Origin of the sequence: Rhizobium mesosinicum, assembly GCF_019511345.1 — a bacterium.
GTDB classification, from domain to species: Bacteria; Pseudomonadota; Alphaproteobacteria; order Rhizobiales; family Rhizobiaceae; genus Rhizobium; species Rhizobium mesosinicum.
On sequence record NZ_JAEUAK010000006.1, the window covers coordinates 1 to 57,671 of the forward strand.

At 59.7% G+C, this 57,671-nt stretch carries 51 protein-coding genes (1 of these 51 running past the window's edge); 33 read left to right on the forward strand and 18 right to left on the reverse strand.

Translation table 11 applies throughout. From position 1 onward, the window contains the following. Both JNB85_RS16950 and JNB85_RS16955 read right to left on the reverse strand, forming a co-directional pair. Positions 1–166 (reverse strand): helix-turn-helix domain-containing protein (locus JNB85_RS16950; protein WP_220335780.1); only part of this gene is annotated, 166 nt, incomplete at its 3' end. A 505-nt stretch (positions 167–671) separates the two neighbouring features. Continuing rightward, complete coding sequence (locus JNB85_RS16955) at positions 672–1,616, reverse strand: LysR family transcriptional regulator (protein WP_220335510.1); 945 nt, start codon at positions 1,614–1,616, stop codon at positions 672–674. Between the two features lie 165 nt (positions 1,617–1,781). Here JNB85_RS16955 and JNB85_RS16960 point away from each other — a divergent pair, with 165 nt between their 5' ends. Both JNB85_RS16960 and JNB85_RS16965 read left to right on the forward strand, forming a co-directional pair. Further along, complete coding sequence (locus JNB85_RS16960; RefSeq protein ID WP_220335511.1) at positions 1,782–3,311, forward strand: MFS transporter; 1,530 nt, start codon at positions 1,782–1,784, stop codon at positions 3,309–3,311. Positions 3,312–3,485: 174 nt separating this feature from the next. Next, entirely contained in the window at positions 3,486–3,743 is a 258-nt protein-coding gene (locus JNB85_RS16965; RefSeq protein ID WP_220335512.1) for a DUF2934 domain-containing protein, read from the forward strand. Positions 3,744–3,927: 184 nt separating this feature from the next. Here the strand turns inward: JNB85_RS16965 and JNB85_RS16970 are convergent, their stop codons facing one another. Beyond that, the gene (locus tag JNB85_RS16970; protein ID WP_220335513.1) at positions 3,928–4,572 is read right to left on the reverse strand and encodes a ThuA domain-containing protein; all 645 of its coding nucleotides are present in this window, start codon (positions 4,570–4,572) and stop codon (positions 3,928–3,930) included. Here JNB85_RS16970 and JNB85_RS16975 point away from each other — a divergent pair. From JNB85_RS16975 to JNB85_RS16985, 3 genes are read left to right on the forward strand one after another with little or no spacing between them, the layout of a single operon-like run. Then, the gene (locus JNB85_RS16975; protein ID WP_220335514.1) at positions 4,556–4,972 is read left to right on the forward strand and encodes a hypothetical protein; all 417 of its coding nucleotides are present in this window, start codon (positions 4,556–4,558) and stop codon (positions 4,970–4,972) included. The genes JNB85_RS16970 and JNB85_RS16975 overlap by 17 nt on opposite strands. After that, on the forward strand, positions 4,962–5,945 hold the full coding sequence (gene galE, locus JNB85_RS16980; RefSeq protein WP_220335515.1) for a UDP-glucose 4-epimerase GalE: 984 nt from the start codon (positions 4,962–4,964) through the stop codon (positions 5,943–5,945). The genes JNB85_RS16975 and galE overlap by 11 nt, the downstream gene beginning before the upstream one ends. Next, complete coding sequence (locus JNB85_RS16985; RefSeq protein ID WP_220335516.1) at positions 5,923–7,467, forward strand: alkaline phosphatase family protein; 1,545 nt, start codon at positions 5,923–5,925, stop codon at positions 7,465–7,467. Before galE ends, JNB85_RS16985 begins: the two co-directional genes overlap by 23 nt. A 7-nt stretch (positions 7,468–7,474) precedes the next feature. Here JNB85_RS16985 and JNB85_RS16990 read toward each other — a convergent pair whose 3' ends face one another. Beyond that, on the reverse strand, positions 7,475–7,978 hold the full coding sequence (locus JNB85_RS16990; RefSeq protein WP_220335517.1) for a DUF1993 domain-containing protein: 504 nt from the start codon (positions 7,976–7,978) through the stop codon (positions 7,475–7,477). Positions 7,979–8,361: 383 nt separating this feature from the next. Here JNB85_RS16990 and JNB85_RS16995 point away from each other — a divergent pair, with 383 nt between their 5' ends. From JNB85_RS16995 to JNB85_RS17005, 3 genes are all read left to right on the forward strand, one after another. Further along, on the forward strand, positions 8,362–9,291 hold the full coding sequence (locus JNB85_RS16995) for a sugar ABC transporter substrate-binding protein (protein WP_220335518.1): 930 nt from the start codon (positions 8,362–8,364) through the stop codon (positions 9,289–9,291). 69 nt (positions 9,292–9,360) lie between these two features. Next, positions 9,361–10,902, forward strand: coding sequence for a sugar ABC transporter ATP-binding protein (locus tag JNB85_RS17000; RefSeq protein ID WP_220335519.1), 1,542 nt, complete (start codon positions 9,361–9,363; stop codon positions 10,900–10,902). 34 nt (positions 10,903–10,936) lie between these two features. Further along, the gene (locus JNB85_RS17005; RefSeq protein WP_220335520.1) at positions 10,937–11,962 is read left to right on the forward strand and encodes an ABC transporter permease; all 1,026 of its coding nucleotides are present in this window, start codon (positions 10,937–10,939) and stop codon (positions 11,960–11,962) included. Positions 11,963–12,015: 53 nt separating this feature from the next. On the opposite strand, the gene JNB85_RS17010 is transcribed toward JNB85_RS17005, so the two are convergent. Beyond that, a complete protein-coding gene (locus JNB85_RS17010) occupies positions 12,016–12,660 on the reverse strand; it encodes an NUDIX hydrolase (RefSeq protein WP_223216522.1) in 645 nt (214 codons plus the stop codon). A 115-nt stretch (positions 12,661–12,775) separates the two neighbouring features. Between JNB85_RS17010 and JNB85_RS17015 the strand changes: the two genes are divergently transcribed. From JNB85_RS17015 to JNB85_RS17060, 10 genes are all read left to right on the forward strand, one after another. Beyond that, positions 12,776–13,834: a dipeptidase gene (locus JNB85_RS17015; RefSeq protein ID WP_220335521.1), complete on the forward strand. Its 1,059-nt coding sequence runs from the start codon at positions 12,776–12,778 to the stop codon at positions 13,832–13,834. 44 nt (positions 13,835–13,878) lie between these two features. Beyond that, on the forward strand, positions 13,879–15,519 hold the full coding sequence (locus tag JNB85_RS17020; RefSeq protein ID WP_220335522.1) for an ABC transporter substrate-binding protein: 1,641 nt from the start codon (positions 13,879–13,881) through the stop codon (positions 15,517–15,519). A gap of 21 nt (positions 15,520–15,540) precedes the next feature. Next, a complete protein-coding gene (locus tag JNB85_RS17025; RefSeq protein WP_220335523.1) occupies positions 15,541–16,608 on the forward strand; it encodes an ABC transporter permease in 1,068 nt (355 codons plus the stop codon). Next, positions 16,605–17,540 (forward strand): ABC transporter permease, encoded by a 936-nt coding sequence (locus JNB85_RS17030; protein WP_220335524.1) that lies wholly within the window; start codon positions 16,605–16,607, stop codon positions 17,538–17,540. Before JNB85_RS17025 ends, JNB85_RS17030 begins: the two co-directional genes overlap by 4 nt. Then, entirely contained in the window at positions 17,537–18,370 is an 834-nt protein-coding gene (locus JNB85_RS17035) for an ABC transporter ATP-binding protein (RefSeq protein WP_220335525.1), read from the forward strand. The genes JNB85_RS17030 and JNB85_RS17035 overlap by 4 nt, the downstream gene beginning before the upstream one ends. Then, the gene (locus JNB85_RS17040; protein WP_220335526.1) at positions 18,367–19,116 is read left to right on the forward strand and encodes an ABC transporter ATP-binding protein; all 750 of its coding nucleotides are present in this window, start codon (positions 18,367–18,369) and stop codon (positions 19,114–19,116) included. Before JNB85_RS17035 ends, JNB85_RS17040 begins: the two co-directional genes overlap by 4 nt. Before the next feature lie 163 nt (positions 19,117–19,279). Further along, complete coding sequence (locus JNB85_RS17045; protein ID WP_220335527.1) at positions 19,280–19,468, forward strand: hypothetical protein; 189 nt, start codon at positions 19,280–19,282, stop codon at positions 19,466–19,468. Between the two features lie 129 nt (positions 19,469–19,597). Further along, a complete protein-coding gene (locus tag JNB85_RS17050; protein WP_220335528.1) occupies positions 19,598–19,762 on the forward strand; it encodes a hypothetical protein in 165 nt (54 codons plus the stop codon). 507 nt (positions 19,763–20,269) lie between these two features. Continuing rightward, positions 20,270–28,807 carry a glycoside hydrolase family 94 protein gene (locus JNB85_RS17055; RefSeq protein ID WP_220335529.1) on the forward strand — a complete coding sequence of 2,846 codons (8,538 nt, stop codon included), beginning with the start codon at positions 20,270–20,272 and terminating at the stop codon, positions 28,805–28,807. Positions 28,808–28,888: 81 nt separating this feature from the next. Next, positions 28,889–30,115: an OpgC family protein gene (locus JNB85_RS17060; RefSeq protein ID WP_220335530.1), complete on the forward strand. Its 1,227-nt coding sequence runs from the start codon at positions 28,889–28,891 to the stop codon at positions 30,113–30,115. Between the two features lie 93 nt (positions 30,116–30,208). On the opposite strand, the gene JNB85_RS17065 is transcribed toward JNB85_RS17060, so the two are convergent. Together JNB85_RS17065 and JNB85_RS17070 are read right to left on the reverse strand one after the other, a co-directional pair. Next, positions 30,209–31,174, reverse strand: coding sequence for a magnesium and cobalt transport protein CorA (locus tag JNB85_RS17065; RefSeq protein WP_220335531.1), 966 nt, complete (start codon positions 31,172–31,174; stop codon positions 30,209–30,211). A 257-nt stretch (positions 31,175–31,431) separates the two neighbouring features. Then, positions 31,432–33,195 carry a glucan ABC transporter ATP-binding protein/ permease gene (locus JNB85_RS17070; RefSeq protein ID WP_183749795.1) on the reverse strand — a complete coding sequence of 588 codons (1,764 nt, stop codon included), beginning with the start codon at positions 33,193–33,195 and terminating at the stop codon, positions 31,432–31,434. Between the two features lie 317 nt (positions 33,196–33,512). Here JNB85_RS17070 and JNB85_RS17075 point away from each other — a divergent pair, with 317 nt between their 5' ends. The 3 genes from JNB85_RS17075 to JNB85_RS17085 all read left to right on the forward strand — a co-directional run bounded on the left by JNB85_RS17075 (position 33,513) and on the right by JNB85_RS17085 (position 38,573). Then, positions 33,513–34,253 carry a LuxR family transcriptional regulator gene (locus JNB85_RS17075; protein ID WP_220335532.1) on the forward strand — a complete coding sequence of 247 codons (741 nt, stop codon included), beginning with the start codon at positions 33,513–33,515 and terminating at the stop codon, positions 34,251–34,253. A gap of 116 nt (positions 34,254–34,369) precedes the next feature. Next, the gene (pyc, locus tag JNB85_RS17080) at positions 34,370–37,834 is read left to right on the forward strand and encodes a pyruvate carboxylase (RefSeq protein WP_220335533.1); all 3,465 of its coding nucleotides are present in this window, start codon (positions 34,370–34,372) and stop codon (positions 37,832–37,834) included. 166 nt (positions 37,835–38,000) lie between these two features. Continuing rightward, complete coding sequence (locus tag JNB85_RS17085) at positions 38,001–38,573, forward strand: NADPH-dependent FMN reductase (protein ID WP_220335534.1); 573 nt, start codon at positions 38,001–38,003, stop codon at positions 38,571–38,573. Between the two features lie 43 nt (positions 38,574–38,616). Here JNB85_RS17085 and JNB85_RS17090 read toward each other — a convergent pair whose 3' ends face one another. The 4 genes from JNB85_RS17090 to JNB85_RS17105 form a co-directional block, all read right to left on the reverse strand. Then, positions 38,617–39,378 carry an amino acid ABC transporter ATP-binding protein gene (locus JNB85_RS17090; RefSeq protein ID WP_220335535.1) on the reverse strand — a complete coding sequence of 254 codons (762 nt, stop codon included), beginning with the start codon at positions 39,376–39,378 and terminating at the stop codon, positions 38,617–38,619. After that, positions 39,375–40,055, reverse strand: a complete 681-nt coding sequence (locus tag JNB85_RS17095) for an amino acid ABC transporter permease (RefSeq protein ID WP_220335536.1) — start codon at positions 40,053–40,055, stop codon at positions 39,375–39,377. The genes JNB85_RS17090 and JNB85_RS17095 overlap by 4 nt, the downstream gene beginning before the upstream one ends. Positions 40,056–40,157: 102 nt before the next feature. Then, complete coding sequence (locus tag JNB85_RS17100; RefSeq protein WP_220335537.1) at positions 40,158–40,931, reverse strand: amino acid ABC transporter substrate-binding protein; 774 nt, start codon at positions 40,929–40,931, stop codon at positions 40,158–40,160. A 154-nt stretch (positions 40,932–41,085) separates the two neighbouring features. After that, the gene (locus JNB85_RS17105) at positions 41,086–41,955 is read right to left on the reverse strand and encodes a DMT family transporter (RefSeq protein WP_220335538.1); all 870 of its coding nucleotides are present in this window, start codon (positions 41,953–41,955) and stop codon (positions 41,086–41,088) included. 208 nt (positions 41,956–42,163) lie between these two features. Between JNB85_RS17105 and JNB85_RS17110 the strand changes: the two genes are divergently transcribed. The 3 genes from JNB85_RS17110 (at position 42,164) to ispG (ending at position 45,537) form a co-directional block, all read left to right on the forward strand. Next, a complete protein-coding gene (locus tag JNB85_RS17110) occupies positions 42,164–42,940 on the forward strand; it encodes a DeoR/GlpR family DNA-binding transcription regulator (RefSeq protein ID WP_220335539.1) in 777 nt (258 codons plus the stop codon). 60 nt (positions 42,941–43,000) lie between these two features. Beyond that, the gene (locus JNB85_RS17115; protein WP_220335540.1) at positions 43,001–44,194 is read left to right on the forward strand and encodes an MFS transporter; all 1,194 of its coding nucleotides are present in this window, start codon (positions 43,001–43,003) and stop codon (positions 44,192–44,194) included. 95 nt (positions 44,195–44,289) lie between these two features. Continuing rightward, entirely contained in the window at positions 44,290–45,537 is a 1,248-nt protein-coding gene (gene ispG / locus JNB85_RS17120; RefSeq protein WP_220335541.1) for a flavodoxin-dependent (E)-4-hydroxy-3-methylbut-2-enyl-diphosphate synthase, read from the forward strand. A 60-nt stretch (positions 45,538–45,597) separates the two neighbouring features. Here the strand turns inward: ispG and JNB85_RS17125 are convergent, their stop codons facing one another. After that, positions 45,598–46,512: a polyprenyl synthetase family protein gene (locus tag JNB85_RS17125; protein ID WP_220335542.1), complete on the reverse strand. Its 915-nt coding sequence runs from the start codon at positions 46,510–46,512 to the stop codon at positions 45,598–45,600. A 134-nt stretch (positions 46,513–46,646) separates the two neighbouring features. Between JNB85_RS17125 and mtgA the strand changes: the two genes are divergently transcribed. The 5 genes from mtgA (at position 46,647) to JNB85_RS17150 (ending at position 49,754) form a co-directional block, all read left to right on the forward strand. Then, positions 46,647–47,384, forward strand: coding sequence for a monofunctional biosynthetic peptidoglycan transglycosylase (mtgA, locus tag JNB85_RS17130; RefSeq protein WP_220335543.1), 738 nt, complete (start codon positions 46,647–46,649; stop codon positions 47,382–47,384). Between the two features lie 95 nt (positions 47,385–47,479). After that, entirely contained in the window at positions 47,480–48,202 is a 723-nt protein-coding gene (locus JNB85_RS17135; protein WP_220335544.1) for a DUF1868 domain-containing protein, read from the forward strand. Between the two features lie 11 nt (positions 48,203–48,213). Then, on the forward strand, positions 48,214–48,861 hold the full coding sequence (locus tag JNB85_RS17140) for a glutathione S-transferase family protein (protein WP_220335545.1): 648 nt from the start codon (positions 48,214–48,216) through the stop codon (positions 48,859–48,861). A gap of 155 nt (positions 48,862–49,016) precedes the next feature. Next, complete coding sequence (gene rpmF, locus JNB85_RS17145) at positions 49,017–49,202, forward strand: 50S ribosomal protein L32 (protein ID WP_003543812.1); 186 nt, start codon at positions 49,017–49,019, stop codon at positions 49,200–49,202. Positions 49,203–49,346: 144 nt separating this feature from the next. Continuing rightward, the gene (locus JNB85_RS17150; RefSeq protein ID WP_220335546.1) at positions 49,347–49,754 is read left to right on the forward strand and encodes a hypothetical protein; all 408 of its coding nucleotides are present in this window, start codon (positions 49,347–49,349) and stop codon (positions 49,752–49,754) included. Here JNB85_RS17150 and phaR read toward each other — a convergent pair. Continuing rightward, positions 49,749–50,321: a polyhydroxyalkanoate synthesis repressor PhaR gene (gene phaR, locus JNB85_RS17155; RefSeq protein ID WP_220335547.1), complete on the reverse strand. Its 573-nt coding sequence runs from the start codon at positions 50,319–50,321 to the stop codon at positions 49,749–49,751. The two genes, JNB85_RS17150 and phaR, sit on opposite strands and share 6 nt — an antisense overlap. Positions 50,322–50,555: 234 nt before the next feature. Here phaR and JNB85_RS17160 point away from each other — a divergent pair, with 234 nt between their 5' ends. Both JNB85_RS17160 and phbB read left to right on the forward strand, forming a co-directional pair. Further along, the gene (locus tag JNB85_RS17160; RefSeq protein WP_220335548.1) at positions 50,556–51,737 is read left to right on the forward strand and encodes an acetyl-CoA C-acetyltransferase; all 1,182 of its coding nucleotides are present in this window, start codon (positions 50,556–50,558) and stop codon (positions 51,735–51,737) included. A gap of 64 nt (positions 51,738–51,801) precedes the next feature. After that, on the forward strand, positions 51,802–52,527 hold the full coding sequence (phbB, locus tag JNB85_RS17165) for a beta-ketoacyl-ACP reductase (RefSeq protein ID WP_220335549.1): 726 nt from the start codon (positions 51,802–51,804) through the stop codon (positions 52,525–52,527). A gap of 2 nt (positions 52,528–52,529) precedes the next feature. Here the strand turns inward: phbB and JNB85_RS30950 are convergent, their stop codons facing one another. The 5 genes from JNB85_RS30950 to JNB85_RS17185 all read right to left on the reverse strand — a co-directional run bounded on the left by JNB85_RS30950 (position 52,530) and on the right by JNB85_RS17185 (position 54,058). Next, the gene (locus tag JNB85_RS30950; protein ID WP_262928185.1) at positions 52,530–52,655 is read right to left on the reverse strand and encodes a hypothetical protein; all 126 of its coding nucleotides are present in this window, start codon (positions 52,653–52,655) and stop codon (positions 52,530–52,532) included. A 65-nt stretch (positions 52,656–52,720) separates the two neighbouring features. Further along, entirely contained in the window at positions 52,721–52,867 is a 147-nt protein-coding gene (locus JNB85_RS17170; protein WP_220335550.1) for a hypothetical protein, read from the reverse strand. 192 nt (positions 52,868–53,059) lie between these two features. Continuing rightward, a complete protein-coding gene (locus JNB85_RS17175; RefSeq protein WP_192728800.1) occupies positions 53,060–53,314 on the reverse strand; it encodes a YMGG-like glycine zipper-containing protein in 255 nt (84 codons plus the stop codon). Positions 53,315–53,340: 26 nt separating this feature from the next. Further along, the gene (locus JNB85_RS17180; RefSeq protein ID WP_017962528.1) at positions 53,341–53,496 is read right to left on the reverse strand and encodes a DUF3309 family protein; all 156 of its coding nucleotides are present in this window, start codon (positions 53,494–53,496) and stop codon (positions 53,341–53,343) included. Between the two features lie 283 nt (positions 53,497–53,779). Then, positions 53,780–54,058: a hypothetical protein gene (locus JNB85_RS17185; RefSeq protein ID WP_220335551.1), complete on the reverse strand. Its 279-nt coding sequence runs from the start codon at positions 54,056–54,058 to the stop codon at positions 53,780–53,782. Between the two features lie 294 nt (positions 54,059–54,352). Between JNB85_RS17185 and JNB85_RS17190 the strand changes: the two genes are divergently transcribed. Both JNB85_RS17190 and JNB85_RS17195 read left to right on the forward strand, forming a co-directional pair. Continuing rightward, positions 54,353–57,466 carry a helicase-related protein gene (locus tag JNB85_RS17190; protein WP_220335552.1) on the forward strand — a complete coding sequence of 1,038 codons (3,114 nt, stop codon included), beginning with the start codon at positions 54,353–54,355 and terminating at the stop codon, positions 57,464–57,466. A gap of 2 nt (positions 57,467–57,468) precedes the next feature. After that, positions 57,469–57,671 carry the 5' portion of an RNA-binding S4 domain-containing protein gene (locus tag JNB85_RS17195; protein WP_220335553.1) on the forward strand. Its footprint extends 202 nt past the window's final position, so only the first 203 of its 405 coding nucleotides appear in the window; its start codon is at positions 57,469–57,471; the stop codon falls past the right edge of the window.

Consider the following 57,671-nt stretch of genomic DNA (forward strand, 5'->3'; position numbering starts at 1 on the left):
CCGTCAGCGCCTCCAGGCCGTCGTCCTTATAGCGATTGAAGATTTTGTAGCCGGTCTTGCGCGAAATGCCGAATGCACGGCACACATCGCTCATCCCTTCGCCCTCTAGTAGCCGGGCGACAAATCGTAGACGTTCCTCCATCACCGAAGTCTCTTTCCACGGCATCAACACCTCCCGCCAAAAGCGAAAAGTGTTACCCATCTCTCCGGTACAAAACGTCACCTATCTCTCAAGTCGGGCACGTGTCCGACCCGAAGGCATCGGCCGCCGCTCCGCCGGCTAGCTTTCGGTATATTCTGGCCGCAGCGCGATAATCCCAATTTTCCTGATAGAGGGGGCTTTTGGCGCATCATCCAGCCTTTCACCTTCCTGTATTGCTGAGACGGACGTCGGGAGAAGTCAGGGGTTAGAAGCACCCATTTGTCTTCGGGGCCTGCATAGGATGCATAAGATGCATAGGCTGTTTCAACGACTCTATAGGAAATGTCAGATTCAATGCCTGTCATGTCACCGTCTGACATTTCCCGTACGACCAATGAAAAAGCCTATGCAAGTTATGCATCCTATGCGCTGAGGTTTCGAAGGCCTGTCATATGGACTCGGAATTGGTTCGCCGACCCGACGGATATCCGCTTTGACGAAGCCATTACGATCATGGCAATGCAGGCGTTCAATATCTCGGAAAATGCGGCGCCGACGCATCTCTTGCGTAGCTCTCACACCGATCGGAAAACAGTTTTTCGCTGAGGAAATCGACGAGGACGCGGACCTTGGGCGAAAGGTGGCGGTTGGAGGGCCAGAGCAGGTGAAACTGGGCGGGGCCGTCTATATGGGCGTCGAGCACGGTCCGCAGCCTGCCATCGGCCAGCGGGTCGCGAGCGAGGAAATCGGGCATGCAGCCGATGCCCAGTCCGCTGATCGTGGCACCGCGAAGGGCTTCCATATTGTTGCATGTGAGGACGGTGCGGGTTCTGATTTCCGGGTGATCGGGAGACAAGCTGAGCGGCCAGGGCTGCAGCTTACCGGAATTGGGGAATCGGAAGCGGACGCTCCGATGGCCTTCGAGATCACGGGGGCAATCGGGGGTTCCGTGTTTTTCCAGATAGGCCGGTGCCGCACACAGCAAAAGCTGGAATGGGCGAAGCGCGCGCGACATCAAGCGTGAGTCTGGCAAGGTCCCGCTGCGGATTGTAACATCGACGCCCTCTTCGATCAGATCGACAATGCGGTCGTTGAAGTCGAGATCCAGTTCGACCTCCGGGTAGAGGTTCACGAATTCCGGCAGGATCGGCAGGATCAGATGATAGCTGACCAGCGGCACGCTGACGCGCAGCCGTCCCCGAGGGGTTGCCACAGCCTGAGCGAGCGAGGCCTGGGCATCTTCGAGATCGTCGAGGATGCGGCGGCAGCGTTCGTGGAACAGGCGGCCCTCCTCCGTCAGCCGCAAGCTTCGTGTCGAGCGCTGGAACAGGCGGACGCCGAGCTGTTGTTCAAGCGCGGTCACAGCCTTGCCGACAGCGGAGGCGGAAAGGCCGAGAGCCCGGCCGGCGGCGACGAAGCTTCCAAGATCGGCGGTTCTGACGAATGCCGTGAGACCTCCCAGGGGCTGGTCCATATGCTGATCCATTCGAGCGGTTTCTTCCTTTATATGCGGAACAAACCATAGGTTATCGAAGCATTCTCCTCAATTTATGCTGCTTTCCGCAATCGAAGTCCAGGCGTTTCAGCGCCGCCCGCGCCCCTCCCAGGCGCGTCCTAACCTCGAACCAGCGGATATCCGATGACCGTTCCCCATACATCCAAACCTGCAAGTATCGCGGAGAAAATCTTCGTCTTAATCGCCGTTTGCTCGGCAGCGGCGGTAATGCCGCTCACTTTTACCGGGCCTGCTGTCGCCCTGCCGGCAATCAGTGCCGAACTCGGCGGCAGCCCAATCGCTCACAACTGGGTCACCAATGCCTTCATGCTGACCTTCGGCAGTACACTGATGGCAGCCGGCGCGCTGGCCGACAGCTACGGTCGCAAGCGCATCTTCCTGTGCGGCCTTGCCGCCTTCATCCTGTTTTCCGGCGGACTTGCCTTTTCGCCTGACATAATCTGGTTCGACGGCCTTCGCGCGCTTCAGGGGTTCGGCGCTGCCGCGGCCTTTTCCGGCGGAATGGCATCTCTGGCACAGGAGTTCGACGGAAAGGAGCGCATGCGTGCCTTCAGCCTCGTCGGTGCAAGCTTTGGTGTCGGCCTGGCGTTTGGACCGATGGCGTCCGGCATGGTGATCGAGGCCTTCGGTTGGAGGGCGATTTTCGCTCTCGTGCTTGGTCTCGCCATCATTGCCTTCGTTTTCGGGGCGATATTCCTGACGGAAACTCGTGATCCCGAGGCAAAAGGGCTCGACTGGCTTGGTGCGATCAGCTTCACGCTTGCCTTGTCGCTTTTCACCTATGGCGTGCTGCGGGCGCCGGAAAGCGGCTGGGGCGATGCTCTCACGCTTGGGCTCATTCTCGGCTCGGCGCTGCTGATCGCCCTCTTCTGCTTCATCGAGCACCTCGTAAAGCGCCCGATGCTCGATCTGACGCTTTTCCGGTACCCTCGCTTTGTCGGCGTGCAGTTGCTGGCGGCAGCTCCGGCCTATGCTTTCGTTGTCTTGCTGATCCTGCTGCCGGTGCGCTTCGTCGGTATAGAGCGTTTGAGCGCGGTTGCCGCCGGACAGATGATGATCGCGCTTTCCGGCCCGCTTCTCATCCTGCCGATCGCGGCCGGGCTGCTGACCCGGTGGTTGCCCGCGGCAACGATCTGCAGCGTCGGTCTTGTCATCTCGGCTGCCGGTCTGTTCTGGCTCGCCCATATTCCCGTCGGTTCGGACCATGTGGCGCTGATCACACCGCTGCTGACGATCGGTATCGGCATCAGCCTGCCCTGGGGCCTCATGGACGGGCTTGCCGTCAGTGTCGTGCCGAAGGAGCGGGCCGGCATGGCGACCGGGATCTTCAGCACGACCCGCGTCGCCGGCGAAGGGGTGGCGCTCGCCATCGTCAGTGCAGTCCTCTCCGCGCTGACGCGGTCCTATCTTGGGACAGGCCACGGAGCGATGGTGGCGGCGCAGCGACTGGTGACGGGAGATCTGAACGGTGCGGGTCAGGCTCTTTCCGGCATGGGAGAACTGGAGCTCATCCATGCCTATAATAGCGCCTTCGGGCTACTTCTATGGTTTTTGACCGGCATCACGATTCTGACGGCAATCGTCATTTTCACCTTCATGGGACGAGGTAGCGGCGAAGCCAGGGAGGCGGCTGAAGAGTCTATCGCCGTTTGAACAGAAAAGGGCGGAGGACCGTTTCCGCCCTTTTAACTATAGATATCGAAAACTACTCTTTCTGAAGCAATTTATCCTGCAAAACTACATCCCGCAGTAACGACTCCTAAAGTCCGGGCTGGCACTTTTATTCCATTGGTATTGCGTGTGCGTATTTACTGGCTGGGGTTTGCAATGAGTCGTAATCGGGATGATTGGGTCAGCCAGCGGGCATATGCCATCTGGGAAGAGGAAGGCCGGCCGCATGGTCGGGGCGAAAGCCACTGGGCACAGGCGCTCAGGGAATTCGAACAGCTCGAAGCCACCAAGGCTTCCGCCGATGGGAGCGATCTCATCGAGAAGCTGAAGGCTGCGGGGCGGCTGATGCGGGTGTATGACGAGGCTGAGGCACTGGACGATCAAAGCAGCCGGCGCCAGGCGGCGGGCCGCTAGGCGCGATGGCCGGCGTCGCGAAGGCGCTTTTGTATACTGAATGCCAGAAGCCGCCGGCAGTCGTGCCGGCGGCTTTTTTGTCAGGCCGGCTTGTTCGCAATCGTGATGTGGACTGTCCCCGGCTCTGTATATTTATCGAAGCCGCCCGGTCAAACATCGCAGCCCATAACCGGCCCTGCCCCGGCTACTGGCGAGCGGCCCAGCTGAGGCCGCGCCGGAGAATGAGGGGCATGTAGGGGTGCCTGAATTCCGCGGCGACATGGCCAAGCGCGGAATAGAAGACGCGGCCGGCGCCGAAATGGCGTTTGAAGACGACAGGCATCGCGACATTGCGCGCGGCAGGATCGTATTGGCCGGTGAAGGTCGTGGTGGCAAGGATTTCCACCGAGGGATCATAGTGAAGATAATACTGCTCCGAGCGGTAGTCGAAATCCGGAATCCCTTCCATCAGCGGATCGTCCTGCCGCGTTACCGCAACCCGGAAGTCGATGATATTGCCGGGATGGGCAACCCAGGTGACGCCGGAGACGTAACGGAAAGGCGCACTCTCCTTGAAGGAGGTGGCAAGACAGCCGTGATGGCCGCCGAGGCCGAGGCCGCCGCGAACAGCTTGGACCAGGGCATCCGCATGCGGCTTTTCCAGTCTCTCGCCGGTAATGACCGGCACCAGAAGATCCGCTTTGACGAGTTGCGGCGAGCCGAATATGCCGAGATCATTGGTAATTTCGACTGCAAAGCCATCCTCGCGCAGCAGTTCGCCAACGATATTGGCACAGGGCTCCGGCTCGTGGCCCTGCCAGCCGCCCCAGACGATGATCGCCTTTTTCATATTCCCTCCTCCAGGCCCGATTGAGCAGGCTTTCGACGGTAACATTATAGCGCAACGATTCGTCGGCCAGATGTTGCGAGATTTCCAGATGACTACGGCCGAGACGGTAGCGTTCATCGCCGATCACGTCAGCGATATATGGAATGTCTTCGATACGAAAGCCGTTGCGGCCGGGCCACGCGTTGCCGGTTCTTGTCTTAAGTTTGCCTGCGTGCCAGCCGATGACGACAGATTCGGTGCATCGTTGATTTTCGATGCGGCCGGCACGGCGATCGTCCTAAAGCGGTCTCTAATCTTCTTATTTTTGCAGATATGTAACCGAGATAACTTTTTACTGACGTGTAACTTGGCTAAGGTCCGCGCATCTGTGGCTTGCAAAGGTGAGATGTATGGCAGGTGAAACGGTACTGGTCGTCGGCGGCGCTGGGTATATCGGCTCGCATACGTGTCTCGATCTGGCGAACAAGGGCTACAAGCCCGTCGTCTTCGACAATTTTTCCAACGGCCATCGCGAATTCGTTAAATGGGGACCGGCGGAAGAAGGCGATATTCGTGATCGCGCCCGGCTCGACGAGGTGCTGGCAAAGCATAAGCCGTCGGCGATCCTGCATTTTGCCGCGCTCATCGAAGTCGGTGAATCGGTCAAGGATCCAGTCTCCTTCTATGAGAATAATGTCATCGGCACGCTGACGCTGCTGTCGGCGGCGCAGGCGGCGGGCATCAATGCCTTCGTCTTCTCGTCCACTTGCGCGACCTATGGCCTGCCGCAGAGCGTGCCGCTCGATGAGACGCACCGCCAGGTGCCGATCAACCCCTACGGCCGCACCAAATATATCGTCGAGCAGGCGCTTGCCGATTACGACCAGTACAAGAGCCTTCGCTCCGTCGTGCTGCGCTATTTCAATGCCGCCGGTGCCGATTTCGAAGGCCGGATCGGTGAATGGCACCAGCCGGAAACGCATGCGATCCCGCTGGCGATCGATGCCGCACTTGGTCGCCGCCAGGGGTTCAAGGTCTTCGGCAGCGATTACGAGACGCGCGACGGCACTTGCGTGCGCGACTATATCCATGTTCTCGATCTTGCCGATGCGCATGTGCGTGCCGTGGAATATCTGTTGAGAGGCGGCGAGTCTGTCGCGCTCAACCTCGGCACCGGCACCGGTACGACGGTGAAGGAACTGCTTGGCGCCATCGAGGATGTCTCCAACAAACCATTCCCGGTCGAATATATCGGTCGCCGTGAAGGCGATTCACATACGCTGGTCGCCAACAATGACAAGGCGCGCGACGTGCTCGGCTGGGTGCCGCAATATGATCTCTCGCAGATTATTCAGTCTGCCTGGAACTGGCATGCCCGATCAAATCAGCACTGAACGTGGGTCACGGCCCAACGTTCTCGTCATCACTGCGGATCAATGGCGCGGGGATTGTCTCTCTTCTGTGGGGCACGCCTGCGTCAGGACGCCCAATGTCGATGCCCTGGCGAAGGAGGGAACGCTTTTCCGGCGCCATTATGCCGGTGCGGCTCCCTGTTCGCCGGCGCGCGCCACACTTTATACCGGCCTCTACCAGATGAACCACCGGGTCTGCCGGAACGGCTCGCCGCTCGACCGGCGGTTCGACAATCTGGCGCTGGCGGCAAGGCGGGCGGGCTACGACCCAACCCTGTTCGGCTATACGGACACGGCGCCCGATCCGCGGGATATGGATGCCAATGATCCGCATCTGACGACCTATGAAGGCGTGCTGCCGGGGTTTACGGTTCGTGAGCTGCTGCCCGAGCATGAAAGACAGTGGCTTTCCTGGCTGCGCTCGCGCGGTCGTGCTGATGCCGTCAGCCGTGATGTCCACATCCCCGTCGGCGCTGCGGCGGGGGAGATCTCGGATGCAGCGCCAGCCTATTCGCGCGAAGAGACGCAGACCGCTTTCCTGGCCGGGGAATTCATCCGCTGGATGGGCGAGCAGGATGCGCCATGGTTCGCGCATGTTTCCTTCCTGCGGCCGCATCCGCCCTTCTCCGTGCCAGAGCCATTCAACCGCATGTTCAAGCCGGGCGAAGGTCCCGCCTTTGCGCGTGCGAAACACCGCGAGATGGAACAGCAAGGCCATCCCTATCTCGCCTATGCCATGCCGCGCACTGGAAAGGGCAGTTTCATCCATGGGGCGGACGGGCCGCTCAGCGACTGGACCGCGGCCGATTTCGATGCCATCAGGTCGATCTATTACGGCATGATCGCCGAGGTGGACGACCAGCTCGGCCGCATCTGGCAAGCGCTGAAGGATGCCGGCGAATGGGATGACACGATCATCGTTTTCACCTCCGATCACGCCGAGATGGCGGGTGATCACTGGACGCTCGGCAAGGGAGGCTATTTCGACGGCAGTTATCATATTCCGCTCGTCATTCGCGATCCTGGCGCGGCTTCTTCCGGGAGTGTCGTTCAGAATTTCACCAGTGCCACCGATATATTCCCGACACTCTGCAATCGGCTGGGCATCAGACCTGCCAATGGCATCGACGGGCGCTCGCTTGCGCCTTTCCTCGATGGCGGCGTGGCGCCCGGCTGGCGGGATGCGGCTTTCTGGGAATTCGATTTCCGGGATATCGCGCATGGCGAGGCGGAGCGGCATTTCGGCCTTCGGTCGAACGAGCTGAATCTTGCCGTCATCCGCGACGAGCAATTCAAATATGTGCATTTCACCGCATTGCCGGCGCTGCTCTTCGATGTCGTCAACGATCCGATGGAATTGCGCAATCTTGCCGACGATCCGGCCTATGCCTCGGTGCGGCTCAACTATGCCGAACGGTTGCTGTCGCTCAGGGCACGGCATCTGGATCAGACGCTTGCTTACACCGAACTGACGGAAAAGGGGCCGGTAACGCACCGACCCTGATTAAGCGTCAGAAATTTCCAAGGAAATCGCGCTTGCCGACCGGCGCACCCTGGTTGCGCAGGATGGCATGTGCCGTCGCGACGTGGAAGTAGAAGTTCGGCAATGCGAAGAGTGCGACATATTCGATGCCGGACACGACCGACCCATTGCGGCCCGGCACTGTGATTTCTCTCACATCGCTACCATCAAGAGCGTCGGCAGAAAAGCTCGCAAGATAAGCTTCAGTCTTTGCCATACGCTCGCGCAGCTCGGCGATCGTCGCTTCATTGTCCTCGAATTTAGGCGCGTCAGTCGCCGTCAGGCGGGCGAGCGCGAACTTGGCGCTATCGCTGGCGCGCTGGTACTGGCCGGAAAGCGGCAGCATGTCAGGGGCCAGACGAGCATTTACGAGAATGGTCGGATCGATCTTCTTTTCCTCGGCATAGGCTTCCGCCTTGTCGAGATAGGTCTTCAGGCTGGCAATGCCGCGCTGGAACATGGGCACGGTCAGGCGATACATCGAAATGGACATTGTCCTGTCTCCAAAAACTTTGAAAACAGCCGGTGTGCGCAGGCTGTTCGGGCTCCGACTAGATGGGGATCTCCACGGCTTTCGCAATAAGCGCCTGTGACAGTTCCCTGCTCATCATGGCCGGATTGCAACAGACCCATCATGCATAGTTCGCCACAGCAGGGGTCGTCTATTCGGCAACGACAGCCGAAATCGGCAAAGAGACTTGACGCGGTTTCGATAAAATGGAATGAATATTCCGCAAAACAAATTTTACGGTTTGTTTGTTCCGTTTTGACGGAGCCGCCTGGGAGAGGCGGTGCGGGATTGAGGTCTGCAGACGGATGTCTGGGGCCCCGGCGTGAGGAGGGTGCAGCCGGGCACCGCTTTGTGGAGGAAATGCAATGAAAAAATTCATCATGGGAACTGCGATGGCGCTCGTCCTGTCGACGGCCGCACATGCGGAAACCGTCGGCGTTTCGATGGCCAAATTCGACGACAACTTCCTGACCGTTCTGCGCAACGGCATGACCGATTATGCAAAGACGCTGAACGGGGTCACCCTGCAGGTCGAAGACGCGCAGAACGACGTTTCCAAGCAGCAGAGCCAGATCCAGAATTTCATCGCCTCCAAGGTCGATGCGATTATCGTGAACCCGGTCGATACCGATGCGACGACGGCAATGTCGAAGCTTGCCGCTGACGCCGGCATTCCGCTGGTCTATGTCAACCGCCAGCCTGTCAACGTCGACACGCTGCCGGACAAACAGGCTTTCGTGGCATCCAACGAGCAGGAATCCGGCACGCTGGAAACCAAGGAAATCTGCCGTATCCTCGGCGGCAAGGGCAAGGCCGTCGTCATCATGGGCGAGCTCTCCAACCAGGCGGCCCGCATGCGCACCCAGGACGTTCACGACGTCATCAAGACGGACGAATGCAAGGGACTGGAAATCGTCGAAGAGCAGACGGCCAACTGGGATCGCACCCAGGGCGCCGACCTGATGACCAACTGGCTCTCCAGCGGTATCGAGTTCGATGCCGTGATCTCCAACAACGACGAAATGGCGATCGGCGCCATCCAGGCGCTGAAAGCGGCCGGCAAGGATATGAGCAAGGTCGTCGTCGGCGGTGTCGATGCCACGCAGGACGCGCTTGCGGCCATGCAGGCAGGCGATCTCGATGTGACGGTGTTCCAGGACGCCGCCGGCCAGGGCAAAGGCTCACTCGATGCCGCGCTCAAGCTCGCCAAGGGCGAGAAGGTCGAGAAGAAGGTCTACATTCCCTTCCAGCTCGTCACGCCTGATAACGTCAAGGATTTTGTCGCCAAGAACTAAGGTAAACGCCAAGAGGGATGCGGGTAAACCCCGCGTCCCTTTCACCTGCCCGTATCCGGAGAAGATGATATGGCCGTCAGCCCGTCAACCATGGCCGCCGTGCGCGCGAGCGGCGCCGTTCCGAATGCGGAATATCTCTTGAGCGCAGAGGGCGTTCGCAAGGAATTTCCAGGCGTCGTAGCGCTCGATGACGTGCAGTTCCGGCTGAAGCGCGCCTCCGTGCATGCGCTGATGGGTGAAAACGGCGCCGGCAAGTCGACGCTGATGAAGATCCTCGCCGGCATCTACACGCCCGACAAAGGCGATATCCGCTTGAAAGGGATCGAAATCCGGTTGAAATCTCCGCTTGATGCGCTGGAGAACGGCATCGCCATGATCCATCAGGAACTGAACCTGATGCCGTTCATGACGGTTGCGGAAAATATCTGGATTCGCCGCGAGCCTAAGAACCGCTTCGGCTTCGTCGATCATGGCGTGATGCATCGCATGACCGAAGAGTTGTTTGCCCGGCTCAATATCGCGATCGATCCCGATATCGAGGTCCGCCACCTCTCTGTTGCCAACCGGCAGATGGTCGAGATCGCCAAGGCGGTTTCCTACAATTCCGATGTCCTCATCATGGACGAACCGACCTCGGCGCTGACGGAGCGCGAAGTCGAGCATCTTTTCCGTATCATCCGTGATCTCAGGTCCCAGGGCATCGGCATCGTCTACATCACCCATAAGATGAACGAGCTCTTCGAGATCGCCGACGAGTTCTCCGTTTTCCGCGACGGCAAATATATCGGCACACATGCCTCCACCGACGTCACCCGCGACGACATCATCCGCATGATGGTCGGCCGCGAGATCACCCAGATGTTTCCGAAGGAAGAGGTGCCGCTCGGGGGCGTCGTGCTCTCGGTCAAGGATCTCTGTCTCAACGGGGTGTTCCGTGACGTTTCCTTCGAGGTGAGAGCCGGTGAAATTCTCGGCGTGGCCGGCCTCGTCGGCTCGGGGCGGTCGAATGTCGCCGAAACGCTTTTCGGCGTGACGCCGGCAAGCTCCGGCTCGATCGAGCTCTTCGGCAAACCCGTGACGATTTCCTCGCCCACCGAGGCCATCCGCCACCGGATGGCGTTCCTGACCGAGGACCGGAAAGACACAGGCTGCCTGCTGATCCTCGATATTCTGGAGAATATGCAGATCGCCGTTCTGCAGGACAGATATGTCAAGGCCGGTTTCGTGCAGCAGGGCGCAATCGAGGCAACCTGCGAAGACATGGCCAGAAGACTGCGCGTGAAAACGCCCAATCTTTACGAACGCGTCGAGAATCTTTCGGGCGGCAATCAACAGAAGGTGCTGATCGGGCGCTGGCTGCTTACCCATCCGAAGATCCTGATCCTCGACGAGCCGACGCGCGGCATCGATGTGGGTGCCAAAGCCGAAATCCACCGGCTCGTTACGGAAATGGCGCGAAACGGCGTGGCGATCATCATGATTTCGTCCGAGATGCCCGAGGTGCTCGGGATGAGCGACCGCATCATGGTCATGCACGAGGGGCGCGTGACAGGTTTCCTCAATCGCGACGAAGCAACGCAGATCAAGGTGATGGAGCTGGCTGCGCAGTGATGCACTGTCCGTCATCGCCAAAGGGAGGTTTGACATGACTACCAATGCAGCAGAGGGCACAGCGCCCCTCGCGACCCGGCCGAGACGGCGGCGCGTGCCGCCGGAACTCAGCATCTTTCTCGTGTTGGTCGGTATTGCGCTGGTCTATGAAATCCTCGGCTGGATCTTCATCGGCCAGAGCTTCCTTCTGAACTCCCAGCGTCTGACGATCATGATCCTGCAGGTTTCCGTCATCGGCATCATCGCCGTCGGCGTCACCCAGGTCATTATCACCGGCGGCATCGATCTTTCGTCGGGCTCGGTCGTCGGCATGACGGCGATGATCGCAACGAGCTTCGCCCAGTCCTCCACCTGGGGACGGGCCGTCTTCCCGTCGCTGACCGACCTGCCGGCTTTCGTGCCGATCGTGATCGGCCTGCTGATAGGGGCGGCTGCCGGTCTCGTAAACGGCGCGCTCATCGCCTACACGAAGATACCGCCGTTCATCGCGACGCTCGGCATGTTCGTGTCGGCCAGAGGCATCGCGAAGTGGTATACGAAGGGGCAGCCGGTTTCAGGGATCACCGAACAGTTCCATTTCATCGGAACGAAGGCATGGCCGGTGGTCGTCTTCCTCGTCGTCGCGCTGATCTTCCACATTGCTTTGCGCTACACGCGCTACGGAAAGTTCACCTATGCGATCGGCGCCAATCCGCAGGCTGCGCGCGTTTCCGGCATCAATATCGAGGCGCATCTCGTCAAGGTCTATGTTATAGCCGGATTGCTCGCCGGCCTTGCCGGCATCGTCACGGCGGCGCGCGCTGAAACCGCGCAGGCGAGCATGGGTGTCGGATATGAACTCGACGCGATCGCCGCGACCGTCATCGGCGGCACATCTCTGACCGGCGGCGTCGGCCGCATCACCGGCACCGTCATCGGCACCGTGATCCTCGGCGTCATGACGTCAGGCTTCACTTTTCTCCGGATCGACGCCTATTACCAGGAAATCGTCAAGGGCGTCATCATCATCGCGGCCGTCGTCATCGACGTTTACAGGCAGAAGAAACGAACCAAGCACTGACCGGAAAAGGGGGCTTCAGGCCCCCTTCATCGTTTTATGGGGAATGGCTGCGATCACGACGAAGGATCAAGGGCTCCCAATGCCTTCAGATGGTGCGTGAGTTTCTGGCGATCACCCAAAATCATCTCGGAAGGAATAGCGGCGGGGTAGAAGAGAGCGATTTCCAGTCCCTCCGCGATAGCGTCATCCGTTGGTCCCGGCAACTCTTCCTCACGCATCCGTGCTGTGAAGACGGTGAGCAGAAAATCGAAGGTTTCGCCTTGTGGTGAAATAAACTTTTTTCGTTCGACTTCGATCAGATCTACCAGATCCAAAGATACGCCGATCTCTTCCGTTATCTCCCGACGAAATGCGGCGGAGAAATCCTCGCCTTCTTCGACCGTTCCACCCGGCAGAGACCAGCCTGCATGCATACCGCTTCTCTTCGCCAGGACGATTTGACCTCTGGCATTATGAATGATGCCGATCGCTCCGCCCAACGCCCGACGGGAAAAGTGCTTGTGTTTCTGTGCCTCAAAATCAGCTTCCGGCAAGGGCTGATCGGCCGTCGACAGCCTGGCACGCGGGTATTGTCGGATAAGCGTTTGGTAAATTTCCTTACTCATGGGTTCTTTCAGACCATCGGCAAAAGGCATTCCGCGGCGATTGGGCCTGCGGGCCGCGCCATTGACGATACTTGCGCCGTTGTTCGTTTGCATCGCAAAATTGCATGGTTTCCGCAGCGCGCCTTTGTAAAAAAAGAGGTGGCGCTTTCCGTCAGCTTTTCTATTCTTGCCGCTTCGATCCGCCCGTTCGGGCAGTGCAGGAAAGCAGATGCAACTCGTATTCGACGGTCATAACGACGTTCTCCTTCGACTCTGGTCCCATGCGAAAGACGGACGTGATCCGGTCGCGGAATTTGCTGATGGTACGACGGCAGGTCATATAGATGCTCCGCGGTCAAAGGCCGGCGGTCTGGCGGGCGGTCTTTGTGCCATCTACATTCCCTCGGGCGATCTGGTTTTTGCCGATCCCGATGCGAATGGCCATTATGCGACGCCGCTAGCCGCTCCGCTTGATCCCCTGCCCTCGCTTGCGATAGCCACAGAGATGGCAGCGATCGCCCTCAGGCTCGACCGTGCCGGCGCCTGGCGGCTCTGCCGCACGGTGAAAGATATCCGCAGGGCGATGGCGTCGGGCGTTTTTGCCGCTGTCATGCATATCGAGGGCTGCGAAGCGATCGGCGCCGATCTCGCTGCTCTGGATGTTTTTTATGCCGCCGGGCTGCGTTCGCTCGGCCCGGTCTGGAGCCGGCACAATATCTTCGGGCATGGCGTGCCATTTGCCTTCCCGAGCTCGCCGGATACTGCGCCGGGCCTGACGGAAACCGGCTTCGCGCTGGTGCGCGAATGCAACCGCCTCGGCATCCTGATCGACCTCGCCCATATTACCGAGAAGGGTTTCTGGGATGTGGCGGAAACGAGCGACCAACCGCTTGTCGCCAGCCATTCCAACGTCCATGCGCTGACGCCGGTCGCCCGCAACCTCACCGACAGGCAACTGGACGCGATCCGTGAGCGGCGCGGCCTCGTCGGCGTGAACTATGCGACGGCGATGCTTCGTCCGGATGGCCGCTCCGATGCCGATACGCCGCTTTCCGACATGATCCGCCATATCGATTATCTCGTGGACCGGGTCGGGATCGATTGCGTCGCGCTCGGTTCGGACTTTGACGGTGCTACCATTCCGGAAGAAATCGGTGATGCCTCGGGCAACCAGAGGCTGATTGCCGCTCTCCGGCAAGCTGGATATGGTGCGGAGGACTTGACCAAAATCGCCAGCGAAAACTGGCTTCGCATTCTGGCTTCGGCGTGGAGGGAAGAGGACGCCTGAAACCAAATAATACTTAGTAATCAATCAAAGCAGGGGAACAAACCATGATGATTACCAAACTGAACCGCAGCTTCCGCCTTCTTTCCGCAGGGGCTGCGCTTTCGCTCCTGATGGCAGCAGCGCCCGCTGCCTTCGCAGAGACGCCGAAGGACACGCTCGTTGAAGGTTTTGCCATCGACGACATCATCACGATGGATCCGGGCGAGGCATTCGAGCTTTCGACGGCTGAGGTCACCAGCAATACCTACAGCCTGCTCGTTCGTCTCGACATGAACGACACGTCGAAGATCAAGGGCGACCTCGCCGACAGCTGGACCGTTTCCGATGATGGTCTCACTTATACGTTCAAGCTGAAGCCGGATCTTAAGTTCGCCTCGGGCAATCCGATCACCGCTGAAGACGTTGCCTGGTCCTTCGAACGTGCCGTCAAGCTCGACAAGAGCCCGGCCTTCATTCTCACCCAGTTCGGCCTGACCGGCGACAACGTCACCGAGAAGGCCAAGGCCGCCGACCCGACCACTTTCACCTTCACCGTGGACAAGGCTTATGCGCCGAGTTTCGTGCTGAACTGCCTGACGGCAACGGTTGCTTCCGTCGTCGACAAGAAGTTGGTAATGGAACACGTGAAGCCGGTCACTGTCGATGCCGATCACAAATACGACAACGATTTCGGCAATGAATGGCTGAAGACGAATTATGCCGGTTCCGGCGCTTACAAATTGCGTGAATGGCGCGCCAACGAAGTCGTCGTCATGGAACGCAACGACAATTATTATGGCGAGAAAGCCAAGCTCAACCGCGTCATCTACCGCTACATGAAGGAAAGCTCGGCGCAGCGCCTGGCGCTTGAGGCCGGCGATATCGATATCGCCCGCAACCTTGAGCCTGGCGACCTCGACGCCGTGAGCAAGAATGCGGATCTGGCGACCACCAATGCGCCGAAGAGCACGGTCTATTACGTCAGCCTCAACAGCAAGAACGAGAACCTGAAGAAGCCGGAGGTCCAGGAAGCCTTCAAGTATCTCGTCGACTATGACGCGATCGGCGCGACCCTTATCAAGGGCATCGGTGAGATCCACCAGACCTTCCTGCCGACCGGCCAGCTCGGTGCGCTGAACGAGAACCCCTACAAGCTCGACGTTGCCAAGGCGAAAGAGCTGCTCGCCAAGGCCGGCGTGCCGGACGGTTTCTCGGTCACCATGGATGTGCGCAACACGCAGCCGGTCACCGGCATTGCCGAATCCATGCAGCAGACACTCGCTCAGGCCGGCGTGAAGATGGAGATCATCCCCGGCGACGGCAAGCAGACGCTGACCAAGTACCGCGCGCGCACGCACGACATGTATATCGGCCAGTGGGGATCGGACTATTTCGATCCGAACTCCAACGCCGATACCTTCACTTCCAACCCGGACAATTCCGATGCGGGCACGGTGAAGACGCTTGCATGGCGCAATACATGGGAAGCGCCCGAGCTTGACAAGGAGACGAAGGCTGCCCTGCTCGAGCGTGACGCCGCCAAGCGTGCGGCCATGTATGAGGACATCCAGAAGAAGTTTCTGGCCAACAGCCCCTTCGTCATCATCTTCCAGCAAATCGAAGTGGCTGGCTATCGCAAGAGCCTCAAGGACTTCAAGCTGGGGCCCAGCTTCGACACCAACTATGTAGGCCCGATCTCGAAGTGATGGGCCGGCTAGGCTGATCCAGTGAGTATCGTCGAAACGAGACAGGAGGCGCGGCTCCGCAAGGGCCGTGCACTCTCCTTTGCGAAGGCGCTGGGGCGTTTCCTCTTCGCCGCCGTCACCACCTATCTCGGCCTTCTGGCTGTCACCTTCTTCATCGGCCGCGTCGTGCCGATCGATCCCGTGCTCGCCATTCTCGGCGACCGCGCACCGACTCATGTCGTAGAGCGCGTTCGCCGCGAGATGGGCTTTGACCTGCCGCTCTACGAGCAGTTCTACATCTATCTCAAGGGCATACTTTTCGGCGATTTCGGCAATTCGGTGCTGACCACCAATCCGGTCATGGTCGATATTCGCCGCGTCTTCCCGGCCACGCTGGAGCTTGCGACCGTCGGCACGATCATCGGTTCCGTCATCGGCGTGCCGCTCGGTGTACTGGCTGCCGTCCGCCGCGGCAGCATTGCCGACCAGGTCGTGCGCGTCATCGGCCTCGTCGGCTATTCGGTGCCGATCTTCTGGCTGGCGCTGATCTCGCTCGTCATCTTCTACGCGCAGCTGCGCTGGGTGGCTTTCCCCGGCCGCATCGATATCGTCTACGAATACAGCTTCACGCCGCTCACCGGCTTCTATCTACTTGATAGTGCCTGGCAGGGGCAGTGGGATGTCTTCTACGACGTCTTCCGGCACATCATCCTGCCGGCCTCGCTGCTTGGTTATTTCTCGCTCGCCTATATCAGCCGCATGACCCGCAGCTTCATGCTGAACGAGCTTTCTCAGGAATATGTGGTGGCAGCGCGCGCCAAGGGCCTTTCTGAGACACGGGTGATCTGGGGGCACGCGTTGAGGAACGCGGCGGTGCCGCTCGTGACCGTCATCGCGCTTTCCTATGCAGGCCTGCTTGAAGGCTCGGTGCTGACGGAGACGGTCTTTTCCTGGCCCGGCATCGGCCTCTACATCACCAATTCGCTGCAGAGCGCCGATATGAACGCCGTGCTTGGCGGCACGATCGTCATCGGCACGGTGTTCGTCGGCATCAACCTTATTTCCGATCTCCTCTATCGGATACTCGACCCGAGGACGCGCAACCGATGACGGTTCCGACCACGCCTTCCCCGCCCCTGAGCCGCCGTGACTGGTTGCTGTCCGACCGGCCGCAGTCACGCATGCAGGCTCGGCTCGGCCGCGCCTACGTTACCTGGCGGCAGTTCACCGCCAACCGGCTCGCCGTCATCGGTCTGCTGATCATCGTGGCGCTGTTGCTGATTGCTGCCTTTGCCAATCTGATCGCCACCCACAATCCCGTTGTCGGCGATCTCAAGAATGCCCGTCTGCTGCCGCCCGGCACTGCGGGCTATCTGCTTGGCACCGACGATCAGGGCCGCGATATCTTCTCGCGTCTCATCTACGGCTCGCGGCTGACGCTGCTCGTCGTGGTCCTTGTCGCCGTCATTTCCGCGCCGGTCGGCCTCATCGTCGGCACGGTATCGGGTTATGCCGGCGGTTGGGTGGATGCGACGCTGATGCGCATCACCGATATCTTCCTTGCCTTCCCGAAGCTCGTGCTGGCGCTTGCCTTCGTCGCAGCCCTCGGGCCAGGTATCCAAAACGCCATCATCGCCATCGCCATCACGTCCTGGCCGCCTTATGCGCGCATCGCCCGCGCCGAGACACTGACGGTCCGGCGGTCCGATTATATTTCGGCGGTCAAGCTGATGGGCGCCTCGCCGCTGCGCATCATCATCAGGCATGTCATGCCGCTCTGCATCTCCTCGCTGATCGTGCGCGTGACGCTCGACATGGCGGGCATCATCCTGACGGCCGCCGGCCTCGGCTTCCTCGGCCTCGGCGCACAGCCGCCGCTGCCGGAATGGGGCGCGATGATCGCTTCCGGCCGCCGCTTCATCCTCGACCAGTGGTGGGTCGCGGCCATGCCCGGTATCGCCATCCTCGTCGTCAGCCTCGGCTTCAACCTTCTGGGCGACGGCCTGCGCGATGCGCTCGATCCGAAGGAGGCCGGCCAATGAGTTCGCTTCTGACCGTCAAGAACCTGCGTGTCAGCTATCCCACGCGCACCGGCGTCATCGAGGCCGTGCGCGGCGTGTCCTTCACGCTCGGCAAGGAGCGGCTCGGCATCGTCGGCGAATCCGGCTCCGGCAAGTCTCAGACCGGCCGCGCCATCATCGGGCTGACACCGAAGCACGGCGTCGTCACCGCCGACGCGCTGAATTTCAGCGGCCTCGATCTCCTCAAGGCTACGGCGGCCGAGCGACGCAAGCTACGCGGCAAACGCATCGCCATGATCCTGCAGGACCCGAAATATTCGCTCGATCCGGTCATGACCATCGGCAAACAGATCTGCGAAACATTGCGCACGCATGAGAAGGTCGGCAAAGGCGAGGCGCGAGACCGTGCGCTCCACATGCTGGAAGCGGTGCAGATCCGCAATCCCCAGCGCGTCTTCGATCTCTATCCGCACGAGGTTTCCGGTGGCATGGGCCAGCGCGCGATGATCGCCATGATGCTGATTGCCGGACCCGAACTCCTGATCGCCGACGAGCCTACCTCGGCGCTCGACGTTACGGTTCAGCTCGATGTTTTGAGGATCATGGACCGGCTGGTGTCCGAACGCGGCATGGGGCTGATTTTCGTCTCTCACGATCTGCGGCTCGTCTCCTCCTTCTGCGACCGCGTCATCGTCATGTATGCCGGCCGCATCGTCGAAGAGATTGCCGCGTCCGAGCTCCGCAAGGCGAAACATCCTTATACGCAGGGCCTGCTGAACTGCATGCCGCAGATCGGTGAAGACAGGCATCCGCTGCCGGTTCTCGACCGCAAGCCGGAGTGGGCTTTATGAGCACAGCGTTATCCGCAGACCATCTCGGCGTCGTCTACGACCATTTCCATGCGCTGAAAGATGTGAGCGTTTCCATTGAAAGCGGCGAATCCTTCGGCCTTGTTGGTGAATCCGGCTCGGGCAAGTCGACGTTGCTGCGCGCGGTTGCCGGGCTCGCTCCTGTCAGTGAGGGAGCGATCCACATTCACGGCGAGCAGCTCAAAGCTTCGAAGCGCAGCAGAAGCTTCTATCGAAGCGTCCAGATGGTCTTTCAGGATCCCTACGGCTCGCTGCACCCCCGCCAGACCGTCGACCGGCTGCTTCTGGAGCCGCTTGCGATCCATGGCATCGGCGACAGCGAGAAGCGTATTGCCCGGGCGCTCGACGAGGTCGGGCTCGGCAACGGTTTTCGGTTCCGCTACCCGCATCAGCTTTCCGGAGGTCAGCGGCAGCGTGTGGCAATCGCCCGTGCCCTGATCGTCGAACCTTCCATCCTGCTGCTCGACGAGCCGACATCGGCGCTCGATGCCTCCGTGCAGGCCGAGGTTCTCAATCTTCTGGAGCAGATCCGGCGTGATCGGAAACTGACATTCGTCATGGTCAGTCACGATCTCGGTGTCGTCACCCATATGTGTGAGAGGCTTGCTGTGATGCGCGGCGGCGCCGTCGTTGAACGGCTGACATCGGCCGAGCTTGCCGCCGGCAGCGTGCACGAGGAGTATACGCGAAATTTGATGATCGCGAGCAAGGGTTTCGTGAAGGCTTGAAAGCCAATGCTTTCAAGCCTTTGAAAAATCTGGCATGCCCGCGGGCGTTAAGGATAATGTTTCCCTAAAACACGACCATTCAACTAGACTATTGACAGCTGCCTTAGTTCTGTCATGATCTCGTTAACGACCGTTAGCTTTCGTGATCAATGGAGGTTGAGGCATGTTCTTTCTCGGTGGGATGACCATGGGTTACCTCGATCCGCCTGTTAAGGCCGAGCGGAGGGAAATCGCCTCCGCGACTATCCCGGCGGAAAAGGATCGCCGGTTGATCGAAACATCCCCGAACGCACCTCAGAGCGACAGCGCTGCCGAACGTTCCTGGCTCTGGGCATGGCGGGCGCTCTGCTGAGATCAAGCCCGGGCGGATTTTCTCTTTCGTCCGCTCTGGACAGAAAATTATCTCTACCTACCTTATAGAGTATAAGAATATAAAGCGAGCCGGCAATTCGGCCGCAAAACAAACAGACGGAGGCGACACATGGCAAATCTGGGTATCTCGCATACTCATGTGAACCAGTACGGATCCGTACCGGCAAAGAAGCCGGTCACCACGCGGCATAGAATCCAGACCGCGATCCATGTCACATTTTTCACGGCGGCTTTCCTTTTCGTCGTCGCTTTGGTTTGCGGCGTCGTCGGCTGACTTTACCGCGTCTCTGAGCGCCAACTGATGGCGCCTATTTGATCGAGCACTTTTCCATCTGAACACGTGGGATGCGTCTGCATTCTCCTGACACTTTGGTGTTCAAGAGGGTGGTCATAAGGCATTCTACTATGGTTGCTCCGTATTGCGATCCCAACCCATCCCCGAAAGTAGGCGTGAGAGGCTGATTGCGCCGAGAATGCCGTACAGGCGCATGGATATTGCCGTGCGCCTTTCATACCGACGGCTGGAATCGCGGGATGGTCCTTGCCTTGAATTATTTCGATCGTGTCCAAGTTTTCCCAGTGTTTCGCACGGGGTGTGGACAGCTATGACCTCCGTAAAGTCATGCCATGGAACCGGACGGGCTGTCGCCGAAAGAGAGCGAACCGCCTGGCGATCTTGCTTTGCCGATCATCGAAGATGACCGGCCCGTTCATCCGACAGTCATCGTAAACAGTGCAGACCTAGCCGAAATCACAGAGTTGTTGGATCCAGACCGAACCCATGAACATTTCCAGCCCGCCTCCTAGCCTGTCGCGCCAGTCCGATGAGAAGCAGGTCGACCACAACGACTCGATCCGCTCGACCTATTTATCCAACGAAGACATCAGGGCGATGGGCGAAGGTGTAGCCAGCGGTGCAGTCAGCGCGTTGCCTGCCTTCACGCCTTTCGACTTCTTCTCGCGCACCAGGGAAAACGAGAAGGAGATCCTGCGAGTCTACCGCACGACCGCGGCCGATGTCGAAGCCGGAGAGACGATCACGCCGGCGGCCGAATGGCTGCTCGACAATCATTACATCGTCGAAGAGGCCATTCAGGAAATCCGCCGCGATTTCCCGCGCCGTTTCTATCGCGAACTGCCGCTTATGAACGTCGGGGGAGTCGGTATCCCGCGCACGCTCGTTCTCGCCTGGCTCTATGTTGCCCATACCCACAGCACCGTCTCGCAGGAAAGCCTGACGGCGCTGGTCGACGGCTTCCAGCAGCACGAGACGCTGAAGATCGGCGAACTCTGGGCGTTGCCGACGCTGGTGCGCTACGTGCTCGTCGAAAATCTCCGCCGTATTTCGAGCCGCGTCGAACGCAGCCGCCGCCTGCGCCGCCGTGCCAACGAGGCTGCCGACGAATTGGTCCGTCTTACCGACACGGCAAAGGCCGCTGCCTATCTGAAGACGCTCGAAGAGTTTGCCGAGGACAATACGTTTTCGACGCAATTTCTTTACCGCATGCGCGATGGCTCACGGAGTTCGAGCCTCGCCATTTCGTGGCTCGACGAGCGGCTTGAGAAGCTCGGTCGTGACAGCGAAGAAACGCTGATGGCGGAACACGGCCGGCTCTCCTCCGGCAACGTGATGATGGGTAATATCATCCGCAGCCTGCGTGAAATAAACGATGCGGACTGGTCCGTCTGGGTCGAGCAAGTCAGCCGTGTCGACAGACTGCTCTGGGATCGTTCCGATTATGGCAATCTGGATCCCGGCTCGCGCAATACCTATCGCAGACAGATCGAAAAGCTTGCCATGCACTCGCCGCTGAGCGAGGTGGAAATCGCCAAGCTTGCCATAGACATGGTGGCGGAGGCCGGGCTTTCCGATGAGCCGCTGGGGCATGAGCCTAACATCGGCGATTTCATTACCGGGACTCAACGTCCGAAACTCGAAGCGCGGGCAACCTATCGTCCAACTCTGGCGCAGCATTTCGTTCGCTCGGTGCGTAAGTTCAACTGGATGGCGATCGCCGTTCCGGTGGTGCTGATCACCATCATCGCCATGGCTGTGGTTGGAAGCTTCATGGTCGATGCCGGCATGGGGCCGATTGAAATCGCCTTACTGCTGATCCTCTTCTCGCTGCCCGCGTCGGAAGGCGCAACCGGCTTTTTCAATACAGCGCTTTCCTTCCTCGTCACGCCGGCGCGGCTCGTCGGTTATGAATTCAAGCAGGGCATTCCTGCGGATGCGCGCACGCTGCTCGTCGTACCATGCCTGATCTCCAATCGCGACAGTGTCGACGAGATGGTGCGTAACCTCGAGGTTCATTATCTCGCCAATCCGCGCGGCGAAATCTATTTCGCGTTGCTCAGCGACTGGCCGGACAGCGATGTGGAGGAAACCTCCGCCGATCTGGAAGTCCTGGAATATGCGCGCCGGGAGATCGCCAATCTTTCGGCTCGCTATGCCCATGACGGCAAGACGCGTTTCTATCTACTGCATCGCCGCCGGCTCCATAATCCATCCGAAGGCGTGTGGATGGGCTGGGAGCGCAAGCGCGGCAAGCTGCACGAGCTGAACCTGCTGCTGCGCGGCGATCGAGACACCACCTTTCTGCCGGGCGCCAATACCATACCGGCCGACGTTCAATATGTCATGACGCTCGATGCCGACACGCGGCTGATGCGCGATGTCGTCACCAAACTCGTTGGCAAGCTCCACCATCCGATCAACCGTCCGACCATCAACCTTAAAAGCGGGCGTGTCGAAAGCGGCTACGGCATTCTGCAACCGCGCGTCACACCGTCACTGACAACAGGCAAGGATGCCTCGGTCTTCCAGCGCATCTTTTCGATCAATCGCGGCCTCGATCCCTATGTCTTCACGGTTTCGGATGTTTATCAGGACCTTGCCGGCGAAGGCACGTTTACCGGCAAGGGTCTTTATCACGTCGATGCCTTCGAGGCTTCGCTGAAGGGACGCATCGAGGAGAATTCGGTGCTCAGCCATGACCTGCTCGAAGGGTCGATGGCGCGCTGCGCACTCGTCACCGATCTCGAACTCGTCGAAGACTTCCCGGTTCGCTATGAGGTCGAGAGCTCACGCCAACATCGCTGGGCGCGGGGCGACTGGCAGCTTTTGCCTTATATGTTCAGTCCGAAACGCGGTGTCACGGCGCTCGGGCGTTGGAAGATGTTCGACAATCTGCGCCGGTCGGCGACACCGATCGCCTGGTTCCTCGCTTCCGTGCTCGGCTGGTATCTGATGGAGCCATTTGGAGCGCTGATCTGGCAGATCCTGTTGATCTTCTGCCTGTTCGTGGCGCCAACGCTTTCGCTCATTAATGGCATCATTCCGCGCACCAGCGATGTCGTCGCCAGCGCCCATCTTTATACTGTCTGGTCGGACGTTGCGGCTGCCAATGCCCAGGTGGCGCTGCGCATCATCTTTATCGCCGACACCGTCTGCATGATGGCGGACGCGATCGGACGATCGCTCTACCGTCTCTTCGTCAGCCGCAAGCTGCTCTTGCAGTGGCGCACCGCGGCAAGTGTCGGGGCCGGGAAGCAGGGCACCATCCTCTCCTACTATGGAGCGATGTGGCATGCTCCGGTTCTGGCGATTTTGTCGGTTGTTTTCGCCGCATTGTCGGGCAACGACTCTTTCTTGGTCGGCATTCCCTTCGCGCTGCTCTGGATCTGTTCGCCCGCCGTCGCCTGGTATGTGAGCCAGTCGGCCGAGACGGAAGACCGGCTCAACATACCGGACGCGGTCTCCGGCGAACTGCGCAAGATCGCGCGCCGCACCTGGCGCTACTTCGAAACCTTCACGACAGCGGAGCAGAACCATCTGCCGCCCGACAACGTGCAGGAAACGCCCCATGTCATCGTCGCGACGCGCACTTCGCCCACAAATATCGGCGTTTACCTCCTGTCCGTCATTTCCGGCCGCCAGTTCGGCTGGTTCTCCTTCGAGGAGACGATCGAGCGCCTGGAGCATACGATCGCCACGATCGACCGCATGGAAAAGTTCCGCGGCCATCTCTTCAACTGGTATCACACCGATACGCTGCAGACGCTTGGACCTCGGTATGTTTCGGCTGTCGACAGCGGTAATCTTGCCGGTCACCTGATTGCCGTTTCTGCGGCCTGCCGCGACTGGGCGGAAGCACCTTCGGCACATGTCCAGGGCAATCTCGACGGTGTAGGCGATACGGCGGGCATCCTCGGTGAAGTGCTGGCCGATCTTCCCGATGACCGCAAGACCGTGCGGCCACTGCGCCGCCGTCTGGAAGAACGCATTTCCGGCTTCCAGAACGCGCTTGCCGCTGTCAAGCGCGAGCACGAATTTGCCTCGATCCGTGTCATCAACCTCGCGGTCCTGGCGCGCGACATCCAGAACCTTGCCGGCAACCTGCATCACGAGGTGAAGTCGAAGCAGACGGAAGAGGTCACGTTGTGGGCGGCCTCGCTGGTCAAGGTCTGCGAGGCTCACATCTCCGATAGTACCTTCGACCTTTCCAATATCGATGCATTGCGTCCCCGCCTGGTCGCGCTCCGCGACAAAGCCCGCGATCTCGCTTTTTCGATGGATTTTGGGTTTCTGTACCGTCCGGAGCGCCGCCTGCTGTCGATCGGCTATCGCGTCGAGAGCGGCGAGCTCGATGCGGCCTGTTATGACCTTCTGGCCTCGGAATGCCGTCTCACCTCGCTCTTCGGCATCGCCAAGGGCGACCTGCCGACGGAGCATTGGTACAAGCTCGGCCGCCAGGTCGTTCCGGTCGGCTCGCGCGGAGCGCTGGTGTCCTGGTCCGGCTCGATGTTCGAATATCTGATGCCGCCGCTCGTCATGCAGGAGCGCGGTGGGGGCATTCTCAATCAGACCAACAATCTCGTCGTTGTCGAACAGATGAACCATGCCCGCAAGCTCGGCACGCCCTGGGGCATCTCGGAAGCAGCCTTCAATGCTCGCGACCATAACCTCAACTATCAGTACACGAACTTCGGCGTGCCGACGCTCGGCCTGAAGCGCGGTCTCGGCCACAATGCCGTCATCGCACCCTATGCCTCGCTGCTCGCCAGCCAATATTATCCGGGGGCATCACTCGAAAACCTGCAGAGGCTCCGCAAGCTCGGCGCTCTCGGCAAGTTCGGCTTTCACGACGCCGTCGACTTCACGCCAACGCGCGTGCCTGAAGGCAAGCAATGCGCTGTCGTCTACAACTACTATGCGCACCATCACGGCATGTCGATCGCAGCCGTGGCCAACGTCGCTTTCGACGGCATGCTGCGTGAGCTCTTCCACTCTGATCCGGTTATCGAGGCGGCTGAACTGCTGCTGCAGGAAAAAGCCCCGCGCGACATCCTCGTCATGAGCGGCAAGGATGAATCCAGTACGCCCGCCAGCATCCAGGACGATTTGATGCGGCCCGTCATCCGCAAGATCGACGATCCGGCTTCGCGCGAACGCGAGCTCGCCTTCCTCTCGAACGGCCATTATTCCCTGATGCTGACGGCAACGGGCGCGGGTTATGCCCGCTGGAACGGGCTATCCGTCTCCCGCTGGAAAGCAGATCCGACCGAAGACCGGTGGGGCAATTTCATCTTCCTGCGCGATACCGTGACCCATGAATGGTGGTCAGCCACATCAGAGCCAAAGAGCGTGGAGGGCGAAACGGTCCGAGTGGAATTTGCTGACGAGAAGGCTGTGTTCAGCAAAGTTCTTGGCGAACTTTCGAGCGAGATCGAATGCATCGTTGCCACCGAGCATGATGCGGAAGCCCGCCGCCTGACGCTATTCAACATGGGCACGGAAGATCGCTTCATCGAAGTGACGTCCTATCTCGAGCCGGTCATTACATTCGACGACACGGATAACGCGCATCCGGCTTTCGCCCGCATGTTCGTGAAAACGGAGATCGACAAGCGCGGCGATGTCATTCGTGCCGAGCGTAACAAGCGCGATCCGAACGAACCGGATATGAGCCTCGCGCATCTGATCGTCGATAATGGCGGGGATACGCGTCACACGGAATTCGAAACCGACCGGCGGGCGTTCATCGGCCGTGGCCGTACTCTTTCGAGTGCCGCTGCCTTCGATCCGGGTGCTACCCTTTCCGGCACCGACGGTTTCACTTTGGATCCCATCCTGTCGTTGCGCCGGACGGTGCGCGTGCCAGCCGGCAAGAAGGTCAGCGTGATCTTCTGGACGATTGCAGCACCAAGCCGTGCCGAGGTGGACAAGGCCATCGATCGCTATCGCCATCCGGATGCCTTCAACCACGAGCTCATCCAGGCCTGGACGCGCACACAGGTGCAGATGCGCCATGTCGGTGTCAGCTCGCAGCAGGCGGCAGCGTTCCAGCATCTCGGCCGCTACCTTGTCTATCCCGATATGCAGCTTCGCGGCGACCACGACGCGGTCCGGGCCGGCATGCAGTCGCAGTCGGCGCTCTGGCCGCTAGCGATTTCGGGGGATTTCCCAATCTTCACGCTGCGCATCGACGACGACATGGACCTCGAAATCGCCCGCGAAGCGCTGCTGGCGCAGGAATATCTGCGTTCGCGCGGGGTGGCTGCCGATCTCGTCATCATGAACGAGCGCGCCTCGTCCTATGCGCAGGATATGCAGCACGCACTCGACGCCATGTGCGAAAACGTGCGCCGCCTCGGTCATGCCGACGGCTTGCGCCAGCATATTTTCGCGGTCCGCAAGGATTTGATGGAAGAGAGCACCTATCAGGCGCTGATCGCCGCCTCGCGGGTGACACTGCATGCCAAGAACGGCAAGGTGGTCGACCAGATCAACCGCGTCCGCATACTGTTTACACCCGTCGGGGAAGAGCCTGAGAACACGGAACAAACCGAGCGCGGCAGGATGCCGATAAAGCGCATAACGCCTCTGCCGGCCCCGGCTATCAAGACTGTTGTCATCGATCAGGAAGGCGATCTCGACTTCTGGAATGGCATCGGCGGCTTTGCCCGCGACGGCAGAGAATATGTCGTGCGCCTGCCGGGCGGGCAGGCGACGCCGCAGCCTTGGATCAATGTCATCTCGAACGACCGCTTCGGCTTCCATATATCGGCGGAAGGTGCCGGTTTCACCTGGAGCGTCAATTCGCGCGATTATCAGCTCACGTCATGGTCGAACGATGCAGTCATCAACCGTTCCGGCGAAGCCCTCTACATAGCGGATCTTGAAAGCGGTGCGGTCATGACGCCGTTTGCAGGACTTTCCCGGGGAAACGACATTCGCTTCGAAGCGCGCCACGGCCTCGGCTATTCCAGCTTCTCCAGCACGCAGCACGAGATCGCGCTGGAAGTGACGCAGACCGTGCATCGCGAGAAGCCAGTGAAGCTGCAGCGCCTGCGCCTGCGCAACGTTGGTTCGGCAAGCCGCAAGCTCAGGCTCTACGCCTATGTCGAATGGATCCTTGGGAATAATCCGCAGAAGACCGCATCTTTCGTCCTGTCGAAACGTGACGAGGAGACAGGGGCGCTGTTTGCGACGAACCCCTACAGCATCGACTATTCGGGTCGCACCGCCTTTTTTGCCGCGAGCGAGAGGGTTTCGAGTTTTTCGGCAAGCCGTCGCGAGTTCATCGGTAAGAGCGGGACGATTGTGGCGCCTGTCGCCGTCACTTCAGCCGCTGCTCTTTCCGGTTCCACGGAGCTCGACGGCGATCCGGCAGCGATCTTTGCGATCGATATCGAGCTCGGCGCCGGCGAAGAGCGTGACGTCACTTTGTTTCTGGGTGATGTGTCCACCGAAGAGGAGGCGCGCGTCCTGCTTGCCGATATCAGAAAGACCTCGATCGATGAAGCGGTGCAGGCAAACCGAGGCTTCTGGCAGGAATTCACCGGTAAGCTGCAGATCTCGACGCCGGATCAGGCCATGAACAACCTTGTCAATACCTGGCTGCCCTATCAGAGCCTCGGTTGCCGCATCATGGCGCGGACGGCTTTCTACCAGGCGAGCGGTGCCTTCGGCTTCCGCGACCAATTGCAGGATACACTAGCCTTCGTGCTGCAGGAGCCTGGGCTTGCGCGAGGGCAGATCATCGACGCGGCCTCGCGCCAGTTTCGCGAGGGGGATGTACAGCACTGGTGGCTGCCGGAGACAGGGGCGGGCGTACGCACCATGATTTCCGACGATGTCGTGTGGCTCGCCTATGCGATCGATCATTACTGCACCGTCAGCGGCGACAAAAGCGTGCTCGACGAGCAGGTTGCCTTCCTCGATGGGCCTGCGCTGCTGGAAGGCCAGCATGACTCCTTCTTCAAGCCGGAAATTTCCGAGGATACGGCAAGCATTTATGAACATGCGGCCCTGGCGCTCGACCTCGCCATTGCTCGCAAGGGAGCGAACGGCCTGCCGCTCTTCCTCGGCGGCGACTGGAATGACGGGATGAATCGCGTCGGCATCGACGGCAGCGGCTCGAGTGTCTGGCTCGGCTGGTTTCTTGCCGGTACACTGCGCTCTTTCATACCGTATGCCGAAGAGCAGGGCGACAAGACCCGCGCGAAGCAGTGGAAGGCGCATCTCATCGAACTCAAGAAGGCGCTCGAAAGCGTTGCCTGGGACTGCGATTATTACCGCCGCGGCACTTTCGACGACGGCACGCCACTCGGCTCGAAGGAGAGCCTGGAATGCCAGATCGATTCGATTGCACAGTCCTGGAGCGTGCTCTCGGGTGAAGGTGATCCGAAACGGGCCGTCAAGGCGATGGACGCGGTGCTGGACCGGCTGGTTGACGACGATGCACGGATCATCCGCCTCTTCACCCCGCCTTTTGAAAGGTCGCTGAAGGATCCAGGCTATATCAAGGCTTATCCGCCCGGCGTTCGCGAGAATGGCGGCCAGTATACGCATGCCGCCACCTGGGTGGTCATGGCGCTGGCGGAATTGAGGCGGGGTGACGATGCCCTGCGCTGCTTCCAGATCCTCAACCCGATCACCCATTCGCTGGACAAAGCGGCGGCCGAACGGTACCGCGTCGAGCCCTATGTCGTGGCAGCCGATGTCTATGGGCATGAACCCTATATCGGGCGTGGTGGCTGGACCTGGTACACCGGCTCGGCCGGCTGGCTTTACCGCGCGGCGGTGGAGGGTATCCTCGGTATCCGGCTAAAGGGTGGACAACTATTTGTGAACCCGTCGCTTCCTTCCAATTGGGACGGGTTTGCGGCAGAGATCGAATGCGGCGGAAGCAAATACCGCATTTCGGTCTCAAAAGCGTCCAATGCTGGAGGCTACAGTGTGTCGATAGACGGCACCGAAGTCGCCAATCCCCGCGAGGGATATCCGGTCGGATCCCAGCAATCTCCAAGCTGATTTTCCGGCGATTCGTGTGGCCAGAGGGGGAACCCTTTTGGCCAGCGTAGCGTTTGCAAAACGGATGACAGGAGAGACACCATGGCAGGTATGCCGACCAAAGCCATTGGCGCCCCACGAACTTCCACATCGGTAGCGGCGTCCAAGCGCGATACGAGGCTCGACGTGATTCGCGGTCTTGCGCTCATCACGATCTTCATCAATCACGTTCCGGGGCAAATCTTCGAATATATTACGACCAAGAATTTCGGCTTTTCCGATGCCGCCGAAGCCTTCGTGCTGATCTCGGGCATTGCGGTCGGCCTTGCCTACGGTTCCCGCTTCAAGCCGGGCGCGCGCCTGGAAATGGCGATAAAGGCAGCAAGGCGCGCCTTCACGCTTTACCTCGCCCATATGATCACCACCTTCGTGACGCTCGCGCTCTTCATCTGCGGCGCTTGGTTGTTTCACCGGCCGGGACTATTGGTCGAGATCAACATCCTGGCGGTGCTGATGAACCTGAAGGAAGGCATTCCGGCTCTGCTCTTGCTCGGCCACCAGATCGGCTACAACAACATCCTGCCGATGTATGGCGCGCTGATGCTGATGGTGCCGCTGATCCTGCTCCTGAACGAGAAAAGCACGTTGCTGGCACTAGCGGTTTCCGGCGCGGTCTGGCTGCTTGCGGGCATCTACCATCTTGCCCCGCAAAACATGCTGTTCGAGGGAGACTGGTTCCTCAATCCCTTCTCTTGGCAGTTCCTGTTTACGATCGGCGTCGTCTCGATGATGCATGTCAAGCGCGGCGGCACGCTTCCTCGTCATCCGTTGCTTTTCGCGCTGGCACTCAGCTATGTCGTGCTCTCCTTCATCTGGGTTACGGCGCGTCTCTGGGATCTCGGGAACTATCTTGCCGCCCTCGGCCTGCCGGCAGTGCTGACCGATTTCGACAAGACATTCCTCTCGCTGCCGCGCCTTCTGCACGTGTTGGCTCTCGCCTATCTGGTGATCAATATCCCCGTTGTGTCGAAGGCCTTCCGCCGCCCGGCCGATCATCCGCTGACGATCCTCGGCCGGCATTCGCTGAACATCTTCGTCGCCGGCACCATTCTTGCGATGGTTGGGCAGGTGCTGCTCTACATTACCAACCGCGACCAGATCATCGGCCCGATCTTCGTGCTTGCCGGCATCGCCACCCAGTTCGCCTATGCCTATCATCTCGAATACAAGCGCGAACAGGAAAAGGGCCAGCCTCTCGCCGGCGTCATCCCAGTGCCGGTCCGTATCAACCGGTCGGTGGATTCTTACGGCCACGGCAAACTGAAATAGGCGGAGGCTTTACTGGAGATGTTATTAAGCCGGCGGTCGACAGGCCGCCGGCCCTTTCTTCTATCCCGACATGGCGGGACCGATCTCGTTCCCTTAAAGCCAGCCCGATCTCCGAAAACGCCAAAACAGAATGCCACAGAGGCTCAGAATGACGGCGATGACGACGTAATAGCCGTATTCCGTTTTCAATTCCGGCATACTCTCGAAGTTCATGCCGTAGATGCCGGCGATCGCTGTCGGCACCGCCGCGATGGCAGCCCAGGCTGCCAACTGGCGGGTAATCATGCCCTGGCGCTGCTGCTCCAGAAGGTTGCTGGCTTCGAAGACCGACGTGATAACGTCTTTAAGCCCACCGGTCGTGGTTTCGACGCGCCTGATATGGTCGTTGACATCCCTGAAGTATTTGCGTGCCTCGCTGTCGATGCAGGGCAGATCGAGGTGAACCAGCTTTCCGCACAGTTCCGACATCGGGCCGAGGACGCGCTGGAAGCGGATGATCTGGCGCCTCAAGCGGAAGAGCCGCTTGATCTGCTCTCGGCTCAGGAAGGCATCGAGCATTCGCTGCTCCATTTCCAGCACGCGATCCTCTATGGCCTGCACGACGGGGAGGTATCCATCGACGATGAAATCCAGCACGCCGTGCAGCACGTAATCTGGACCGTTCTTCAGGGTCTCGGGCGCGGCTTCAAGTTGTTTGCGCAATGCGCCGTGGCCGCGATCGGAACCATGTCTGACGGTGACGACGTGATAGTCGCCGACGAAGATTGCCGTCTCGCCGTACTCGATGACGTCACCGGCCAGATGGGCGGTCTTGGTAATGAGGAAGAGTTGCCCATCATAGATATCGAGTTTGGGAACCTGGATCGGGCTCAGAGCATCTTCCACCGCGAGGTGATGGAGGCCGAAGGTTTTTTGTAGCGCAAAAAGTTCCCGACCGTCCGGATCGTGCAGGCCGATCCAGACGAACTCGTTCTTCGCCGTTGGCACGGTGCCGGTGTCAATGTCGAAGGACCCTGCTCGCTGACCATCGCGGTACAGGTAGGAGGCAACAATGCTCATCAACGTTCCACTCAATTATGCGTCTGCGGTTCCCGGCATCTCGCGGCGCTCCGGAAGAAGGTGCAGCCCCAAGCCGGAAGGACAAGACCTCGCGAGTAACTATGAGATCTTGATTTTTTAGCCGTTCATCACGAATGGAACGGCTAGCCCAGATCAGTTCGCCGTTGCGATCGATGCTGCAAAAGCCAGGTTCATCCAACAAAAAAGCCGGAAGGGCAGTGCCCTTCCGGCTTTTGATTGTTTTCGTTCGAAGCCGATCAGGCGGCTTCCGTCGCGTGGGCCTTGCGGACCTCGTCGTCCGTCAGGATACCGCTGGCGCGCAGCAGGGCGGCGAAGCGGCCGTTCGAGTGGCTGAGCTCATCGAAGCTACCGTTCTCGACGATGCGACCGTTGTCCAGGAACAGCACCATATCGGCCTCACGGACCGTCGAAAGACGGTGGGCGATGATGAAAGTGGTACGGTTCTGGCGCAGGTTGTCGATTGCAGCCTTGACGCGGGCTTCCGTCTCGACGTCGAGCGCCGACGTTGCCTCGTCCAGCACCAGGATCGGCGCGTCCTTGAGGATGGCGCGGGCGATCGCGATACGCTGGCGCTCACCGCCGGACAGCTTGTTGCCGCGTTCACCGACATGGGTATCGTACTGCTCGTCGCGGTTCTCGATGAAGTCGGCAGCGGCGGCGGCTTCAGCGGCGCGGCGCATATCCTCTTCCGAAGCATTCTCGCGGCCAAGACGGATGTTGTCGCTGATCGAGCGGTTCAACAGGCCTGCATCCTGGAAGACGGTGGCGATATAGCGGCGCAGCGACTTGCGCGTGACCTTGCTGATATCATGGCCGTCGACCAGGATCCGGCCGCCCTGCGGGTCGTAGACGCGCTGGAGCAGGTTGACGAGCGTCGTCTTGCCGGCGCCGGTCGGGCCGACGATCGCAACAGTCTGGCCGGCTTTCACCTTGAAAGAGACGTTGTGCAGGCCTTGGGAGCTGTTGGCGAAGCCGAAGGAGACGTCGTCGAACTCGATATCGCCCTTGACGTCCTTGATTTCGCCGTTGCCGGCCGGCTCTTCACGCTCGCGGACGGAATCTTCCAGATTGTAGAAGTCTTCCAGCTTCGAACGTGCTTCGAAGATCTGCGTGGCGAACTGGCGCATCAGGTCCAGGCGGGCGATCAGCAGGTTGGCAAAGCCGATGAAGGCAATGACGTCACCAACGCGCAATTCGCCGTTCTGAACCAGCACGGTGCCGATGACGAGCACGATCATCATGGCGATCGTCGAGGCCATACGGTTCAGCGCACTGGCAAGCGCCCACCAGTCGAGCACCGGATACTGCGCCTGCAGCAGGCGGTCGGCAAAAGACTTCAGCGCATGGGTTTCAGCCTCGATACGGTTATAGCTATGCAGCACCGAGACATTGCTGATGGAATCGCTGACATGGCCGAAGACGGTGTGGTAGTGGTTTTCGACCGAAGCCTGGCCATCCTTCGTGCGGCTCATGACCACGCGGCCGATGAGCCAGTATGCGATGCCGAGCACGATCAGGACGGCGGACAGACGATAGTCCATCGAGATCGCGGTCGGGATAAGCAAACCAAGCGCAATTGCCGTCGAAAGATGGTTGCGCATGAATTCGAGCCATAGACCAAATAGAGTTTCGCAAGCACGCAGCAGCGTATGCAGCGCGTTGGATGTACCCCGCTGGTGATGCCAGGAAAGCGGCATTGAGATAATGCGCCCGAAGGCCTCCGTCAGAAGCGTCGCGCGGCGGCCGTGGGCCAGCCTGTCTGCTTCGCGTGCCACGAGAACGAAGGCGATGGTATTGAAGACGGCAAATGCCGCCCACATCATGAGGATCGGCTTGACTTCACCCTTGCCGGAAATCGCGTCGATGATACGGCCAAACAGGATCGGCTCGGCGATGGTGATGGCCGCCAATACGATATTCGCGATAACGACGAGGGATACGCGGAGCTTGTAGGCGCCGAGATAGCGCAGAGCTCTTGCATAGACCTTGAATAACGACACGTCGGGACCTCTTTTGCATCTGCGAAGAACGGGAGGGTTGGATGCTACAGAAATCTACCTGAACCGACGATTAACGGGACATTCAGGTCTGAAATCCGGCTTCGAAATTCGCGCGTCCATGTGATCGGCGAATGCGATAAGTGGCCATAGTTTCGAAATTGTTGCTTAGGCATATATCGCGACAATTTGCGCTTGCATTCCCTGGAGCGTCTAGCGCACCATCCAGTTTGTGAACTGCAATTATTAATAGGGACCATTCAGCGGCGGCTCAGCAGGCTTTTTTCGGCGTCTCGTTGGTCCGGGCAAGGGGCATTTTTGTGCAAATTCATACTCTAGTTCAATTACTTGTTATTCTCGGCGAGCGTTCCGACAGCGAAAGTGCGGTCGAGGAACTCGATAAGGTGATCCGCGTCTACGGATTCGATTTCTATGGCCTGCTTCGCCACCCCAAGCAAGGAGACAACCCATGGAGTGTGACAATGGCCAGTCGGTGGCCGGACGGATGGCCACACGTCTATGCGGCGAAAAAATACGTTCTCGTCGATCCGACCGTGCGGTATCTTGCGCATGCGCAGCGGCCTTTCCGCTGGCGCGACAGCATGTCTGCCTTTCGGAATGACCCGCATCAGCGCCGGATGGAGCAAATGATGGTCGATGCCTTCGGCCATGGGCTGGAAGACGGCTATGTCTTCCCGATCTATGGACGAAACGGCATCCTGGGCAGCCTCAGCCTTGGCGGCAGGCCCGTTGAGCTCTCACCGACCGAAATCTCCCTTTTCGAGGCAATCGCCCGCAAGGCCTTCTGGCGGCTGCTCGATCTGCAGGGCGAAGCTATCGCGCTGGAAACGGTGCCGATAACCGACACGCAGCTGACCCGGCGTGAAATGGAAATCCTGCATTATCTTGCCGAGGGCATGACCTCGATGGAAATCAGCAAACATCTGAAGATCTCCAATCATACGGTCGACTGGTACATGAACGGCCTGCAGGATAAGTTAAAGGCCAAGAACCGGCAGCAGGCAGTGGCGCTTGCTTTCCGGTATGGTTTGATTACCTGAGATCTGGAGAAATTCTATTTCACCGAGACGAGGAAATTGAACTTTCTGTAACAGCACGTTAAGAATTCTCTTCGCGGTGCAGCATGGCCCGTTTTTCGTGCTTTGAGGAGAGTACATTGCCCATATCGAAGATCCTTGTCGCCAACCGTTCCGAAATCGCCATCCGCGTCTTCCGCGCGGCCAATGAACTCGGAATAAAAACGGTTGCGATATGGGCCGAGGAAGACAAGTTGGCGCTGCACCGCTTCAAGGCCGACGAGAGCTATCAAGTCGGCCGCGGCCCGCATCTTTCCCGTGATCTCGGGCCGATCGAGAGCTATCTTTCGATCGACGAGGTCATCCGCGTCGCCAAGCTTTCCGGCGCCGACGCTATCCATCCGGGCTACGGCCTGCTTTCGGAAAGCCCCGAATTCGTTGATGCCTGCAACGCTGCAGGCATTACGTTTATCGGTCCCAGGGCCGATACGATGCGTCAGCTCGGCAATAAGGTGGCAGCACGCAATCTCGCCATTTCCGTCGGCGTTCCGGTCGTTCCGGCGACTGAGCCGCTGCCTGACGATATGGCGGAAGTTGCCAAGATGGCTGCCGCGATCGGTTACCCCGTGATGCTGAAGGCGTCCTGGGGCGGCGGCGGTCGTGGTATGCGCGTCATCCGCTCGGAAGCCGATCTCGCCCGCGAGGTGACGGAAGCCAAGCGCGAGGCGATGGCCGCCTTCGGCAAGGACGAAGTCTATCTCGAAAAGCTCGTCGAGCGCGCGCGCCACGTCGAGAGTCAGATCCTCGGCGATACGCATGGCAATGTCGTTCATCTCTTCGAGCGCGACTGCTCCATCCAGCGCCGTAATCAGAAGGTCGTCGAGCGCGCGCCCGCCCCGTATCTGTCGGACGCACAGCGCCAGGAACTTGCCGCCTATTCACTGAAGATCGCGCAGGCGACGAACTACGTCGGCGCCGGTACCGTCGAATATCTGATGGATGCCGATACCGGCAAATTCTACTTCATCGAAGTCAATCCGCGCATCCAGGTCGAGCACACCGTCACCGAAGTCGTGACGGGTATCGATATCGTCAAGGCGCAGATTCATATTCTCGACGGCTTTGCCATCGGCACAGAGGAATCCGGTGTGCCGAAGCAGGCAGATATCCGTCTCAACGGTCATGCCTTGCAGTGCCGTATCACGACGGAAGATCCCGAGCATAATTTCATTCCGGATTACGGCCGTATCACCGCCTATCGTTCTGCATCGGGTTTCGGCATCCGTCTCGATGGCGGCACGTCCTACACTGGCGCGATTATCACCCGTTACTACGATCCGCTGCTGGTGAAGGTGACGGCCTGGGCACCGAACCCGCTGGAAGCCATTTCCCGCATGGACCGCGCACTGCGCGAATTCCGTATCCGCGGTGTCGCCACCAACCTGACCTTCCTCGAAGCGATCATCACGCATCCGAAGTTTCAGGATAATTCCTATACGACACGTTTTATCGATACGACGCCGGAGCTCTTCCAGCAGGTCAAGCGCCAGGACCGTGCCACCAAGCTTTTGACCTATCTCGCCGATGTCACCGTCAACGGTCATCCCGAGGCAAAGGATCGCCCGCGTCCATCGCAAGATGCCGCCAAGCCGGTCGTACCCTACGCAGACGGCGGTAAGGTCCCCGACGGTACAAAGCAGCGTCTCGACCAGCTTGGCCCGAAGAAATTCGGCGAGTGGATGCGCGAGCAGAAGCAGGTGCTGCTGACCGATACGACGATGCGCGACGGTCACCAGTCGCTGCTCGCCACCCGCATGCGCACCTATGACATCGCCAAAATCGCCGGCACCTATGCGCATGCGCTGCCGAATCTCTTGTCACTGGAATGCTGGGGTGGTGCGACCTTCGACGTTTCAATGCGCTTTCTGACGGAGGATCCGTGGGAGCGTCTGGGGCTGATCCGCGAGGCGGCTCCGAACCTGCTCCTGCAGATGCTGCTGCGCGGAGCGAACGGCGTCGGCTACAAAAACTATCCTGACAATGTCGTGAAATATTTCGTCCGTCAGGCCGCCAAGGGCGGCATCGACCTTTTCCGCGTCTTCGACTGCCTGAACTGGGTAGAGAACATGCGTGTGTCGATGGACGCCGTCGCCGAGGAGAACAAGCTTTGCGAAGCCGCGATCTGCTATACGGGCGATATCCTCAATTCGGCCCGTCCGAAATATGACCTGAAATATTATACGGACCTTGCCGTCGAGCTCGAAAAGGCCGGCGCACATATCATCGCGCTGAAGGACATGGCGGGCCTGCTGAAGCCGGCCGCGGCCAAGGTGCTGTTCAAGGCGCTGCGCGAAGCGACCGGCCTGCCGATCCACTTCCACACGCATGATACGTCGGGCATTGCCGCGGCCACGGTTCTTGCTGCCGTGGATGCCGGCGTCGATGCCGTCGATGCGGCGATGGACGCATTGTCCGGCAATACGTCGCAGCCCTGCCTCGGCTCCATCGTCGAAGCGCTGCGCGGTTCCGAGCGCGATCCGGGCCTCGATCCGGAATGGATCCGCCGCATCTCGTTCTATTGGGAAGCGGTTCGCAATCAGTATGCGGCATTCGAGAGCGATCTCAAGGGACCGGCTTCGGAAGTCTACCTGCACGAAATGCCGGGCGGCCAGTTCACCAACCTCAAGGAACAGGCCCGCTCGCTGGGCCTCGAAACCCGCTGGCACCAGGTGGCGCAGGCCTATGCCGACGCCAACCAGATGTTCGGCGATATCGTCAAGGTGACGCCGTCGTCCAAGGTCGTGGGCGACATGGCGCTGATGATGGTCTCGCAGGATCTGACGGTCGCCGATGTGGTGAGCGCTGAGAAGGAAGTCTCCTTCCCGGAATCAGTCGTCTCGATGCTGAAGGGCGATCTCGGCCAGCCTCCGTCGGGATGGCCGGAAGCTCTGCAGAAGAAGGCTCTGAAGGGCGAGCAGCCCTATACGGTGCGTCCGGGCTCGCTGCTTGACGATGCCGACCTCGATGCGGAGCGCAAGGCGATCGAGACCAAGCTGGAGCGTGAGGTCAGCGATTTCGAATTCGCCTCCTACCTCATGTATCCGAAGGTCTTCACCGATTTCGCGCTGGCTTCGGACACCTACGGTCCGGTTTCCGTGCTGCCGACGCCTGCCTACTTCTACGGTCTTGCCGATGGTGAGGAGCTGTTTGCCGATATCGAGAAGGGCAAGACGCTCGTCATCGTGAACCAGGCGATGAGCGGCACCGATAGTCAGGGCATGGTCACCGTCTTCTTCGAGCTCAATGGCCAGCCGCGCCGCATCAAGGTACCGGATCGGGCGCATGGCGCTTCGGGCGCTGCGGCCCGCCGCAAGGCGGAGCCCGGCAATGCAACCCATGTCGGGGCGCCTATGCCGGGCGTGATCTCGCGCGTCTTCGTTGCGCCGGGCCAGGTCGTCAGTGCCGGTGACGTACTCGTCTCCATCGAGGCGATGAAGATGGAAACGGCGCTGCATGCGGAAAAGGACGGCACGATCTCGGAAGTCCTAGTCAAGGCCGGTGACCAGATCGACGCCAAGGATCTGCTCGTCGTCTATGCAGGTTAGGAAGACGACGGACGGTCGTTTCCGACATCACCCGATTGTGTACGATCGAGCCGATAAAAAGCTGATTTTTCTATGAGTTGGCAGCCTTCTCGCCTTGCCGGGCGAGGAGGCTTTCTCATAGACTTCGGCTCCCATCATCGCCCCAAGACCAATCAGGGACCATCTCATGAGCAAGTTGAAGATTGCCGTCATCGTCGGCAGCACGCGTATTGGCCGTTTCGCCGATCATCCGGCCAAGTGGATCGCCGGGCTCGCCGGCCAGCGTTCCGATCTCGAAGTCGAAGTCCTCGATCTTCTCGACTACCCGATGCATTTCTTCGGCGAAGAGCGCGCCACCACGGCGGAAAGTGAAACGGCCGAGCGCTGGAAGAAGAAGCTGCGCGAATTCGACGGCTTCATCTTCACGGTCGCCGAATATAACCATGCTCCGACGGCTGTTCTGAAGAACGCGATCGATCTCGGGGAATTCATCCATAAGCCGGTCAGTTTCGTCGGTTACGGCGGCGTCGGTGGCGCACGTGCGGTCGAGCATCTTCGCCTGATCTTCGTCGAAATGAGCGCGGCGTCCGTCAAGACGGCCGTTCACATATCGTTCGGCGAATATCTTTCTGTCCTCAAGGAGGGCAAGAGCCTCGGCGATTACGCCCATCTGAACGAAGCTGCCAAGAACCTGCTCGATCAGCTGACCTGGTGGGGGAATGCGCTGAAGGCAGCGCGCGCCGTCGTCACGGCCGCCTGATCGGAATTTCCGCATGCCGGGATGTTCGCATCCCGGCATTGACTCAGATATCGTAGGTATGGGCGGCGTTAATGGTGGAGATGAAGCGCTTGGTGCGCTCCTTCTCCGGCGTATTGAAGATCGCCTTGGCACTGCCCGTTTCGACCACGCTGCCGGCCTCCAGAAAAACCACGTCATTGGCAATCTTGGAGGCGAGGCGAAGATCATGGGTCGCCATGACCATGGTCGTGCCTTCGCGGGCAAGCTGGCCCAGCACATCGACCACTTCGGCTGACAGTTCCGGATCAAGCGCAGACGTCGGCTCGTCGCAGAGCAAGACACGCGGTGACGGTGCAAGCGCGCGAGCGATTGCCACGCGCTGCTGCTGGCCGCCGGAGAGGGTCGAGGGCCAGGCATCGGTCTTATGCGCCATGCCGACCTTGGTCAGCAGTTCCATAGCGCGTTCGCGCGCCCTCTCCCTTGGCCATTTCAGGACCGTGACCAGTCCTTCCATGACGTTTTCGATCGCCGTTTGATGCGGAAAGAGCTGAAAGTTCTGGAAAACCATGCCGGTCTGGCGGCGGATCTTCTGGATCGCCTGCCAGCCGACACGCTTGCCGGGCGTGAAGGAGAGCGTTTCTTCGCCGAGGCGGATGGTGCCTGCGGTCGGGATCTCCAGGAGGTTAATGCAGCGAAGCAGGGTGCTCTTGCCGCCGCCGGAGGGGCCGACGAGGGCTGTGACGCTGCCTTCCGGGATGCGGATGCTGATGTCCTTCAGGATGACGGCGTCGCCGAAGCGCTTTTCGATATTGGAAAGCTCGATCATGCATTTGCCTCCAGCATTCCGCCATAACGGGCGAAGCGGCGCTCCAACCGCTGCTGCAGCGCCGAGAGTACGGAGCTCAAGGCGAGATAGATCAGCGCCGCCTCGATATAAAGGATCAGCGGCTCGTAGGTGGTCGCGACGATGCGCTGCGCGGCCTGGAAGAGTTCGGGCACCGTGATGGCCGCTGCGAGCGAGGTGTCCTTCACCAGCGAGATGAAGGTGTTCGACAGCGGCGGCACTGCGACACGGGCGGCTTGCGGCAGGATGGTGCGGCTCATGGCCTGGCGCCAGCTCATGCCGATCGAATAGGCCGCTTCCCATTGGCCCTTCGGCACCGAGGAGATGACGGCGCGGATAATCTCGGAGCTGTAGGCGCCGATATTCAGCGTGAAGCCGATGAGCGCTGCCGGGAAGGCGTCGAGCAGGATGCCGATGCTCGGCAGGCCATAAAAGATCACGAAGAGTTGGACGAGCAGCGGCGTGCCGCGGATGACCCAGACATAGAAACGGGCAATGGCTGCAACAGGCTCGGGCCCGAAAAGACGGGCGATCGCGGTGACCAGGCCTAGGATCAGTCCGAAGGCGAAGGAAAGGAGGGTCAAGGGGATGGTGAAGATCAGCCCGGCCCAGAGGAGCGAGGGAAGCGATTCCGCCATCAGTTGGAGCCAGTGCGGCAAGGGCGTGTCCTCAAGAAAAGACGCGTCCGGCGAGTGCTCGCCGGACGCTTTCTCATGCAGCTATAAATGATATGGGAGCAGCGCGAAACCGCCGGTAAGGACTTACTTGGAAACGTCCTGGCCGAAATACTTGTCGGCGATCTTCTTGTAGGTGCCGTCAGCCTTGATGTCGGAGAGCGCCTTGTTGATCGCCTCAAGCAATTCCGGTTCGCCCTTGCGGATGATGATGCCGGAATAGTCGGCATTTTCCTGCTGGGCGACGATCTTCACCGGAGCGTCCGGCTTGTGCTTTTTGAAGTCGAGGAAGGAAAGGCTGTCATTGATCGTCGCATCGGCGCGCTTCGTCAGGACGAGCTGGATCGACTGGTCGAAGCCGTCAGTGCCGACGAGTTCGGCGCCGGCTTCGGTCGCGAGCTTGCCGAAGTTGCTGGTCAGGGATTGGGCGGCCTTCTTGCCCTTGAGGTCGGCAAAGGACTTGATGCTGTCGTCGCCGTCGCGGATGATCAGAACGGCCTTGGAGGCGATATAGGGCTCGGAGAAGTCATACTTCTTCTTGCGCGCGTCGGTGATGCCGACCTGGTTGATGACGGTGTCATAACGGTTGGCGTCGAGGCCGGCGATCAGGCCGTCCCATTTGCCTTCGATGAACTGAGCCTTCACGCCGAGCTTGGCGGCCACCGCTTCGCCGATCTCGACGTCGAAGCCGACGAGCTTGCCGCTTTCGTCATGATAGGTGAAGGGCGCATAGGTGCCTTCCGTGCCGATCTTGAAGATGCCGGCAGACTTGATGGAGCTGAGATTTTCGCCGGCATGGGCGGGCAGCAGGGCTGCAGCCTGAATGAGGGCGGCGGCGGCGGCGGTTTTCAACCAGTTCATCGTTCTATCCATCCTTGGGAAGATTGTGTTCGAATGGCCGATACATCGCAGAAAATTGAGGTATCGAAAGCGAAGAAAACTGCAAATAAAAGCGGCAACTGCGAATATTTTTCTCAAGCTGCAACTCTAACCACGAATCCGGCTGAAATCGGCATCAGGCCGCCGCGGGACGACGCAACTTTTCGCTGACGATGATGATCAGGCCCGCGCCAAGAATCATCACCGCACCAACAACGACATTCTGCGCGGGTACATCAGCCCAAATCAGATAGCCGAGGATGAAGGCCCAGACGAGCGATGTATATTCGAAGGGCGCGAGTACCGACACCGGAGCCTTACGCATGCCCTCAAAGAGGGCGAACTGGGCGCAGCCCGCGACGACACCGGTGCCGATCAGCAAGCCGAGCTGTATGAGGCTTGGGGTTTGCCAGGTGTAGATGACAGCGATGCCCGTCATAATGAGGAAGAAGACGTTGGAGACCACAAGCTGGATGATAGTCTTCTCATGCAGCGAGGTCTCGCGCAGCAAGACCATGGCGGAAGCCCAAAGCACGGCTGCCTGCAGCGCCAGATAGACCGGCCAGGAGATCGTGAGCCCGACGGGATTGCAGGCGATGAGCACGCCAACGAAGCCGACGCCGACCGCAAGCCAACGGGCGGGGGTGACCTTTTCCTTCAGGATGAACCAGGCGAGCAACGTGCCGACGACGGGAGCAGCATAGTAGAGCGTTGTGACCTCGGCGAGCGGCAAGCGGCTTGCCGCAGTGTAGTATGAAAGCCAGGCACAGAGCAGAAGAATGCTGCGAGCAATCATCGGCTTGATGATCGGTGAGGTGACCGTCTGATGGATGAGCTTGCCGCGGCCATAGGCGAGGCAGCCGACAAGGATGGTGAGGCTGCGGAAAAACAGGATCTGCCAGACGGGAATGCTCGCCGTCAAAAGTTTGACGATCGCATCATGGAAAGTGAACGCCATGTAGGCCGCGGTTGTGAGCAGAATGCCCGGGCTGACGGAGTTTTTCACGGGGATGTACCAGAGGCGGGCGGCGCCGGCGGGAAACGAGACGGCAATCGATAGCCCCTGCTCCCGGAGACGGTCAACATGTGAGATTTCACCTGATCGTGGATCTTTGTTTCAAAGTGTCAAAAAACGTGTGATCGCGCTTGTTGTCTGCACGTTGATCAGCGTTTATGCATGTTTTCAGTTTTTAAAGCACTAATCCGGTATAAACATGCAAGACTTCCTGTTGCGGGAACGCCAGACCGTCATTTCCGAGCGACTGAAGACCCATGGTCGCGTGCTCGCTGCGGAACTCGCAGCCGAATTCGGCGTCTCGGAAGATACGGTACGGCGCGACCTGCGTGAGATGGCGGCGGCAGGGCTCTGCGAGAGGGTGTATGGAGGAGCGTTGCCGATTTCACCGGCGCACGGAAGCCTGACCCAGCGTATGAGCTTTGCCACTGAGCGGAAACAGGCGCTGGCCCGCGCTGCGGCGGCGGAAATCGTTGCAGGCACTACGGTATTCTTCGATGCCGGCAGCACCAATCTGGCGATTGCCAACGCTATGCCGGCCGACCTTCCGTTGACCGCTGCCACAAACGCGCCGGCGATTGCCGCGGCCCTGATCGAGAAGCCAAGTCTCAATGTCATTCTGATCGGCGGTCTGGTCGACCGCCAAACCGGCGGTTCGCTTGGCGCCAAAGCATTGCGGGACATGGAGCAACTGGCGCCAGACCTCTGCATTCTGGGCGCCTGCGGCGTCGATATCGAGGCGGGATTGACGACGTTCGGCTTCGAGGACGCGGAGTTCAAGAGGTTCGCCACGTCCAGGAGCAAGCGGGTCATGGTCGCTGCGACATCGGAAAAATTCGGGACGGCTGCACCACACAGCGTCCTGCCGGTCGCGCATTGCGAATGCCTTGTCGTCGAACACGATGCGGATGCCGCCATGCTCGAGCAATACCGTGCACGCGGCTGCCGGACGATCATTGCGGGCAAAACGGCTTGAGACCGTTCCGCCTTTTACGGAATCGGGCAGGCAAGCCCGGTCGAGAGGAAAGACAAGGAAATGGATAACAATGTGAGTGCAGCGCCGCGGGTCCGGAGCGGCTTCATTACCCGGAGCAGAGCGGCGGTCTCGCTGCTATTCCTTATGAACGGTTTTGTCATCGGCTCTTGGGCGCCGAAGATTCCCGACTTTGCCGAGCGGCTGGGACTCACCAAGTTCGAGCTTGGGCTGATGATCCTCATCTTCGGTTTCGGCTCGCTGGTCATGATGCCAATCGCCGGAGCGCAGATCGCCAAACATGGTTCACGCGTTGTCGTGCGGGTGCTCGCCGTCTGTTTGCTGCCGACGCTTCTGGCGCTGACGCTGGCTCCCAACGTCATCACAGGAGCGATCTCGCTCTTTCTGTTCGGCGGTTTCATTGGCGGGATGGACGTGGCAATGAACGCCAATGCCGTGGCGGTGGAAAAATCCATGCGCCGCGCGATCATGTCATCCTGCCACGCTTTCTGGAGCCTCGGCGGCTTGATCGGCTCCGGCCTCGGGGGGCTGGTGATCTCCAGGCTCGGCATTCTCGGTCACGCGGAACTGGCGACCGTGCTCGCCGCTATCTTGCTTGCCGTAGCCTGGCCGATGGTTCTGGCCGATCCGCCGCATCCCGATACCAAGAAGGAGAAGACGAAGCTGCCGATGGTGCCGCTGCCGTGGCTGCTCGGTGTTATGGCGCTGTTCTGCATGGTGCCTGAAGGTGCGGTCCTCGACTGGGGTGCGCTTTACCTTAGGCAGGAAATGGGCGCGTCCGTCGCCCTCTCCGGCCTCGGCTTTGCGGCCTTCTCGGCGGCCATGGCGACCATGCGCTTTGCCGGCGATCTCGTCCGCGATCGTCTCGGCGGGGTCAAGACGCTGCGCATCTGCACGCTCTTTGCCATCGTCGGCATGCTGCTGGCGAGCCTTGCGCCGGATGCCGAAATCGCCATCATCGGCTTCGCGCTTTGCGGTATCGGTATTTCGAACATGGTGCCGATCGCCTTTTCAGCAGCGGGCAATATCCCCGGTCTGAAGCCCGGCATCGGCATCTCCGTCGTCACGACCCTGGGCTATTCCGGCATGCTGGTGGCGCCTTCGGTGATCGGCTTCGTGGCCGAGCATGTGGGCTTTGCCGCCGTCTTCATGGCGCTGCCGGTGCTGCTTCTTGTGGTTCTCGCATTCTCACGGCTCGCGCAATATGCCGATGGAGTCTCGGACGGCGGCCGGTGAGCCGCCTCCAAACAAAAGTGATATACGGGGCGGTTGACAAGCTCGCGGGCTTGATCCACCTGAAAGGCTCTGTCTTCCGGGTGTAAGAGCTCTTTATGTCTGCTTTCGATTTCGATCCGAAACCGCGCCGCGCTTCCGTTGCTGTCGATGTCGGCGGCGTCATCGTCGGCGGGGGCGCGCCGGTTGTCGTGCAATCCATGACCAACACGGATACGGCGGACGTGGATTCCACGGTTGCGCAGGTGGCCGCGCTTCATCGTGCAGGTTCGGAGCTGGTGCGCATCACCGTCGATCGTGACGAAAGCGCTGCTGCCGTGCCGAAGATCCGCGAGCGCCTGCTGCGCCTCGGCATGGATGTGCCGCTGATCGGCGACTTCCACTATATCGGCCACAAGCTGCTTGCCGATCATCCGGCCTGCGCCGAAGCGCTGGCGAAGTATCGCATCAATCCAGGCAATGTGGGCTTCAGGGACAAGAAGGACAAGCAGTTCGCCGAAATCATCGAGATGGCGATCCGCTACAACAAACCGGTGCGCATCGGCGTCAACTGGGGCTCGCTGGATCAGGAACTGCTGACGCAGCTGATGGACAAGAACCAGGCCGAGGGATCACCGCTTTCGGCCCGGCAGGTGACGCGCGAGGCGATCGTGCAGTCGGCGCTGCTGTCTGCCCAACTCGCCGAAGAGATCGGCCTGCCGCGCAACCGCATCATCCTGTCGGCCAAGGTCAGCCAGGTTCAGGACTTGATCGCCGTCAATTCCATGCTCGCCGAACGCTCCAACCACGCGCTGCATCTCGGCTTGACCGAAGCCGGCATGGGCACCAAGGGCATCGTCGCCTCTTCGGCTGCCATGGGCTATGTGCTGCAGAACGGCATCGGCGATACGATCCGTATTTCACTGACGCCGGAACCGAATGGTGACCGCACCCGCGAGGTGCAGGTGGCGCAGGAACTGCTCCAAGTCATGGGTTTCCGCCAGTTTGTGCCCGTCGTCGCGGCCTGTCCCGGCTGTGGGCGCACGACTTCGACGGTCTTCCAGGAACTCGCGCAGAACATCCAGAACGACATTCGCAAGAACATGCCAATCTGGCGTGAGAAATATCCGGGTGTGGAAGCGCTCAATGTCGCTGTCATGGGCTGTATCGTCAATGGACCGGGCGAGAGTAAGCATGCCGATATCGGCATTTCGCTTCCCGGCACCGGCGAGACGCCGGCTGCCCCCGTCTTCATCGACGGCAAGAAGGCCCTGACGCTGCGCGGTCCGAATATCGCCTCGGATTTCGAGGCGCTCGTCATCGATTATATCGAGAAGCGTTTCGGCCAGAAGACGGCAGCGGAGTAATCATTCCGCTTTTCGATGACCTTCTGTAGCAGGGCTGGATGATACCGCTCTTCTTCTGTCTCAGCTCTTGCGTTCGGCCACAAACTGGGCCGTGGCTTTCAGCACCGCAGCGCGCCCGCCATAGGGGTCAAGCAGGTCTTCCGCATCTTCGACGTGCTGGCGCAGTTGTTTCTCCGCCCAATCCATCCCGTGAAGCGCTACGAGCGTTCCCTTGCCACGGGCGGTGTCCTTGCCGGTCGCCTTGCCCATCGTCTCGATATCGGAGGTCAAGTCGAGAATATCGTCGGCTAGCTGAAAGGCGAGGCCGATCTTTTCGCCGAAGCGGCGCAGGCGTTGACGGTCTTCGGCAGACGCGCCGGCAATGATGGCGCCGGCCTCGCAGGCAAAGCGGATCAGCGCCCCCGTCTTCATCGCCTGCAGGCGGATGATGCCAGCTTCATCGGGCGCCTGCGTTTCCGCTGCTAGGTCAAGGGCTTGTCCACCGGCCATGCCGCCGAGGCCTGCGGCGCGAGCGATCGCCAGAACGAGTTCTGTTTTGCTGCGGTCCGGCAGGTCGGTTTCCGGCGCGGCGATGATGTCGAACGCGTAGGTCAGCAGGCTGTCGCCGGCCAGAATGGCGGTCGCTTCGTCGAATTTGATGTGTACGGTCGGCTTGCCACGCCGTAAGTCGTCGTCGTCCATAGCCGGCAGATCGTCGTGAACAAGTGAATAGCAATGGATGCATTCGAGTGCCGCGCCGACGCGAAGTGCTGCCTGCCTGTTGCCACCGAGAAGCGCTGCGCTTTCCACGACAAGGAAGGGGCGCAGGCGTTTGCCGCCATTCAGGACGGCGTAGTGCATGGCGCTACGCAAGAGGTCGGGACGGGTGATCTCGTCGGACAGCACGGCAGGAGAGAGCAGGAGATCGAGCAGCGCCTCGATCTCGGCGGCACTGCTTTTCAACCGTGTCTCGAATGTTCCCAGCTTTGCGTCCATGCGCGCTCTTTGGCACGGCAGAACGGCTGCTGGCAACGGAATTGTCGATCACCGCGTCAAGATTTCCGCTGCACTCTGGCAATGCGGGTTTTCAGGCGGTATGACAACGACGAGGGCGAAATCGGACTGGGACATTGGATATAGCGCCGCAGACAGAGGAAAGCGTCGAGGCGCCGGTTCACCGGCGTTGGCTTGGAGACCGCCAGGTGCTGAAACGCGTTGTTCTTGCCCTTCTGGCCGTGCTGCTTTTGCCCTATGTGCTGATCCTTCTCTATCTGCTGCCCTTCATCCATCCGGTTTCGACGCTGATGCTGCGCGATCTCGTGCTTCTGCGCGGTTATGACCGCCGATGGGTGTCGATCGACGATGTCGCGCCGGTGCTGGTGCAATCGGTGATGATGTCGGAAGACGGGCAATATTGCTTTCACGGCGGTGTCGATTGGGGCGAAATGCGTATGCTGCTCGAGGATACGCTGAAGGGCCAGGAGACGCGGGGTGGGAGCACGATCCCGATGCAGACGGCGAAGAACCTCTTCCTCTGGAACAGCCGCTCCTTCATTCGCAAGGGGATGGAACTGCCTCTGGCGGTCGGTTCCGACTTCGTCTGGTCGAAGCGGCGGCTGATGGAGATCTATCTCAATATCGCCGAATGGGGGCCCGGTATTTACGGCGTCGAGGCGGCGGCACAGCATCACTTCAAGGTGCCTGCCTCGAAGCTCACCCGTCGCCAGGCATCGTTGCTTGCTGTTTCGCTGCCGAACCCGATCGATCGCAATGCCGGAAAACCTGGGCGAGGGCTGCGCAGGCTTGCAGCGCTCATCGAACGGCGGGCGCAGGGCTCGGGCGATTACATCAAGTGTATCTATGATTGATATCAGAACTTGTCGTTGGAAGCGGCAAGCGTCATCTGACATTCTTGGTACTGCCATATGGGCGAATGCATCAGCCATCAAGCCCCGAGTCGCCCATGACGCCAACGACACTTTCGCCCGAGCTCCTTCAGTATTCGAAGAGCCATAATCCCATTCCGCCAGCGCATCTCGGCACCCGTTACCGCAAGGTCGGCGGTTTCCTGCCCGAACCCGGCAATACGGTCGTCTGCCATCCGGTCAAGGGATCGGAAACGCAACAGGTGCTGATCGAGGCACGTGAGAAATATCTGGCGATGCCGGAAGCGTCGCAGTTCCTCTTTACGCCGATTACCAGCATCCACATGACGCTCTTTGAGGGTGTTATCGAAGGTCGCCGCAAACAGGATTATTGGCCGGGCGATATTCCGCTGGAAACGCCGATTGAGGATATGACCGAGCTTATGGCGGCTCGGCTTGAAGGTTTCTCAATGTTTCGGCCCTTCAAGGTGGCGATCGTCAACGCCCGCCCGTCCGGCCTGCTTGTCGAAGGGGCGACCGAAGACGATCGCAAGGTAATGCGCGCATGGCGCGATGCATTCGCCAGTCTCCTGGGTTACCGCCAACCCAACCATGAGGACTACAAGTTCCACATGACCTTCGCCTATGCAATCGAGCGGCTGGAGGACGAGGCGCTGCCACGCTGGCAGGCGATGCTCGACAAGGTGACAGAGGATATTCGCAACAAGGCGCCTGTGCTGGAACTCGGCCCGCCGGCCTTCTGCGTATTTGAGGACATGAACCATTTCCACGAACTACTGATCTTCGATTTCGAACCCTGACAGGACGTGCTATGGACAAGTTGACGCTTTACATCGCCAATAAGAACTACTCTTCTTGGTCTTTTCGACCATGGATGGCGCTGACGGGCGTCAGCATCGATTTCGAAGAGGTGTTAATCCCCCTCGACCATCTGAGCGGAAATCCCAACATCAAGGCTGTCTCGCCGAGCGGTCGCATGCCCATGCTGCAGCATGGCGCGCTGAAGATCTGGGAATCCTTTGCGATCATCGAATATGTGGCAGAGCTTTATCCTGAAGCGGGACTGCTGCCGAACGATCGGGGTGAGCGGGCGCTTGCTCGATCGGTTTCCATGGAGATGATGTCGAGCTTCCGGGCGCTGCGCAGCGCCTGCCCGATGAATATTCGCCGGCCAAAGGGCAAGATCGCGCTTCCTGACGGCGTCTCTGCAGATATTAGTCGCATCGAGACAATCTGGCGCGACCTACTGCAGAAATCCGGCGGGCCGTTCCTCTTCGGTGCATTCAGCGGCGCGGACGCGATGTTTGCGCCTGTCGTCAACCGCTTCGATATCTATGATCTCGTCAGCAGCGCAGATATTCTGGCTTATATGAGCGCGATGAAGGCGCATCCGGCCTGGCGGAAGTGGGAAGAAGCAGCCCGCGCCGAGCCGTGGATCGTGCAGGAAGACGAAGTCTAAACGGAGAATCGGAGGCATCGCAAAAAATACATATGGGGACTGGTCAAGGCCGCCCCTTGCATGTATAAGCGCGCAAAATTCCGAAATCGCGACATGTCCGTTTCGGCCGCCAGTCTGGCCGTGGGAATGTTTTGCCCGCAAGTGGAGTAAGAGAAATGGCTGTACCGAAGAGAAAAACGAGCCCGTCCAAGCGCGGCATGCGCCGTTCGGCTGATGCGCTGAAGGCTCCGACCTATGTCGAAGACAAGAATTCCGGCGAACTGCGCCGCCCGCACCATATCGATCTGAAGACCGGTATGTACCGTGGCCGTCAGGTTCTGACGCCGAAGGAAAGCGCGTAATTTTTTATGCGGCTTCTCCGATGAAGCTTTGAAGGCCGGCTCGACGCCGGCCTTTTTCTTTTTCAAGATATTATAATCTTCAGCGCCTTGAAGTGAGGCGGTGATGTCAGGCAGTATTCCCTAGAGATCAGGGAGACATTCTGCATGATTACTGCAATGCCGCTGATGGTTATTCCACTTATTCTTTACAATCTGGCGATGCTAGGCGTGATGGGTGGCGGCGGAATTCCCTCGCTCCAGCACGACGTGATCGTGCTATCCATGCTTTCTGGCGCAATCTGGAGCATGGCGCTCGGCGATCTCTTCATCGTCGTGGCGCTCGTCGTACTTTTCTTCGAGATCCTGAAGGCGACCCGGAATGGCTCCGGCAATCTCATCAACCATATGCTGTCGATGCTGGTCTTCATCGCCTTCCTGGTCGAGTTTCTTCTCGTCCAGGATGCAGCGACCCAGGTCTTCTTCATCATGATGATCATTGCGCTGATCGACGTGATCGGCGGCTTTGCAGTCTCGATCCGCAGTGCCGGCCGGGACGTTTCCATCGGCCTATAGGTTGTCGAGCTTGTTCTGCAGCGCGCGAAGCTGTTCCTTCAGCTCGTCGATGTCCTTGGCTTCCGCCTTGCGGGTTTCCTTTGGTGGCGGCGTCATGAAGGGTGAGAACATCTGCATGGCCTGCTGAAACATCTCGGTATTCCGGCGGACCTGCTCCTCGATCATCTGCATGGGAAGCTGCAGGTTCTTGCCGAGCGGCGTTTCGCCGAAGGCACGGTTTACCTGCTCACGGATTTGCGACTGCTGTTCCGTGAAGGCGCGCATGGAATGTTCCAGGAAGCTCGGAACGACCATCTGCATCTGGTCGCCGTAATAGGTGATCAGCTGACGCAGGAAGGAGATCGGAAGCAGCGTGTTGCCGGTCTTCGATTCCTGCTCGAATATGATCTGGGTCAATACCGAATGCGTGATGTCGTCACCGCTTTTGGCGTCCTGAACGACAAAATCCTCCCCCTTCTTCACCATCTCCGCCAGGTCTTCCAGCGTCACATAGGTGCTGGTGCCTGTATTGTAGAGGCGGCGATTGGCATATTTCTTGATTACGATCTGACCCTCAGTCTTCGCCATATCAGTCTCCCGAACCCCGTCTGATTGTATGGATACTCCTCCACCAGAGACTGTAGACGCAAAAGAAGGGCGGTGACAATCTCTTTGTGCGATGCGGCAAGCCCTTCCCCTGTACGGATAAATCCATTCGAGGGCGCTGCAGCAATTAGTGGAATAGGTCTTGGCATTTGACTTGCGCCTGCAGCTTTGTCAGTTTCCGCTTATATGTGTGACGAGAAACGAGGAAACCACCCCATGAGCAGTTCATCCGTCGTCATCGCCAGCGCAGCGCGCACCGCTGTCGGTTCCTTTAACGGTGCTTTCGGCACAATTCCCGCTCACGAGCTCGGCGCCGCTGCGGTCAAGGGCGCCCTGGAGCGGGCAGGTGTTTCTCCTGAAGACGTGGACGAGGTCATTCTCGGTCAGGTCCTGCAGGCCGCTGGAGGCCAGAACCCCGCCCGCCAGGCGGCAATGAAGGCCGGCGTTCCCAAGGAAGCGACGGCCTGGAGCGTCAACCAGCTCTGCGGCTCCGGTCTGCGCGCCGTCGCCCTCGGCATGCAGCAGATCGCGCTTGGCGATGCGAAGATCATTGTCGCCGGTGGTCAGGAATCCATGTCGATGGCGCCGCATGCCGCGCATTTGCGCGGCGGCGTGAAGATGGGCGACATGAAGATGATCGACACCATGATCAAGGACGGTTTGACCGACGCCTTTTACGGTTATCACATGGGCGTTACCGCTGAAAATATCGCGCGTCAGTGGCAGCTTTCACGTGATGACCAGGATCGGTTCGCCGTCGGCTCGCAGAACAAGGCTGAAGCCGCGCAGAAGGCTGGCCGTTTCAAGGACGAAATTGTTGCCTTCGTCATTCAGGGCCGCAAGGGCGATGTGACCGTCGATGCAGACGAATATATCCGCCATGGGGCGACACTGGAGGCTATGGGCAAGCTGCGGCCTGCCTTCGACAAGGACGGCACGGTAACGGCGGCCAATGCTTCCGGTCTCAATGACGGCGCTGCCGCGGCGGTGCTGATGAGTGAAGCGGAAGCGTCGCGACGCGGTATCCAGCCGCTTGCCCGCATCGCGTCCTGGGCAACGGCCGGCGTGGATCCGCAGGTCATGGGCACTGGCCCGATCCCGGCCTCCCGCAAAGCGCTGGAAAAGGCCGGATGGTCCGTCGGCGATCTCGATCTCGTCGAGGCCAATGAGGCGTTTGCGGCCCAGGCCTGCGCCGTCAACAAGGATCTCGGCTGGGATCCCGATCTCGTCAACGTTAATGGCGGCGCGATTGCGATCGGTCATCCGATCGGCGCGTCCGGTGCACGCGTCCTCAACACACTGCTCTTCGAGATGAAGCGCCGCGGCGCGAAGAAAGGCCTTGCGACATTGTGCATTGGCGGCGGCATGGGTGTCGCAATGTGTTTTGAGGCAATGTAAATAGCGTACGATGCATGTTTCATCAGACCTAACTTAGAGCGGGCTGACAACAGGGGAGCGGAACATGAGCAGAGTGGCTCTGGTCACGGGGGGTACGCGCGGTATTGGCGCGGCGATTTCGATGGCACTCAAGAACGCCGGCTATAAGGTTGCTGCCAACTATGCCGGCAATGATGAAAAGGCCAAGGCATTTCATGATGTTACCGGCGTGCCGGTGTTCAAGTGGGACGTGTCCGACTATGTTGCCTGCGGGGAAGGTATTGCAAGGGTCCAGGCCGAGCTCGGCCCGGTCGAAATCCTGGTCAACAATGCCGGCATCACGCGCGATGCGATGTTTCACAAGATGACGGCCCAGCAATGGCATGAGGTGATCAATACCAACCTCACCGGCCTCTTCAACATGACACACCATGTCTGGAATGGGATGCGTGACCGCAGCTTCGGCCGCATCGTCAATATCTCCTCCATCAATGGCCAGAAGGGCCAGATGGGGCAGGTGAATTATTCTGCCGCCAAAGCCGGCGACCTCGGGTTTACCAAGGCGCTTGCCCAGGAAGGTGCGGTCAAGAACATCACCGTCAATGCCATCTGCCCCGGTTATATAGGGACGGAGATGGTTCTTGCGGTGCCGGAAAAGGTGCTGAATGAGAGGATCATTCCGCAAATCCCGGTCGGACGCCTTGGTGAACCCGAGGAAATCGCGCGCTGCGTAACCTTCCTCGTTTCCGACGATGCCGGTTTCATTACCGGTTCGACATTGACGGCCAATGGCGGTCAGTTCTTCGTCTAACCCTATTTCTTGCGGCTGTGGGCGTAATTGCTCGGGGAACTGCCGGCGCTGTCATAAGGGCCGGCAGATGCGCCATATGCTGCGAGGGTAATGGTGATCAGGGCGGCGATTGCCACGATCTTGTTCATGATCATATCTCTCTGCGGACGGGCGCTCGCATAATTGCTGTCGCGCGGCTCGGGAATTGATGCTGTCAGGCGTTTTGATGACGCCGTCCGTTGGCTTTGACGGGCACTTTCTGGACGGAACGGTCCTGGCTGCGGAGGGCGGCGACTGCCGTCGTGAGGAGGGCCGAGGCGATCAGGACGGCGACGGCGGAATTCAGGAAAATCTGGACCATGGTAGCGTTCCTTTCCAATCACGGGCGGCACATGCTCTGCCCTGCGATGTTGAAAGGAATATGCGCTGGGTTCTGGCGGCGCGGAAGATTTGACTTCAGTGACCAATCGTCAACGCTTAGTTGACGACAAAAGCGCTCAAGAAAAACGGGCGCCGAAGCGCCCGTTAAAAATTTCCGACGGGCCGATGCTGATTAGCGGCAACGCGCTTCGTAGCGGCGACCGTAACGGTCGCGATAGATGCAGTAGCCACGGCGTTCAACAGACTGGCCGATCAGTGCGCCTGTCAGACCGCCGGCAACTGCGCCGACTGCCGCGCCACCCCAACTGTTGGAGACAGCGCCGCCGATGATGGCGCCCGTGCCCGCACCAATCGCCGTGCCCTGCTCCGTTGGGGTGCAAGAGGCGAGAGCGCCAATGAGAGCGCAGCTAAGGATGATCTTTTTCATGTCTAAACTCCCCAGGTTATTGGCCTTTATATTCGGCCCATCAATACAAGAATGATTATGATGACGAGAACTAACCCCAAACCACCGGAAGGTCCATAGCCCCATCCACGGCTATAACCCCAATTCGGCAAGGCGCCGATCAATAACAGAATAAGGATAATAAGAAGTATCGTGCCAAGCATGGTGTTGTCCTGCCTCATCCTCATTTCAACTGGACTATAAACACGTGTCCGCGATTTTTGTTCCGGCTAAGCTCCTGGAATATTAAGGTGGCGTTATCGGCCGTTGTGAAGGAGCCGACTTTAGCCGGTGCCCCACAAAGCAAGTCGGCGAAATAATATCGGCCATTTTGCGATATGGTTAAAATCCTTTTTTATTACAATATGTTGCGGTGAACAAAGCAGGAAAATGAAAATGTCTCCGATTCGTCAGCGATTCGTTCCAGCTTTGATCAGCCGCGACCCTTCATCGGCTCACCAATTCCAGACGGTTTAAACTCCGTAAATTCGGCATGCAGAAGATTAATGCGATCCGGGCAGTTGGAACGGCTTCGGAAAACTCCGGATCCGCATCTTGTGTCGGTGGTGAAAACGCCCACAACATCTCGCCGTGAACGAAAAGGGAAAGCTTCGCAATCAGCGATTCGTCTCCGATTCGTTCCGGCTTTGATCGAAGCGTTAATTTCGGGATCGCTTCTTGCTGTTTTTGCAAATAGCAAGAAGCGTTAATCGCGGTTGCCGACATTCGTTTTCAGGCAAGTTCGCCGATTCAGCATCTAGTGGAAAAAAGTGATTCAAAATCAATACTTAGCCGTGAACAAAAGCTGAATCAGCCGGAGTCAGCGATTCGTCTCCGATTCGTTCTCAAGCTGTTCCGAATCTTAAATCAAGGACTTAACGGGCTATAACTTCCGTTCGCGATGCAAAGTCTATTTCAAATCTGCCCTTGCGTTTGGAGCTTCGGCTGTCCATGTGTTCTCCTGCCTCATCCGCATCTCCGACTTGACCCTGGGGCGTTACCGCCTCACTTGCATGGAATATGACCCTGACTTCGCAGCCGATGATACTGAGCGGGCGCGCCGTGACCGCGGTGCTCGGGCCGACCAATACCGGCAAAACCCATTACGCGATCGAGCGCATGGTGGCACACGGCACGGGTGTCATCGGCCTGCCGCTCCGGTTGCTGGCACGTGAAGTCTATACGCGTGTGGTCGAAAAGGTCGGCGCCCATAACGTGGCGCTGGTGACCGGCGAAGAAAAGATCTCGCCGCCGAATGCGCGTTTTTCCGTCTGCACGGTCGAAGCGATGCCGCGGGAAACCAAGGCAGCCTTCGTCGCCATCGACGAAGTGCAACTCGCGGGAGATCTCGAGCGCGGCCACATCTTCACAGACCGCATCCTGCATCTGCGCGGCCGTGACGAGACGCTCCTGCTGGGCGCCGGCACCATGCGGCCGATCCTGCAGCAGCTTCTGCCGGGGCTAACGGTCACGGAGCGGCCGCGGCTTTCTCACCTTCTTTATGCCGGGCAGAAGAAAATCACGCGGCTGCCGCAGCGCTCGGCGATCGTTGCCTTCTCGGCCGACGAAGTCTACGCGATCGCGGAACTGATCCGGCGCCAGCGCGGCGGTGCGGCCGTCGTGCTCGGGGCTCTCAGCCCGCGCACCCGTAATGCGCAGGTGGCGCTCTATCAGGAAGGCGATGTCGAATATCTCGTTGCAACTGATGCGATCGGCATGGGTCTTAACCTCGATGTCGACCATGTGGCCTTCGCGCAGGACCGGAAGTTCGACGGTTATCAGTTCCGCAATCTCAATCCCGGCGAACTCGGCCAGATCGCGGGCCGCGCCGGGCGCCATGTGCGCGACGGTACCTTTGGCGTAACCGGTCAGGTTTCACCGTTCGACGAGGAGCTCGTGCAGCGCATCGAGGGCCACGAATTCGACAACGTCAAGGTTTTGCAGTGGCGGACCAAGGATCTCGATTTCTCCACGATACAATCACTGCGGGCAAGCCTCGATACCGGTCCGCGCTTACCGGGTCTGACGCGGGCATTGCCGGCGGTCGACCAGCAGGCGCTCGAACATCTGTCGCGTTATCCGGAAATTGTTGATCTCGCCAATACCCCGGCGCGAGTCGAAAAGCTCTGGGAGGCTTGCGCTTTACCGGACTATCGGCGCATAACGCCCGCGCAACATGCCGATCTTATTTCTACCCTCTTTTCCGATCTGGTGCGCTATGGCACGGTGAACGAGCAATTTCTTGCAGAGCAGGTTCACCGTTCGGATCGTACAGATGGAGAAATTGACACGCTTTCGGCGCGAATCGCGCAGATAAGAACCTGGACCTATGTATCGAATCGGCCCGGCTGGCTTGCCGATCCGACACACTGGCAGGAAAAGACGCGGGAAATCGAAGATCGATTGTCCGACGCGTTACATGAAAGGTTGACGAAACGCTTTGTTGATCGCAGGACATCTGTGCTCATGAAGCGCCTGAGAGAGAATGCGATGCTGGAAGCTGAAATCAGTGTGAATGGCGATGTCTTTGTTGAAGGACATCATGTGGGGCAGTTGACCGGGTTCCGTTTCACGCCTGTTGGGGGAACGGACGGGCCGGACGCCAAGGCGGTTCAGGCTGCGTCGCAGAAGGCGCTTGCTCTCGAATTCGAAGCTCGCGCTGCGCGCCTGCATGCCGCGGGCAACGCCGATCTGGCGATCGGGTCGGATGGGCTGGTCCGCTGGCTCGGCGATCCCGTCGGTCGCCTATCGGGCAGCGACCATGTGATGCGTCCGCGCGTCATCCTGCTCGCCGACGAGCAACTCACGGGCAATGCGCGCGACCATGTCGCCGCTCGTATCGAACGTTTCGTCAATCATCATATCAGCACGGTTCTGAAGTCGCTCGAGGACCTGTCGCGCGCTGAAGACCTCCAGGGCCTTGCCAAAGGGCTCGCCTTCCAGCTTGTCGAGAATCTCGGCGTGCTCTTCCGCCGCGATGTGACGGAAGAAGTGAAGTCGTTGGATCAGGATGCGCGCGCCTCCATGCGCCGCTACGGCATCCGCTTCGGCGCCTATCATATCTTCGTGCCGGCGCTTCTGAAGCCGGCGCCGGCGGAGCTCATCACCCTGCTGTGGGCGCTGAAGAATGACGGCCTCGACAAGCCGGGTTACGGCGATCTTATTCCGGTGCTTGCCGCCGGCCGCACCTCTGTGGTCACGGATCCGAGCTTCGAGCGAATGTTCTACAAGCTTGCGGGCTTCCGTTTCCTCGGTAAGCGTGCCGTGCGCATCGATATTCTGGAGCGCCTGGCGGATCTCATCCGTCCGCTCTTGCAGTGGAAGCCGGGCCAGGGCACCCGTCCGGAAGGCGCCTATGACGGTCGCCGCTTCACGACGACGACGGCGATGCTATCCATTCTCGGCGCGACGCTCGAAGATATGGAAGAGATTCTCAAGGGTCTCGGCTACCGTGCCGACGCCGTGAGGGCCGAAGAAGCTGCCGTATTCCTTGCAACGCAGGATGCAGCATCCGCTCCCTCTGCCGCGCCCGAAACCGTGGCGGAGGAAGCGGCTGAAAAGGCCGACCATGACGACGCGGACGGCGCTTCGGAAGAAACGGCCGCCGAAGCTGCACCTGTGTCTGTGGAAACGCCTGCAGCCACCGAAGGTTCGGCGGAAGCCGGCGAGGCCGAGACTGCAGAACCGAAGCCGGTTCTCCTGTGGCGCCTCGGTGGCCGCAACGAAAACCAGCGCCAGGCGCGCGGCCATGGCGACCGCCGTGGCGGACAGGGCCAAGGGCAGGGTCAGGACCGCGGTGAGCGCAACAACCGCCGTCAGGGCGGTGGTGAAAGCGCCGAGAGCAGGGACGGCAATCGCAACCGGGACGGCGGCAATCGCGCCGGCAACCGGGAAGGCAGCAATCGTGATGGGGGCAGGCCTCAGCATGCGCGCAATGACCGCAACGAGCAGCGCGGCGATCGTCAGGATCGCGGTGACCGCAAGGATCGTGGCGATCGCAACGACCGTAACAACAATCGCGGCAATTCACAGCCGCTGCGCTTCGAGGCCAAGCCGCCGCGCAAGGAGAAGCCGATCGATCCGGATTCGCCCTTCGCCAAGCTTGCCGCGCTCAAGGAGCAGATGAAGAAATAATCATGGGCGGAGAGACACAGCCAGGAAGCGGTTCGCGCCAGCGCATCGACAAGTGGCTGTTCTTCGCACGCATAGTGAAATCGCGCTCGCTGGCACAGAGCCATATCCAGTCCGGTCACGTCAGCATCAACGGGACGCGTTGTGCGCAGCCGAGTCAAACAGTCAAGGTGGGCGATCGCGTCGAGCTGACGCTGGAACGACGGGA

Bases quoted from the DNA above. Each gene is read 5' to 3' on its own strand.
- JNB85_RS17035 (WP_220335525.1), top strand. From the start codon at position 17,537: ATGAGTTCGCTTCTGACCGTCAAGAACCTGCGTGTCAGCTATCCCACG.
- JNB85_RS16960 (WP_220335511.1), top strand. From the start codon at position 1,782: ATGACCGTTCCCCATACATCCAAACCTGCAAGTATCGCGGAGAAAATC.
- JNB85_RS17010 (WP_223216522.1), bottom strand. From the start codon at position 12,660: ATGCAAACGAACAACGGCGCAAGTATCGTCAATGGCGCGGCCCGCAGG.
- JNB85_RS17065 (WP_220335531.1), bottom strand. From the start codon at position 31,174: ATGAGCATTGTTGCCTCCTACCTGTACCGCGATGGTCAGCGAGCAGGG.
- JNB85_RS17020 (WP_220335522.1), top strand. From the start codon at position 13,879: ATGATGATTACCAAACTGAACCGCAGCTTCCGCCTTCTTTCCGCAGGG.
- JNB85_RS17110 (WP_220335539.1), top strand. From the start codon at position 42,164: ATGCAAGACTTCCTGTTGCGGGAACGCCAGACCGTCATTTCCGAGCGA.
- JNB85_RS17135 (WP_220335544.1), top strand. From the start codon at position 47,480: ATGACGCCAACGACACTTTCGCCCGAGCTCCTTCAGTATTCGAAGAGC.
- JNB85_RS16985 (WP_220335516.1), top strand. From the start codon at position 5,923: ATGCCCGATCAAATCAGCACTGAACGTGGGTCACGGCCCAACGTTCTC.
- JNB85_RS30950 (WP_262928185.1), bottom strand. From the start codon at position 52,655: ATGAACAAGATCGTGGCAATCGCCGCCCTGATCACCATTACCCTCGCA.
- JNB85_RS17030 (WP_220335524.1), top strand. From the start codon at position 16,605: ATGACGGTTCCGACCACGCCTTCCCCGCCCCTGAGCCGCCGTGACTGG.
- JNB85_RS17060 (WP_220335530.1), top strand. From the start codon at position 28,889: ATGGCAGGTATGCCGACCAAAGCCATTGGCGCCCCACGAACTTCCACA.
- JNB85_RS17040 (WP_220335526.1), top strand. From the start codon at position 18,367: ATGAGCACAGCGTTATCCGCAGACCATCTCGGCGTCGTCTACGACCAT.
- JNB85_RS16975 (WP_220335514.1), top strand. From the start codon at position 4,556: ATGATCGCCTTTTTCATATTCCCTCCTCCAGGCCCGATTGAGCAGGCT.
- JNB85_RS17050 (WP_220335528.1), top strand. From the start codon at position 19,598: ATGGCAAATCTGGGTATCTCGCATACTCATGTGAACCAGTACGGATCC.
- JNB85_RS17115 (WP_220335540.1), top strand. From the start codon at position 43,001: ATGGATAACAATGTGAGTGCAGCGCCGCGGGTCCGGAGCGGCTTCATT.
- JNB85_RS17185 (WP_220335551.1), bottom strand. From the start codon at position 54,058: ATGTCGGCAACCGCGATTAACGCTTCTTGCTATTTGCAAAAACAGCAA.
- JNB85_RS16990 (WP_220335517.1), bottom strand. From the start codon at position 7,978: ATGTCCATTTCGATGTATCGCCTGACCGTGCCCATGTTCCAGCGCGGC.
- galE (WP_220335515.1), top strand. From the start codon at position 4,962: ATGGCAGGTGAAACGGTACTGGTCGTCGGCGGCGCTGGGTATATCGGC.
- JNB85_RS17090 (WP_220335535.1), bottom strand. From the start codon at position 39,378: ATGATCGAGCTTTCCAATATCGAAAAGCGCTTCGGCGACGCCGTCATC.
- phaR (WP_220335547.1), bottom strand. From the start codon at position 50,321: ATGGCGAAGACTGAGGGTCAGATCGTAATCAAGAAATATGCCAATCGC.
- JNB85_RS17000 (WP_220335519.1), top strand. From the start codon at position 9,361: ATGGCCGTCAGCCCGTCAACCATGGCCGCCGTGCGCGCGAGCGGCGCC.
- JNB85_RS17175 (WP_192728800.1), bottom strand. From the start codon at position 53,314: ATGAAAAAGATCATCCTTAGCTGCGCTCTCATTGGCGCTCTCGCCTCT.
- JNB85_RS17140 (WP_220335545.1), top strand. From the start codon at position 48,214: ATGGACAAGTTGACGCTTTACATCGCCAATAAGAACTACTCTTCTTGG.
- rpmF (WP_003543812.1), top strand. From the start codon at position 49,017: ATGGCTGTACCGAAGAGAAAAACGAGCCCGTCCAAGCGCGGCATGCGC.
- JNB85_RS17045 (WP_220335527.1), top strand. From the start codon at position 19,280: ATGTTCTTTCTCGGTGGGATGACCATGGGTTACCTCGATCCGCCTGTT.
- JNB85_RS17085 (WP_220335534.1), top strand. From the start codon at position 38,001: ATGAGCAAGTTGAAGATTGCCGTCATCGTCGGCAGCACGCGTATTGGC.
- JNB85_RS16970 (WP_220335513.1), bottom strand. From the start codon at position 4,572: ATGAAAAAGGCGATCATCGTCTGGGGCGGCTGGCAGGGCCACGAGCCG.
- JNB85_RS16955 (WP_220335510.1), bottom strand. From the start codon at position 1,616: ATGGACCAGCCCCTGGGAGGTCTCACGGCATTCGTCAGAACCGCCGAT.
- ispG (WP_220335541.1), top strand. From the start codon at position 44,290: ATGTCTGCTTTCGATTTCGATCCGAAACCGCGCCGCGCTTCCGTTGCT.
- JNB85_RS17150 (WP_220335546.1), top strand. From the start codon at position 49,347: ATGATTACTGCAATGCCGCTGATGGTTATTCCACTTATTCTTTACAAT.
- JNB85_RS17170 (WP_220335550.1), bottom strand. From the start codon at position 52,867: ATGGTCCAGATTTTCCTGAATTCCGCCGTCGCCGTCCTGATCGCCTCG.
- JNB85_RS16965 (WP_220335512.1), top strand. From the start codon at position 3,486: ATGAGTCGTAATCGGGATGATTGGGTCAGCCAGCGGGCATATGCCATC.
- JNB85_RS17005 (WP_220335520.1), top strand. From the start codon at position 10,937: ATGACTACCAATGCAGCAGAGGGCACAGCGCCCCTCGCGACCCGGCCG.
- phbB (WP_220335549.1), top strand. From the start codon at position 51,802: ATGAGCAGAGTGGCTCTGGTCACGGGGGGTACGCGCGGTATTGGCGCG.
- JNB85_RS17100 (WP_220335537.1), bottom strand. From the start codon at position 40,931: ATGAACTGGTTGAAAACCGCCGCCGCCGCCGCCCTCATTCAGGCTGCA.
- JNB85_RS17190 (WP_220335552.1), top strand. From the start codon at position 54,353: ATGACCCTGACTTCGCAGCCGATGATACTGAGCGGGCGCGCCGTGACC.
- JNB85_RS16995 (WP_220335518.1), top strand. From the start codon at position 8,362: ATGAAAAAATTCATCATGGGAACTGCGATGGCGCTCGTCCTGTCGACG.
- JNB85_RS17180 (WP_017962528.1), bottom strand. From the start codon at position 53,496: ATGCTTGGCACGATACTTCTTATTATCCTTATTCTGTTATTGATCGGC.
- JNB85_RS17160 (WP_220335548.1), top strand. From the start codon at position 50,556: ATGAGCAGTTCATCCGTCGTCATCGCCAGCGCAGCGCGCACCGCTGTC.
- JNB85_RS17125 (WP_220335542.1), bottom strand. From the start codon at position 46,512: ATGGACGCAAAGCTGGGAACATTCGAGACACGGTTGAAAAGCAGTGCC.
- JNB85_RS17015 (WP_220335521.1), top strand. From the start codon at position 12,776: ATGCAACTCGTATTCGACGGTCATAACGACGTTCTCCTTCGACTCTGG.
- JNB85_RS17055 (WP_220335529.1), top strand. From the start codon at position 20,270: ATGAACATTTCCAGCCCGCCTCCTAGCCTGTCGCGCCAGTCCGATGAG.